The organism is Dactylosporangium sp. CA-092794 (assembly GCF_050948465.1).
GTDB lineage: Bacteria > Actinomycetota > Actinomycetes > Mycobacteriales > Micromonosporaceae > Dactylosporangium.
Map to the genome: position 1 here is coordinate 3,612,775 of NZ_CP192044.1, position 57,012 is coordinate 3,669,786.

Genomic DNA, 57,012 nt, shown 5'->3' on the forward strand with positions numbered 1-57,012 from the left:
AACGCGGGCGGTGGCGTCGAGCTGGTGGAGGAGGAGGTGACCCCGCCGCGGGACCGGCTTGCCTCCGTGCTGGCCGGCAAGACCTGGCCGAAAGTCCCCGCGCTGCGCGGGATCATCGGCGCGCCGGTCCTGCGCCGCGACGGCACCCTGTTGCAGCGGCCCGGCTACGACCAGGCCACCGGCCTCTACCTCGCCTCCAAGGTCGACCTGCCGCCGGTACCGGACCGGCCCACCGCCGACCAGGTCGCCACGGCCCGGGACTTCCTACTCAACCGGTTTCTGCGCGACTTCCCATGGGCCGGTCCGGCGGACCGGGCCAACTACGTGGCGCTGCTGGCCACCCCGATCCTGCGGCACTTCACCCGGTCGCTGACCCCGTTCGGGCTGATCGACGCCACTATGCCCGGGTCCGGCAAGTCGATCCTGACCGCCGGACCGGGCATGCTCTACGGCCAGCGGGTCATGCCCTGGTCCTACGCCGACGATGAACTACGCAAGGCGATCACGGCCGTGTTCGCCCAGCAGGTCGGGGTGGTCGTCTGGGACAACCTCGCCGAGGGGACCGTGATCGACTCGCCGACGCTGGCCCTGCTGGTCACCGCCCCGGTGTGGTCGGACCGGCAGCTGGGCGCGTCGCGGAACATCGCCACGGTCAATGACCGGCTGTGGCTGGCCACCGGCAACAACCTGCAGGTCGGCGGTGACATGGCCTCCCGCACCGTGCGGGTGCGGCTCGACCCGGACATGCCCCGCCCGGAACAGCGTGACCAGTCCCAATTTGGCATCCCCCAGTTGGACCAGTGGATCACGATTCCGGCCAACCAGATGACCGTCCTGTATCACCTGCTCGTGCTCGTGCTCGATTGGACCGGTCGCGGCGCGCCCCGGGCCGCCGGGCTGTCGATGCGGCAGTTCACCCCGTGGGCGCAGGCCCTCGGCGGGTTCCTCGCCCACCACGACATTGACGGGTTCCTCACCAACACCGCCGACGTGTACGCCATTGACGAGGACGCGATGCGCTGGCGGGCGTTCCTGGCCTGCTGGCATGGCCTGCACGGCAGCGAGCCGCTGACTGCGGCTGAGATCCGCCGCTCCGGTGAGCCGGTCTTCTTCGGTGGGCAGGAAACCGACCGGTGGGACGGGCAGTTCATCACCACCCACACCGGGCGGATGCCCAACGCCATGGCCCTCGGCCGGCTGCTCACCGGGCAGGCCGGGCGCTGGCGCGGCGACTACGTGGTGCGCTCCGGCACCCACGACCGCGGCGACCGGCGCGTGTTCTGGGTCGAGCACAGCGAACCGTGAACCGGGCCGCACTCCCGAAGAACGCTGAAACACTCTCCGCAAGCCCGCAAGTCCGCAAAAGCACTTGCTGACCTGCGGAAACAGATTGCGGACTTCCGGCAATCAATGAAAGTCGATGTCCGCAAGTCCGCAGCCAACTGCGGAGATCTGGAGTATCTGCGGACTTGCACTCGATGCAAGTTTCTCCAAGTCCGCAGCCATTACCGCAGGTCAACGCCATACTTGCGGACTTGCGGGCTTGCGGAGCGTGTTTCAGCCCCCGTGACAACGCACGCAGCCGGGCTGTTCCCGACCCCGCGTTGTCCAAGCCCGCTCGGAGCCTCTCAGCCCGTTCAACGCTTACGAAGACATTGACGAACGTAAGATCTTGGCTCTGCGGCCCGCACAGCGGGCCGTGAGAGCCTCCGCACCGACGACCCCGGGCGCCACTTGCCGGACGGCGCCCGGTCACCGAAAGGCGCCCACCGTGCGACTCAGGCTCCACGCCACCCCACCGGAAAACGCCGCGATGCTCGCCGCGCTCTCCGAAGTGCTCAACATCCAGACCATCAGCCGGCCCTACCCCGACCGCCCGCCGTCCACGCGCGAACGCATCTACATCGACGCCATGCCCCGCGAGCGGAAGGAATCCGGCCGATGAGCGTCCTTACCCCTGACCCGATCCCGTTCCGCAAGCTCCTCAACACCGAGGAATTGGCGAGCCTGCTGGATGTCGACCCGTCCACGATTCGCCGCTGGCGGACCGCTCAGCCGTTGCAGGGACCACCGTTCATTCAGATCTCGGAACGCGTCACGAAGTACCGCACGGAGGATGTCGACCAGTGGCTCGACAGTCGGCGCGTGGTGCCGAAGGCAGCGTGATGGCGAAAGCACAGACGCCGCCGGTCGGTGTGGAGTTGTCTGCGGACATCGAGCACCGGCCGGACCGGCCCAGCCCGTACCGGGCGCGCGTCCGGTGGACCGATCCGGCGACAGGAAGGCGGCACTCCCGCTCGAAGTCCTTCGAGGAAGAGGATGCGGCACAGCGGTGGATTGACGACATGCGGCAAGCGGCCCGCGGCGGTATCGACCCGACTGCGGCCACGATGCTGCTCAGGGACTACGGCGAGTCCGTGATGACGCTGGCAACCCGCGGCCTGGAGCGCAAGACGCTCGATCCGTACCTCGCCGGATGGCGGAAGCGTGTTATGCCGACCCTCGGCCACCTCCCGGTGCGGACGATCACGAACGGCGCCGTTGACCGGGCCGTGCACGGCTGGATCGCCGACGAATGCGGGCGCTCGACCGTGAAGAACAGCATCGCGATCCTCGTGCGGGTGATGGAGCAGGCCGTTCGGGACGGTCTCCGCGACCGCAACCCGGCGCGGGTCACTGGGTGGCAGCACGAATACAAGCTCGCCGAGGACGAGTTGGACGACCCGCGCTCCCTCGCGCTGCCCGACTGGGAGGCGCTGATCCGGCTCGCCGAGGCGCTCGTGTCCCGCTCGCACGGCCAGCACGCGGGGTGGGGAGAGGTGGTCGTGTTTGCCGCGTGCACCGCCGCCCGTATCGGCGAGGTGTCCGGCGTTCGGGCTGGGGACATCGACCCCGACACGTGGACATGGACCGTGCGCCGGCAGACCACTCCCGGGCCTGGCGGCCTGATCGACAAGGGCACGAAGGGCAAGCGGGCGCGGCAGGTGCCGATCATCCTGGAGGCGCGCGACCTGCTCAAGCCGCGACTCGATGCCGCGAAGACGCCGGACGCCCGGCTGTTCACCGGCCCGCGCGGCGGCCGGATCAGTACGGCGGTGCTGCGCGACGCTACGCACTGGGATGAGGTGGTGGAGGCACTCGGGTTCGAGCACCTACGCCGCCATGACCTGCGGCACACCGGACTGACCTGGCTCGCCGACGCGGGCGTGCCGGTCCACGTCCTGAGGAAGATCGCCGGGCACGGGTCGATCACGACGACGCAGCGCTACCTGCACCCGGATCGCCGTTCGATCGAGGACGCCGGAACGGCGCTGAGTGCCCATCTCGCGGCCCGCCGGTCCCCAAATGGTCCCCAGACACAAGGTGCCTAGATCCACTAGAGGGGTCTGACCATCACAGCAAAAGGGCCGTTGACCTGGGCTAACACCCGTCGTCAACGGCCCTCTCGTGCTGTCGGGACGGCGGGATTTGAACCCACGACCCCTTGACCCCCAGTCAAGTGCGCTACCAAACTGCGCTACGTCCCGGTGCTGCCTGGACCCGTTCTCCCCCGGCAGCCGCTACAGCGTAGCGCATCCCCCCACCCGCCCGCGCGGCGGTATCCCCCCTGCCGGTTACGGGGTGGGTGGTCGCCAGGTTACGGCGCGTGGGCGAGGTCAAGAAGGCCGAACATCGCGGGAATCCGCGGACCTGCTCGTACCCGCCGTCGGCCCCCACAAATCCCCACAAAAGAGACTGGCGTGGCGCTGTGGGGGAATCTAAGGTGCCCTCCGCGCTTAGGTGACGAGGGGGCGGCGTGCTGGGGGTTGATCTTTATCTGTTGTGGCGGGCCGGGCGGTACGGGCTGCCGGCGCTTGCTGGGGTGTACCGGCGGGCGGCTGCGGGGCTCGAGGGGGTCCGGCATGACGATGCCGAGTGGGGGGCGCTCCAGCGGCAAGTCGTGAGCGTGCTCGCGCAGGCCGGGCGGCAGGTCGAGGAGGCGGCCGTGGCCGTCAGTGCGGCGGCCGACGGGTACGCGCGGGCCGACGCGGCGGCGCGGGGCGAGTTCGAGCGGCTGCGGGCCGACTCGCTGCGGCTGGGGAGCCGGCGGTGACCTACGCACGGCTCATGGAGCACGCCGAGGACATCCGGCGGGAGGCGGTCGAGGCCACCCTCGTCCTCCTGGACGGGCCGGAGACCAGCGTGCGGAAGTCCGTCGAGCGGGAGTTCGCGGACGTGCCGGACGCGTTTCGGCCGTTGACCGGGTTTCCCGATCCGGCGCGGTACGACGGGCTGGCGGACGGGGTGGATGATGTCCTTCGTGGACTGTCCACAGGGGACGGGATGCCGGCCGATCCGGAAGTCGCGCGATTCAATGGTACCGTCGCGGCATTGAGAAGCTGGTCCGGGACTGCTGCGGAGCGGTTTCGGGCCGGCTTCGCCGATCCCTGGCCGGCGCTGGTGCGCAATCAGTTCACCGCCTGTGCGGTGTTGCGTTCGGCGCTGCGGGCCGAGCAGGACATCTGGGCGCGGGCGCGGCAGGACGCCGATCAGATCGCCGAGCAAGGGTTGGCGGCGATCATGGCGTGCCGGGACTGTACGCGTACCGAATGGACCATCACCTTCACCGTCGTCGCCTCGGTGGCGGCGGTGGCCGCGGTGCCGGTGGGCGGGGCGATCGCGCTGGCCGCCGGGGGAGTTGCCGGGGTGGCGCAGGTGGCGGCCGCCACCGGGCCGGACGAGGCGCCGCGCAGCACGTTCAGCGGGGACGACCCGGCCGAGATCGTCTCGCGGCTTCGGGAGGCGATCGGGCTGCTGCGCGGGCACATCCGGCAGCAGCGGGCCGGGGTGGGTGCGGCGCTGCGGACCACCCGGATGCTGATGACCGACCGGCCGGAGTTGTTCGGGTGGTCATAACCGTCGAGGTCGGTGGGGGAGCGGTGGTGGGCGAGCTGCTGGGCGGCTCGGGAGTGCGGGTCCGGGTGCTCGACGAGCGGCTGCTGCGCGATCCGGCGGCGCTGGCGGCGCGGCTGGAGTCGCTCGGGCGGGCGCTGTTCGCGGCGCGGACGCGGGCGTTTCTCGCGGCGCACGGCGACGGCGCGGTGCGGGAGCCGGCGGCGGTCGGGTGGCGGGCCGAGGCGTACGTCAAGGGCCGGGCCGCGATCGTCGCGTGTGGACGGTCGCGGGACGGGCGGGTCGCCGTGCGGGTCGAGGGGATGCGGCGGTGGCGGGTCGACGTCGAGCCCGGCGCCGACGGCGCGGCGGTGCAGGAGGCGGCGGAGGCGCTGCTGCGCGACCAGGCGGCGCGGATCCGGCAGCTGAAACGAACGATCTGGCAACTGGACGGCACCGCAGGTCGGGCGGGCGGCGGCCGAATTCCCGCAGGAGATCCCCCCGGATAGGAGGCGCCGCATGACGCAGATTGCCCGCATTCTGGTCGTCGAGGATGATCCGCGGCTGCGCGGCATGGTCGCGGATCGGCTGGTGAAGGCCGGCTTCGAGGTCATCGTGACCGACCGCGCGGTGGGCGCCGTCGATGCGGCGGTGGCCTGCCTGCCGAACGTGATCATCCTCGACGCCATGATCCCCGAGTTGCGGGCCGATCCCGAGACCGCGCGGATCCCGGTGCTGCTGCTGTCCGCGGGAATGAGCCCGGGGGCGGTGCTCGGCCGGGTTCGCGAGTTGCTGCGGAGGTACCCGACGCCGATCGATCCGAACACCGGTTTCCGGCTGGATCGCAGTTTCCGCTGGTGACCGCGGGCGGGCACAGGGGTCGATGCGAGAGGGCTCTGCAGGAGAGCGCTCTCTAAATTTCAGTTCCGGAACCGCAGACCTCTTGACAGCGGGGCCGCTTCGGATAACGCTCGTGCTTGGAGAGCGCTCTCCGAACCCCACCCCGGTTCCCGGGCCGCCCGTTCCCGGTCTGGTGAGCCTGACACCCCGTCGGCCGGAACACAAGTGCGACCGCCGCACGCCGCGGTGGCACTGCCGGTCGTCGCCGTGCCCCCTGAATCAGGAGCAGAGATGCACACCGCCGCACCGCCAACGGCGAATCGACGCCGCCGAAATCTCATCATCGCCGCCATCGCCGCGCTCGTGGTGGTGGCGACGTATGCCGTCACCACGACCCTGACCGCCTCGGCCGCCGACACGCTGCTCTCGCAGGGCAAGACGGCCACCGCCTCCTCGACCGAGAACGCCGGCACGCCGGCCTCCGCCGCGTTCGACGGCGACACCACCGGCACCCGCTGGTCCAGCGCGTTCAGCGACCCGCAGTGGATCCAGGTCGACCTGGGCCAGACGGCGACGATCTCGCAGGTCAAGCTGTACTGGGAGGCCGCCTACGCGTCCGCGTTCCAGATCCAGACCTCGGACAACGGCACCAGCTGGACCAACGTCTACTCCACCACCACCGGCACCGGCGGCACCCAGACGCTCAGCGTCACGGGCAGCGGCCGTTACGTGCGCCTGAACGGCACCGCCCGGGCCACCGGTTACGGCTACTCGCTGTGGGAGTTCCAGGTTTACGGCTCCTTCGGCGGTACCAACCCCGGCACCTGTGACACGGGGACCAACGTGGCCCAGGGCAAGACCGCCGACGCCTCCAGCACCGAGAACGCCGGCACCCCGGCCTCCGCGGCCGTCGACGGCAACGCCGGCACCCGCTGGTCGAGCGCGGCCAGCGACCCGCAGTGGCTGCGCGTCGACCTCGGCTCGGTCCAGTCGATCTGCCAGGTCACGATCAACTGGGAGACCGCCTACGCGACGGCGTTCCAGATCCAGACCTCGACCGACAACGCCAACTGGACGACCATCAAGACGGTCACCGGCGGCACCGGCGGCAACCAGGTCCTCAGCGGCCTGAGCGGATCCGGCCGCTGGGTTCGCGTTTACGGTACGGCCCGCGCCACCGGATGGGGCTACTCGATCTGGGAGCTGATCGTCAACACCGGTGGCACCGGCCCGACGACCTCCTCGCCGTCGCCGACCCAGTCGCCGACCCCGTCCCCGACCGGTCCGCAGCTGCCCGGCGGCGGTGACCTGGGCGCGAACGTGATCGTGTTCGACCCCACCCAGTCGTCCGCGACCATTCAGGCGAAGCTGGACCAGATCTTCACCCAGCAGGAGAAGAACCAGTTCGGCCAGGAGCGCTACCAGTTCCTGTTCAAGCCGGGGTCGTACTCCGGGCTGAACGCCCAGATCGGCTTCTACACGTCGATCAACGGTCTCGGGCAGAATCCGCAGGACGTGCAGATCCACGGCGACATCACGGTCGACGCGGGCTGGATGGCCGGCAACGCCACCCAGAACTTCTGGCGCTCGGCCGAGAACCTGTCCATCTACCCGGTCTCCGGCACCGACCGGTGGGCCGTCGCGCAGGCCGCGCCGTTCCGCCGCATCGACGTGCACGGCGGCATGACCCTCGCCTCGCCCGACTGCGGCTGGGCCTCCGGCGGGTACATCGCCGACTCGCGGATTTCGGGCAACATCAACCCCTGCTCGCAGCAGCAGTGGTTCACCCGCGACTCCACGATCGGCAGCTGGAACGGCTCGGTGTGGAACATGGTGTTCTCCGGCGTGCAGGGCGCCCCGGCGAACAGCTTCCCGAACCCGCCGTACACCACCCTGGCCACCTCGCCGGTGACGCAGGAGAAGCCGTACCTGTACGCCGACGCGGCCGGCTACCGGGTGTTCGTGCCGTCGCTGCGCACCAACTCCAGCGGCGCGACCTGGACCAACGGCCAGACCCCCGGATCCTCGCTGTCGATCAACCAGTTCTACGTGGCCAAACCCGGCGTGACCGCGGCGACGCTGAACCAGGCCGTGGCACAGGGCCTGAACCTGCTGTTCACCCCCGGCGTGTACCACCTCAACTCCACGGTGAACATCAACCGCGCCGGCACCGTCGTCCTGGGCCTGGGCTACGCCACCATCGTCGCCGACAACGGCGCCCTGCCCATGGCCGTCGGCGACGTGGACGGCGTGAAGATCGCCGGGCTGCTCTTCGACGCCGGCACCACCAACTCCCCCGCCCTGCTGCAGGTCGGCCCCACCGGCGCCACCGGCAACCACGCCGGCGCACCCAACCTCATCTCCGACGTGTTCCTGCGCGTCGGCGGCGCGGGCGCGGCCAAGGTCACCAACGCCATGGTCGTCAACAACAACAACACGATCATCGACCACATCTGGTCCTGGCGAGCCGACCACGGCGACGGCGCCGGCTGGACCTCCAACCCCTCCGACACCGGCCTCATCGTCAACGGCCAGAACGTCACCGCCTACGGCCTGTTCGTCGAGCACTTCGAGAAGTACAACGTGATCTGGAACGGCAACGGCGGCAAGACCATCTTCTTCCAGAACGAACTGCCCTACGACCCGCCCTCGGCCGCCGCCTGGTCACACGACGGGATCACCGGCTACGCCGCCTACAAGGTCGCCAACACCGTGACCTCACACGAGGCATGGGGCATGGGCAGCTACTGCGTGTTCACCACCGACCCCTCCATCGCCGCCTACCACTCCTACGAAGCACCGGTCAACACCAACGTCAAGTTCCACGACATCCTGACCGTCTCACTCGGCAAGGGCTCCATCACCCACGTCATCAACGACACCGGCGACGCCGCCCTGCCTTCGAGCGTCGTCCCGCACAATGTGATCAGCTTCCCGTAACAAACCCTGGCAGCGGTACCTGCTGAGGCGGGCCGACCGGCGAGAGCCGGTCGGCCCGCCGCCATTTCATGGCCGTTGATCGTTTTGCGGCCGCGGCGTTGCCCGGCCTGGTCGGCGGTGCTCAGGGCACGAGGTGGATGCGGACCTTGCGGGCGGCGACCGCGGCCTCCTCGAGCACGGCCAGCCGCGGCTCGGCGACCTCCAGCAGCCGGGGATGGCGCATCGCGGCGAGCGGCTCGAGCCGCCGGTCGGCGAGGATCGCGTCGACCAGCCCCCGGTCGCCGCCGCACACGAGCGCCGCCAGCGAGCCGGCCTCGGGCAGCAGGACCCGCGCGGCGATGTCGGCCGCCTTCTCGGCCACGGCGTCGGCCTGGTTGTCGCGGCGCCGGGCGTACCGCTGCTGTGACCATCCACCGGCCGCCGTCCGCCCGTGCACGTGGAACCGCTCCACCTTCGACACCGCGATCGTCGTGCCGTCGGCCACCCCGGCCGCGACCGCCCCCTTGCGAGCCAGCAGCAGCCCGATCCGCGGCGGCGCGGCGAGCCCGGCCAGCAGCGCGTCGACGTCGGCCACGTGGGCCAGCCCCGGCGGCGGATGCAATGTGGCGGTGTCACCGTTGCTGGTCCCGGTGAGGACGAGCCCGTCCTCGTCGGCGCCCTGGTGGCGCCCGTAGAAGCCGTCGAGCCACCCGCGCAGCCGCTCCGGCGAGATCTCCACCCACCGTCCGCCCCCGGCGGCGGGTCTGGCCGTCACCATGCCCCAACCCTCCCACACCCCCGCCGCCCCGGCGTCACGCCCACGCCCCTCACCAGTGCCCGCACCCGCGCCTTGTCGCCGGCACCGCTGTATCGCCGCGGGAACCGTCGCGCCGGCAACCGATCGCGGCGACTACCACCCCGTTCGCCCGCTGCGACCGGAAGTCTCCGTGATCATGCCGGACCTGCTACCGACACCACCGGTTTCTCATGATCACGGAGTGAACATGTACACCTGTGTACCAAATGTCTCCACGATCATGGCGAACCCGTAGTGCGGCCGCGGCAACGTGCATGATCACGGAGACATACGTCCGCCTCAGCCCACCCGGGCCGCGGCGGCGCACCCCCGGGCTGCGCCGGGGGGAGGTGGCTACTGCGTAGCCCACCTCCAGTGAAATGGTGATTAACGGATATCTCTCCTGACGGGGTATAAGTCCGAAAAGTCGTGGCGCGGAGCGCCCGACTTTTCGAGAGGCAGCGTGGTGGGTCAGCCGGCGGTTGCGGCCTCCTGGGCCTCGAGCGGCTCCTCGGCCGGCTTCGGGCCGAGGAGGACCCGCAGCTCCAGGCCCTTCATCAGCCACGAAGCGCCGAAGCTGAGGATGGCCAGCGTCTCGCCGATGATCAGCGAGTAGTCGTCGAACCGGCCGCTCAGCTCGGTGATGGCGATGAACACCACCGCGACCCCGATCCCCGCCGCGCAGGTGAAGTGGAAGCGGCGCCAGAAGGTGGGGGAGAGGCGGCCGGTCAGTTCGGTGCGCTTGCCCTCGCTGAGGCCGAAGTACAGGCTGATGACGCCCAGCGAGACGATGAACACCGCGGCGCACGTGTAGTGCACGGCGGCGACCGGCGCCTCGCCCAGGCGCTCCTGCAGCGGGGTGAGGGGGATGGTCGAGCCCTTCGGGCGGTCGGTGTGAAACAGCGCGACGCCCAGCGCCGCCACGCCGGCCACGGTGCTGAGCAGGTTGTCCAGGTGGCGCTCGAAGACCTTGTAGGTCAGCAGGAACAGGCCGGTCACGCACAGGGCGCCGACGAAGACATCGCGCATGCCGGTGTAGAAGTACTCGCTGAGGGAGCCCAGCAGCTTCCCGCCCTCCAGCGCCACGTCGCCGAGCACGAGCAGGACCGGCAGGGCCAGGCCGACGAAGCCGATCACGGCGCGCATCAGCAGGTATGAGCGCAGGTACAGCACGCCGGCGTCCGGGTTGCTCAGCTGCTGCGGGCTCGGGCGGTGCGGGGCGTCGGCCCGCGCGTCCAGGAACCCCATCGGACCTTCCATCGGTCCATCATGGACGACCCCGAAGCGGACCGCCTGATACGCACGGGCGGAATTCGGCTAGGATGAACGGCGGCGCCGCCGTGCGCCGTACCCCTCGACCGGTGGCCCACGCCCACCGGCGGTGCGGGGGAGAAGGTGGTCATGCCATCGCGGCAGGTGAAGTTCCGGCCGGTTTCCGATCGTCACACGGTCGCCGCCTCCGCCGCGTGGGCCAGGGGATGCGGCATGCCGTGGTGAGGAACGACGATGACCGACCACAAGCATCTCAAGGCCCGCATCCGGGAGCGCGTCGCGCGCACCGGCGAGTCCTACACCACCGCCCGCCGGCACGTGCTGGCCGGGAACGCGACAGCCGTCGCCGGTGAAACGGGGTACGACACCTTCGGCGGCGGCCAGCACCAGCCCAGCACGCTGCTGCGCCACCTGCTGCACCGCGACGGGATCGAGCTCAGCGAGGCCATGCTGTGCGGGCTCGGCGGCGGGATCGGGTTCATGGTCGCGGTGTTCGACTACCGCGGCCTGCCGCCCATCCTGACCATCGTCGCCCAGCACCACTCCGAGCCGTGGCTGCCGGCGGCGCTGGGCCGGCTCGGCGCCGGGTTCGACGAGGCGCACAGCGGCTATGCCCGCGGCGTGGAGGAGCGCCTGCTGGCGGCGTTGCGCGGCACCGGTGGTACCCCGGCGGCCGAACAACCGCCGGCGGATCCGATTCTGACCGACGCGGCCCGGCGCGAGCTGTTCGACGAGCTCGCCGGGCTGGTCGAGGCGGCCCGGCGCGACGAGGAGGCGGCCGTCGCGGCACTGCGGGCCTAGCGCCGGTCCCGCGTTTCGTTCATGACCGGCGCGCGCGTGCCGATCACGCGGGTGTGGAGAGGGTGGCGGCCTGGCGTCCGACCCGGCTGCTCGTCGCGGCCTCGCTCCTGACGTTGCTGGCCGAGTTGTGGTTCGGCGTCGGGCTGGCCCGGCCGACGCCGGCCCTGGCCAGCTGGGTCGCGGTGCCGGTCGCCGTCGGCCTCGGCACCGCGGCCTGCCGGGTCACGAGCCGCGCGCCGGGCCTCGACCCGGCCGCGGCCCGGTTCTGGCGGCACATCGCGGCCGGCATGGTGTTCATCGGCGTCGGCGGGATCACCAACGCCGTCGACGTGTATCGCGACCGCGTCGGGCCGCAGCACGTCGGGCCGTTGACCGTTGGCCTGTATCTGGCCGGGCTCGCGGTGATGCTCCTGGGCCTGCTGCGGATTCCGGCCGCTCAGCGGACCCGCGGTGAGTGGCTGCGCTTCGGGCTGGACGCGGCGACGGTGCTCGTCACCGTCGTCACGTTTGCGTGGTACTTCCTGTTCCAGCACTGGACGGCCTGGTCGGGCGGCAACGCGAGCGGCGCCCGCGCGGTGGTGGCGCTGCTCGCGTGCGGCGCGGTGTGCGTGTTCGCCGTGGTGAAGGTGGCGTTCACCGGGACCGGGCCGCTGGACCGGCGGGCGCTGCACCTGCTCGGCGTCGCCGGCGGCGCGGGCGCGTCCGGCGGCGGCCTCGTCCCGCTGCTGGCCGACCGGCCCTACCTCAACGGCGCGCCCATCATGATGCCGGTCACCTGCCTGGTGCTGTGCTTCGCCGCGGACCGGCAGCGCCGCGCCGCCGGGGTCGCGCCGCCGCCGCCCGGGCGGCTGGTCCGGCCGGGCCTGGTGCCGTACCTCGCGGCCGGTGCCACCTGCGCCCTGCTGCTCGGCGCCGCCCTGGTCGACGGCGACGACGTCCTGTGCGTCGCCGTCGGCACGGTCGTGCTGGTCGTCCTCGTGGCCGCCCGGCAGGCCGCCGCGCTGCGCGACAACGCCGAGCTGGTGGTGCACCTCGACGACCGGCTGCGGCAGGTGGTCGAGTACCAGGAGTCGCTGGCGTGGCAGGCGACCCACGACGCGCTCACGCACCTGGCGAACCGGCGCCTGCTCACCCAGCACACCGGCGCGGCCATCGCCGACGGGGGCCGGGTCGCGCTCGCGCTCGTCGACATCGACGACTTCAAGGCCATCAACGACGACCTCGGCCACGCCGCCGGTGACGCGCTGCTGCGCGCGGTGGCCGACCGGCTCGCGCAGCTGTGCCCGTCGGGCGGCCTGGCGGCGCGGCTTGGCGGCGACGAGTACGCGCTGGTGTTCCCGGCCCCGGACGCCCGGGCGGCGGTGCAGTACCTGATTCTGGTCGCGGCCGGGCTGCGCCGGCCGCTCGAGGCCGCCGGGCACGCGCTCGTGGTCGAGGCGAGCGTCGGCGTGGCGGTGAGCGGCGGCGCCGACGAGGCCGGCGCCGAGGAGCTGCTGCGCCGCGCCGACGTGGCCATGTATGCGGCGAAACAGCAGGGCAGGGGCCGGCAGCTGGCCTACGACCCGGCGATGGACCAGCGCGGCGCCGAGCACGCCCGGATCGCCGCCGAGCTGCGCACCGCCCTGGACACCGGGCAGCTGCGGGTCTTCTACCAGCCGATCGTGCGCATCGCCGACGGACGCCCGGTCGGCGCGGAGGCGCTGGTGCGCTGGCAGCACCCGCAGCGCGGCCTGGTCCGGCCGGACCTGTTCATCCCGGCGGCGGAGCGCACCGGCATGATCGTGCCGATCGGGCAGTGGGTGCTCGCCGAGGCGTGCCGGCAGGCGGCGCGGTGGCGGCGCGAGTTCGGGCCGGACGCGCTGCAGTACGTCTCGGTGAACGTCTCGCCGCGCCAGCTGCGCGAGGCGGGCTTCGCCGACCGGCTGCGGGCCGTGCTGCGCGCCGCCGGGCTGCCCCCGGACGGCCTGATGGTCGAGATCACCGAGACCGCGGTGTTCGACGGCGGGCCGGCGCTGGACGAGCTGCACGAGGTGAAGCGTCTGGGGGTACTCGTGGCGCTGGACGACTTCGGCACCGGGCACTCCTCGCTCGGCCTGCTGCGCACGTGCCCGGTCGACGTGCTCAAGGTCGACAAGTCGTTCGTGGACAACGTCACCGATGCCGGCGAGCGCTCGGTCATCGCCGAGGCGCTCATCCGGATCAGCCGGGGGCTGCGGCTGCGGGCCGTCGCCGAGGGCGTGGAGACCGCCGAGCAGGCGGCGGCGCTGCGCCGGCTCGGCTACGAGTACGCCCAGGGCTACCTCTACGGCCGGCCGGTCCCCGCCGGCGAGCTCGCCGTGGCCCCCGCGGCGGTCAGGTCCGCGCGATGAGCGTCGCCTCCGAGCGTTTCGGCAGCGCGCTCAGAGCCAGCGCGAGCAGGGCGCCGCCGCCGCCGACCACGAAGAACAACGAGTACGTGGGCTGGCCGAACCACTCCCACATCGGCTCCCACGACTGGCGCGGTTCCGTGACGTGGCTCGCGGCGACGAGCGTCACCGCGAACAGGGTCGGTGCCCACCACAGCAACAGCGTCAGGCCGAACAGCACCCGCACCACCCAGCCGGCCGGGTGGCGGCCCTCGACGCGGCGGCTGGCCCAGCCGAACAGCAGGAACGCCACCAGCCCGGCGAGCAGGCCGCCGGCGATGCCGCACGGCCACACGGCCGGCGGCGCGGTGCGGGAGAAGCTGGCGTAGAGGTACGTCGTGTCGGGGGTCGAGTCCCAGAACACCTCGAACGTCAGGACGAGGTCGCCGCGGCGGGCCGAGACCGAGGTCAGCCACGATCTGAAGTCCGGCCGGTAGACCGGGGAGACGGTCCAGCCGTGGTTCTCGAGGTTGGCGACCGCCTCGTCCACCGCCTTCTGCGGGTCGGCGTAGGACCCGCCGTGGACGGTGCTGCCGACGCCGACCTGCGAGTATTCGCCGCCGTCGCCGAACAGCAGGTTGTCGCGCATGTCCCAGGACAGGGACTGGCCATAGATGCCGAACTGGCGCCCGGGCGGCGGGTTGGGCTCGCTCCACGGCACGTCCGGCACGATCTCGGTCAGCATCGCGCTGGTCTCGGCGGGGGCGGGCAGCGGCCGGGCCGTCTCCCAGCCGGCCCGGGTGGCGAACGCGGCGCCGAACAGGCCGCTGATCAGCGCCGTCAGCAGCGCCCAGGTGACGACCGAGCGGCTGGCCGGGCGGCCCAGCCGGGCCCGCAGCCCGTGCCGGAGCAGGTCGGCGGCCTCGCGCACGGTGGGCCGGGCCCGCTCGGGCGGGGCGGCCTCCAGCAGCGTGGCGAGCAGCTCGTCGCCGCGGGCGCGGCGGTAGGCGCGCGGATAGGTCAGCATGAGCCGGCGGTACCGCCGGGCGAGCCGGTCGCGCATCACACCGTCCTCGGCCGGGTGACGGCGCGCAGCTTGCGCTCGGCGACGGTGGCCAGCCCGCGCAGCCGGGCGGTCTCCGCGCTCAGCGCGGTCAGCCCCTCGGCGGTCAGCCGGTAGTAGCGGCGGGCCCGGCCGTCGACGAGTTCCTCGCGGTCGAGCTCGACCAGGCCCTCGGCGGTGAGCCGGTCCAGGGCCGTGTAGAGGGTGCCGGTGAGCAGGGTGACCCGCCCGCCGGAGAGCTCGGTGACCTCCTGGAGGATCCCGTACCCGTGGCGGGGCGCCCCGGCCAGCGCGGTCAGGATCAGGAACGTCGGTTCCCGCATCGGCTTCACGGCCGGAGCATAAGTAATTGATCAAGCTATCGTCAACGGGTGGCGTCGGTACACTCTGGCCGGGAGTCCGCCGGGTAAGGAGCGACATGCGCATCGAGGGCACCGAGCTGTTCGTCGGCGACCGCCAGGTCGTCCGGGTCGGCGGCGTCACCGGCACCGTCGAGGTGCGCGGCGACGGCGTCTCCGGCCGCGCCTCGGGCGGTGACGGCACCGCGGACGCCGTGGTCGAGGTGCCGGTCGCCGTCGACGCCCCGCCCGGGACGCTCGTGCCGATCACCGTGACCGCCGGCGCCGAGACCGGCCACGGCGAGCTGGTCGTCGCCGAGCCCGGCTGGACCGTCTGGATGATCTCGCACTTCCACTACGACCCGGTGTGGTGGAACACCCAGGCCGCCTACGCCGCCACCTGGGGCCGGCCGGAGCAGACCGGCGCCGAGTTCCGCGGCGACTTCCAGCGCACCGGGTTCGAGCTGGTCCGGCTGCACCTGGAGACCGCCCGGCTGTATCCGGAGTACAAGTTCGTCCTGGCCGAGCTCGACTACCTCAAGCCCTACTGGGACGCCTGCCCGCAGGACCGCGACTACATCCGCGCCCTGCTGCGCGAGGGGCGCCTCGAGCTCGTCGGCGGCACCTACAACGAGCCCAACACCAACCTCACCCTGGCCGAGACCACGATCCGCAACTTCCGCCACGGCATCGGCTTCCAGCGCGACGTCGTCGGCGGCGACCCGCGCACCGCCTGGCAGCTCGACGCGTTCGGCCACGACCCCAACTTCCCCGGCCTGGCCGCCGCGGCCGGGCTGGACTCCTCGTCGTGGGCGCGCGGGCCGTTCCACCAGTGGGGGCCGATGCTCACCACCTACGCGCCGGGGGAGCGCGGCTGGGGCGACCCGTCGGGCATGCAGTTCCCGGCCGAGTTCGAGTGGCTCTCGCCCAACGGCCTCGGCGTGCTCACCCACTACATGCCGGCGCACTACGGCGCCGGCTGGCACATCGACGCCCAGCCGACCCTGGCCGCCGCCGAGGACAACATCTACCGGCTGTTCCTGCTGCTCAAGAAGGTCGCCAGCACGCGCAACATCCTGCTGCCGGTCGGCACCGACTACAGCCCGCCGGCCAAGTGGGTGGTCGACATCCACCGCGACTGGAACGCCCGCTACACCTGGCCGCGGTTCGTGTGCGGGCTGCCGCGCGAGTTCTTCGCCGCCGTGCGCGAGCAGGCCGACGGGTTCGCGCCGCAGACCCGGGACATGAACCCGATCTACACCGGCAAGGACGTGTCGTTCATCGACACCAAGCAGGCCCAGCGGCACGCCGAGGCGCTGCTCACCGACGCCGAGACGTTCGCCACCCTGGCCGCCCTGGGCGGCGCGCCCTTCCCGCACGAGCCGGTCGACCTGGCCTGGCGCCACCTCGTCTTCGGCGCGCATCACGACGGCATCACCGGATCCGAGTCCGACCAGGTGTACCTCGACCTGCTCACCGGCTGGCGCGAGGCGCACGACCTGGCCGCGGGCGTGCTCGACGGCGCCCTCGCGGCGCTCGCCGCCCGGCTGCCGGCCGGCGACGGGCCGCCGCGGGTGGTCGTGTTCAACCCGTCGTCGTGGACCCGCACCGACGTCGTCCGCGTGCCGCTGCCCGACGGCCTGGAGGCGCCGGCCGTGGACGGCTCGCCGGCCCTGGTCGAGGACGGGGAGCTGGTGTTCCTGGCCCGCGATGTTCCCGGCGTGGGGTACCGCACGTTCGCACTGTCCACAGGGGACGGCAGCGGCTGGCAGGCCCGGGCGGGTACCACCTCCATCGAGAACGAGAGCTTCCGGCTCACCGTCGATCCGCGGCGCGGCGGCGCGGTCGCGTCCCTTGTGGACCTCGCGGCGGGGCGGGAGCTGCTCACCGCCGGGCGGGTCGGCAACGAGCTGCTGGTGTACGACGAGTACCCGGCCCACCCGACGGCCAACGAGGGCCCCTGGCACCTGCTGCCCAAGGGCCCGCCGGCGGCCGGATCCGCCGGCGCGCCCGCGCGCTCGGTGACGGTCGAGACCTCCGCGCTCGGCGAGCGGGTCACCGTCACCGGCTCGGTCGGCCCGGCCAGCTACACCCAGACGCTGACCCTGTGGCGCGGCGTGGCCCGGGTCGAGGCCCGCACCGCCCTCGACTTCGACGGCGCCGACCAGCTCGTCCGGGTCCGCTGGCCGGCCGCGATCCCCGGCGCGCTGCCGGTCAGCGAGGTCGGCAACGCGGTCGTCGGGCGCGGCTTCGGCATCATCGACGTCGACTCCGGCCCGGCCCCGTGGACCCTGGACAACCCGGCCCAGCACTGGTTCGCGCTCTCCTCGACGGCCCGCGTCCGGGTCGGCGGGCACACCCGGGCGATCGGCGTCGCCGAGGTCGTCGGCGGCTCGACCGAGGCCCAGCGCGCCCTGGCCCTGGCGCTCGTGCGCCAAGGGGTGACCGCGACCTGCTCGGTCGCGGACGGGCCGCGCTACGGCTCCCTCGCGCTGGACTCCAACCTGCCCGACGTGCGGATCGCGATCGGCGAGCACGCCGTGGCCGGCGACGCCCGGGCGGCGGAGATCCTGCGCGCCGAGGGGCGGGTCTGGCTGCCGGCCGAGCGGCCGCTGGCCGAGGTGTGGGTGCCGGGCGCCGACCTGACCGGGGCGCGGGCGCTGCCGGTGCTCGCCGTGGCCGGGGACGCGGTGGAGCGGCTCTGCGCCGACCTCGACGCCGGCGACGTGCGGGTCTCCGCCGCCGGGGACGACCCGGATCCGGCACTGGAGGAGTACACCTTCGGCATCGTCAATCGCGGCCTGCCCGGCTTCGCCGTGGACACCGGCGGCGCGCTGCACCTGTCGCTGGTGCGCTCGTGCACCGGGTGGCCGTCGGGCGTGTGGATCGACCCGCCGCGGCGGACCGCCCCGGACGGGTCCAACTTCCAGCAGCAGCACTGGACGCACGTCTTCGAGTACGCGGTCGCGGCCGGACCGGGCGACTGGCGCGACGCCGGGCTGGTCGCCGCCGGGCACGCGGTGAACCACCCGATGCACGCCCGCACCGTCGCCGCCGGCCCGCCCGCCGCCGACCGGCTGGTCCACATCGAGCCGTCCACAGTGGTCCTCACCGCGCTGCGCCCGGAAGGCGAGCCGCTCGCCGCCGGGGCACGGCCGGGACCGGTCACCGCCGTCTCCGCGCGGTACTACGAGTCGGCCGGCCGCCCGGCCGACGTCCACATCGGACTGCCGGTGCCGGTCCTGGAGCGCACCCCGGTCGACCTGCTGGACCGCCCGGTCCCGCCGGCCGGGCTGGCCGGCGCCGGCACCGGGCAGACGCTGCTGCGCGTCGCCGAACCGCTGCCGGCGGCCGATTTCCGCCCCGGCGCGCCCTACTCGCGCTACTGGCTGCACAACACCGGCCCGGCGCCGCTGGGCAACCTGCCGGTGTCGGTGCACCTCGACCCGCCGCACGTCGACGCGGCCGGCCCGGTCACGCTGACCGCGAGCGTCGCCTCCGACCTCGTCGCGGAGCGGGCCGCCGGGGTGCTGAGCTTCGTCGCGCCGGACGGCTTCTGGGCCGAGCCTGCTTCGGTGCCGTACGACCTCGAGCCCGGCGGCCACGCCGCGTTCCCGGTCACGGTCACCCCGGACGGGGATCCGGCCCCCGGTGTGCGCTGGCTGCGCGCGGAGATCTCCCACGGCGCCTACGACGTGACGCGCCTGCTGGCTGGCGTCGCCGGCCCGGAGTCGCTGACCGCCACGCTCGGCCCGGCCGCCCTCGACCTGCGCCGGGGCGACTCGGCGGCGCTGACCCTGACCCTGGTGACGGACGCGGCGGGGGAGGTGCTCGTGGACGTACACCTCATCGGACCATGGCACACCTGGGAACTGTTGCCGGCGCCCCGGCACACGATCGCGCTCCGCGGATCGTCCACTGTGGAGCTCCCGGTGCGCGTGCCGGCGTGGCACCCGGCCGGGCGGTGGTGGGTCCTGGCCCGGCTCGCCCACGCCGGGCAGCTGCACTACACCGCCGCCGTCCCGGTGCTGGTCCGGCCGTGACCGTCGCCGCGTTCGTGGCCGGCCGGCCGCTGACCGTCGCCGAGGTCGAGGAGCGGCTCGCCGCGCTGCGCGCCGGCCCGTTCGCGGCCCGCCTGCCGCACCCGGCCACCGCCGAGGGTCGCAACCTGCGCCGCTGGCTGGTGCAGGTGCTCACGGCCGAGGCGGTCCTCGACCACGAGGCCCGCGCGCGGGGGCTCGCCGGGGACGGCCGCCTCCCGCGGACGGCCCTGGACCTGGGCGCGGCGCTGCGGCTGGGCGGCGTCGCGGCCGCCGTGCTGGCCGTCCACCCGCACGGGCCGGCCCTGCACGCGGCGGTGACGGCGGCGGTGACCGTCCCGGCGGCGGAGGCCCGCGCCTACTACGACCGCAACCGCGACCGGTATCCGTCGGAGTACCCCGAAGCCCGGCCCGCGGTGACCGAGCTGCTGCTGGCGGCCGCCCGCGACCGGGCGTTCGGCCGCTGGCTCGACGAGCGCTGCGCGGCGCTGGTCCGCCTGCGGCCCGGCTACGAGCACCCCGGCGACCCGTCCCAGCCCGACTACGCCCACCACCACTGACCCGCGGCGCCGCTCAGCTCGCCGGGACGAGCCGCCACAGGTGATCGGCGGTGCCGTTGTCGCCGTACTGCGTCACCTTGGCGTCCTCCGCGGTGGACATGACGTCCACGGCCATGAGCAGGCCGCTCTGGGCGCTCTGGATCTTGTAGACGCCGCCGCCGGTGTCCAGCATGGTCCACTCGTTGTTGATGTGCGGCTCGTCGTTGTACTCCACGAGCGACGCCGTCGGTTCCCGGGAGATGCCGAGCACCGCGACGATCAGCCCGTTGCCGACGTTCTTGATCTTCACGTGGCCGTCGCCGGTGCTGATGATCTGCCAGAGCTGGTCCCGGCTGCCGGTGTCCGAGTGCTGGACGAGCTGCGAGTTCCACTCCGTCGTGTGGTTGAGCGGGGAGAGCAGCTTGCCGCTGTTCACGCTCACGATTTTGTACGCCACGATCGACGGGGTCGGCGACTTCGCGGGGGAGGGCGGCGGCGGTGGTGGCGGGGGCGGCGCGCTCTTCGGCGGCGCGGCCGACGGCTCCGGGGACTTGCTCGGCGCGGGCGGGGCGTCCGCGGTGAGCCGGGTGTCCAGCGCGTAGTACGCCTCGTCCGCGTTCACCTGCGCGACGAAGCGCCCGAGCCAGGGCAGGTTCGGGATGCCCATCGCCTGCCGGACCGGGGTCGGGCCGACCCGGAACGCGGCGAGCGCCAGCTGGTAACCGTCGCCGCTCATGTTCTTCAGCTGCCCCATCAGGTCGCACATGGCCTTGCCCATCGCCGGGATGGCCGTGGCCGGGTCCCACGGCGACGCCTTCGGGGAGGGGGCGTAGGCCCTCCACAGCTCGGCGGAGAACTGGGCGACGCCCATCTGGCCGTTCGGCGAGCGCAGGTTGGCGTTGAACGCGGACGAGGCCATCACCTGCGCGGCCACTCGCACCGGGGTGACCCCGGAGCAGATGCGGCCCGCCGCGAGCACCGGCGCGAGGTCGGCGTCGGGCACCCGCACCAGGCTCGTCTGCAGCGGTGCCGACGGGGCGGCCGAGGCGACCGGGTTGCCCTGCCCGCCGAACACGCTCTGCTTCGCGTACCAGGCCGCGTATCCGTTCACGGTGTCCACGTAGGACTTCGCCGAGCCCGGCACGCCGGCCGCGTTCCGCACCGCTTGCAGCCCGGAGTGGTACGCGGCGAGCGCGTTGGACCACTCGTCCCCGTCGACCTTCGCGAGCCGGACCTCGCCCACCAGGTCGCACATCTCGTGTGCGAGCGCGTAGTACACCGCCCGGGTGTCGTTGGGGTTGGCGTCCTGCCACGGCGCCCACTTCGTGAAGTCCGCCGGGGACATGTCACCGGCCAGCACCTGCCCCGCGAGCCGGGGACCGGTGAGGGTGCTGCACGACAGCGCGGCGAGGGACAGCGTCTGTGCGGTGGCGTCGTCGACCGGCGTGCCCTGGATCTCGTTGCTGTCCGCGACGGCGCTGCCGATCCCGATGAACGCGGCCACGGCGCAGCACACGGCGAGCACCGACGCCAGGATCACGGTCGTCACCCGGCTTGTTCCCTTGAGGAGACTGTAAACATTGTCCACGTTTGGTCCCTTTTGGGGTGGTGGGCGGGATAGTCCGCCACCAATACGACTGGCGGACCGGCCGGGTTCACCGTTCCGTGAACGTTCCCGTCCCGGACGCCGTCGTAGGGTCGTGACCATCCGCCGGGGTGTCGTCGTCGCGGTGCTGGGTGGGCTCCTCGCCCTGCTCCTGCATCCCGTCGCGGCGTCGGCGGACACCGTGAAGTACTACGTGGTCGGCACGCCGCTCAACGGCCAGCGCGAGTATCTGTTCGACATCGCCGCCAAGACGCTCGGCAGCGGCAAGCGGGCGCAGGAGATCTTCGACCTGAACAAGGACCGGGTGCAGCCGGACGGCGCCAGGCTCACCGACCCGCTGGAACTGCACACCGGATGGATCCTGATCCTGCCGCCCGACGCCGACGGCCCGGGCGTGCGCACCGGGCCGCTCCCGCCGCTGACGCCCCCGGCGGCATCCCGGCCGCCCGCGTCCGCGTCGCCCACGCCCACGCCGGCCGGGGCCAGGGCCGGCTCCACCGGCGGCGATTCCGGTATCTCGGACATCGCCGTGATCCGGATCGTGGCCGTGATCTTCATGGTGCTGTTCGGTGCCCTCGCGCTGGCCTTCGCGAAGAACGTGCCGCGGCGGGTCCGCGGTCAGTCCCCCTCCTGGCCGGCGGAGTCCGAGGCCGCCGGGCTCTCCCCGGCCGGGCGGCCGATCAGGTCCGCCAAGGGCGCGGCGCCGGGGACCGGGCGCCAGCCCCCGCCGGCCGGGACGTAGACGCGCCGGACCTCGACCCGCTCATAGGAGCGGGGCGGCAGCACCACGCCCGCCCCGGCGGCCCGCAGCCCGGCGAGCCGGGACCGCAGCGCGGTGAGCCGGCGGAGCGCGACCTCGGTGCGCACCGTGTCGATCGCCCGCCGCCGCGGCACGCGCAGCTGGACCAGCCGGTACCCCCGCTCGGGCTCGGGCTTGCGGCGCAACAGCGTGAGCCGGTCGGCCGGCAGGCCGGTGCCGGTCTCCGGCAGCATCGCGTAGGCCCTGCGGTGCCGGCGCTCCGGCCACCGCACGGCGTCGTTGGGCAGCCCGTCGATCCCGTGCCGGGCACCGGAGCTGCGGATCGTGACCCGCTGGTCGATGAACCGCTCGACACACGTGGCACCGGCTTCGCTCAGCGTGTAGCCGGCGACCAGGCGCGCCTTGTCCAGCCAGCCGACCGGTAGCAGGTACAGGCCGATGTGGATCAGATGCTGCAGGTGGGGCGGCACCCGGACGCTGAGATGCCCGAGCTCGACGGCGCCGCCGGGCTCCACCCGGATCCGCAGCAGGTGCCGCAGGTCCGCGGATTCCGTGATCGGCCGGGCCTCGAGGCGCCCGAGCAGGAACAGGTCGGGGCTGGGCACCCCGTCGTCCGCCGCGATCTGCGGCGTGGTGGTGCACGACACGTACACGTCGAAGGCCTCGGTGTTGACCGGCGGGCGCGGCGGCAGCCAGTCCACCCCGTGGGCGCTGCGCCGTCCGGCGCGGCGCTCGGTGGCCGGGCGCCGATCGGCCGGAGCGTCGATGCTCTCGGGTACCGGGTCGATGACCGCCGCGGTGATCGCGGCGACCGGCCGCGGGAGGAACGCGCGCCGGCTGCTGCGCCGTCCGAGCAGGCGGTCCGGGGACGGGGCCGGGCGCAGGAGCGGCCACCAGTCGAACGGGTCGTCGCACCGCCCGTCCGGGAGCGGGACCGCCGTGCCTGGGGCGGTGTCCTCGTCGGCCCGGTCGCGCTGCTTGAGGGCCTCGACGACCTCCGACATGCGCAGCGGGACCAGCGCGCCGGCGGCCGGGGCGTCGTCGTCGGGAGTCGGCAGATCGGGCCGGACCTCGGTGTCAACGGAGAGGACCGCGGACTGACTGATCATGATCGGGCCTTTCGACGAGGCAACCGTGATTACCTCAAATACGGATCTCGAGCCCGGGTGGGTCATCCGGTGGCCGCTTATTTTTCGGAATCTGTACACCGGGGGCCGCCGATCGGCGGCCGAGAAAAGTGACCGCCCGTCATGAACTTCGACCCCGCCGGACCCGTATTGGTGGCACTAGCGAATTGGGGGAAGCGATGACGATGTCCACCACCCGGCGCACCCGGGCCGGCGCGGGGCTCAGCCTTGCCCTGGCGCTCGGGGTCGGCCTGGTCGGTCTCGCCGCGTCACCGGTCGCCGCCGCTCCGTCCGATAACAGCGAGTTCGTGAAGTACTACACAGTGACGTCGTCGTACAACGGTGCGCCGGAGAACCTGACCGAGATCGCCACCCGGTTCCTGGAGGACGGCCGGCGCTCCGCCGAGGTCTTCAACCTCAACAGCGGGCGCCAGCAGCCCGACGGCGGCGCGCTCACCGACGGCAACAAGCTGCATGCCGGGTGGGAGCTGGTGCTGCCCTGGGACGCGATCGGCGCCGGTGTGCAATACGGCCTGCTGCCCACGACGGTGCCCAAGCCGGCGGCCACCCCGCCGAGTCCGGGCAAGCCCGGCGGCGGCGCCACGGGATCCGCCGCCCCGACGAAGACCGCCGCCCCCTCCATCTCGCCCAGCCGCGCCCCGGGCGCCGGCGGCTCCTGCACGGTGGCCTCGTCCAGCTCGTCGTCGCAGTCCGACTGGGCGACGCTGCGGCTCGCGCCGGAGCAGGCGCTGACCCACACCAGCGGCAAGGGCGAGCTGATCGCGATCGTGGACTCCGGCGCGGACGGCAGCCTCCCGCAGCTCACCGGGCACGTCACGATCGGCGCCGACGTCGTGGCCAGCAGCGGCCGCGGCGACATCGACTGCATCGGCTCGGGCACCGCCATGGCCGGTCTCATCGTCGGCCAGCCCACGCAGAGCAGCAACCTGCGTGGCATCGCCCCGGACGCCGTGGTCATGCCGATCCGGATGGTCACCAACTCGCCCAAGGCCCAGCCGGCCGACGGCGCCACGGCCATCGAGGTGGCCACCTCGGCCGGTGCCACGGTCATCGCGCTCGGGTCCTATGTGGACTGCGGCGACCCGGAGGTGGCCGCCGCGATCGCCGAGGCCGCCACGCACGACGTGGTCGTCGTCTGCGGTGCCCCGGTCAGCTCGACGCCGGTCGACCCCTCCGCCGGATCGCCGTCCGAGGCCACCATCCGGGTCGGCGGCGTCAGCGTGGACGGGCAGCACGCCGCGTCCTACCGGCTCGGGGCGATCGACGTGGTCGCGCCCGGCGTGAACATCACCAGCCTCGGCACCACCGGTACCGGCGCGATCAACGGTACCGGCACCCAATACGCGGTCGCCTACGTGGCCGGCGAGGCCGCCCTGATCCGCGCGCTCTACCCGGACCTCACCGCCGCGCAGGTCGTGCACCGGATCGAGGTCACCGCGGACAAGATGAGCGATGCCGTCCCGGACGGCCGCTACGGTTACGGCCTGATCAACCCGGGTCAGTCGGTCACGAAGTCGCTGCCCGAGGAGGCGCGCTCGGCACAGCCGGCCGCCCGGCCCACCTACAGCGCGCCGTCCAACGGCGGCCGGGGCACGCTGCTCGTCTTCGTCGCGCTCATCGGTCTGGGCGCCGGGGTCCTGCTCGTCCTGCGGATCCGCAGGCTCATGCGGGCCGGGCGGGAGGACCAGGACGGCGACGACCCCGGACCCGATCCGGGGCCGGAGCCGCCGGATCCCGCCGATGACTACTGGTCGGCCCGGCTGGGGCACCCGCTCACCAGGGCCGGCGCCGGCGGCGCTCCGCGCGGCGACGCCCGCCCGGACGAGACGAGCGACGAGAGCTTCCGCGACTGACACCGTTCGGCTGATGGCCAGGTTCACCTGAAAGTCTTGTTTCGAAAGGTGAACCCGACGGTGCGCGGGCACGTAATTTGGGGGACCGTGGACCCGGGCGACCGGGGTGGCTTGAGGATCTGATGCCGAGTGACTGACTCCGCCGGCGACCCGCATGTGCGGGACTCGCTTGGTCTGTACCTGCTGGGCGAGCTGGCCCAGCAGGAGCGTGACGTCGTCGAGCGCCACCTCGCGACCTGCCCTGCCTGCCAGGTGGAGGCGGACGAGCTGGTTGAGGTCCTGGATGCCTTGGTACTGCTCTCCGACGAAGAGGGCCGGGAGGTCGTCGAGGCGTTCGGCGTGCCCGTCCCGGCGGCCATGCCGGTGCCGTCCACCCAGCGCCTATCGTCCGACGTGGCAACCGTCCCGGCCAAGCCGCCGCGCCATCCGGGCGCGCCTCCGCCGCGGGTCCGTCCGTCCGGCGGCCGTCCCGCGGGTCGTCCGTCCGCCTCGCGCCGCCGCCGGCTGACTCCCAGGAGCCTGCTCGGTCTCGTGAGCCTGGCCCTCATCGTGGTGATCTCGGCCGGGGTTTTCGTGGGGCTGACCCTGAGCGGGCCCGGCAGCCCGCCCGGCCCGGTGGACATCACGCTCGCCGCCACCGCGCAGGACACCACCACCGGCGCGCACCTCTCGGTGCTCGCCACCGGCCACGACGACACCGTGACCATCCAGGCCACCGTCACCGGGCTGCACCACGACACCCAGTACCAGCTCTATGTCGTCACGTCCGACGGCAAGACCCACGTGGTGACCACGTGGACCGGGTCCGACGCGCCGCAGCAGATCAGCGGCGAGGCGGCGGTCTCCACCGCGGATCTGTCGTTCTTCACCGTCACGCTGTCCGACGGCACGCCGGTGGTGTCGGCCTACGTGAAGCCGGCGCCCACCAGGTGACGCCTCAGTCGCGTCCGGTCCAGCGGGCCACGGCCTCGGTGCGGGTGCCCACCTGAAGCTTGGTGAAGATATGGTTGAGGTGGTTCTTCACGGTCTTCTCGCTGAGCACCAGGCGCCGCGCGATGCTCGCGTTGGACAGGCCCTGGGCCAGCAGATCGACCACCATCTGCTCGCGCTCGGTCAGTCCGAATCGGGCGCGAAACTCCTGGAGCCGTTCCTGCTGCTCGTGCTGCATCTGCTCGCGCGTGACCCGCTCGCGGACGGCCGCGACGGCGATCGCCGCGGCGATCGGCGAGAGCCAGCTGTGGCCGGCCGCCACGGCGCGGACCGCGCGGAGCAGCTCCGGGGGCTCGAATTCGCCGTGCACCAGATAGCCGCGGGCGCCGCCGCGCAGCATGCTGGCGACCAGTCCCTGATCGGAGTCGCTGGTCAGGACCAGCACCGCGGCGACCCGGGACAGATCCTCGATGACCGAGAGCCCGTCGATGATCGGCATCCGGTAGTCGAGGAGCACCACCTTCGGTTTCAGCCGCCGGGCCATGGCGAGTCCATCGCGCCCGTTGCCGGCCTCGCCGACCACCCGCACCTCGTCGGTGGTGCCGAGATAGCCGCGGAGGGCCGCGCGCACGATCGGGTTGTCGTCGACGATCAGGACATCGATCATCGTGTGGACGCCGTCGTCACCGCGTATGACCTGCTTAGCCGGAGTTGATGTGTACTGCTCTTCCTGTGGTTCCGCCCGGAAAGCGTAGTACACGCCCTTGATGGTCCACCATCGATGGACCTCGGGTCCGGCAAAATTCGGTCATATCGGTATAGAACGGCGCACACGCTGCCGCGTGTGCGCCGGATCGGTCGCGCTCAGTCGCGGTCGGAGTCCCCCGCCGGCGGGCGGCGGTTGTCGATCTCAGCGGAGACGTCGTCGCCGTCCGGCTCGTCGCGCAGGCCGGACTCGTCGTACTCGTCGGTCCAGTGGTCCTCGTTGCCGGCCAGGGTCCGCGCCGCCCGCCAGTCCGAGGCCGACGCCATCGGGCTCTCCGCCATCCGCGGCCCGTACAGCTCCTGCGTCTCCGGCCCGGCGATGCCGGCCATGGACATGGCCATCGCCATCTCGGCCACCCGGGGCCGCGGCGCGGGCTGCAGCATCGAGGGCTGCGGGCGCTGCTGTTGCTGCCGCTCCTGCGCGGTCCACTCCTCGTCGTCCGATCCGTCGCGGCGCAACACGAAGTTCCGCACCAGCAGGTATCCGCCGGCGCCGAACAGCAGCAGGACGAAGCCGAGCAGTACCCACTTGCCGGCGCCGCCGCCGGAACCGCCCGCCGCCACCGGCGTCGGGGTCACGGCCGGCTTGGCGCCGTTGCCGAGCACGGCGGCGACCGCGGACGGCGCGTTCACCATGCCGTAGCCGAACGCGGGGTCCGGGACCTTGCCGTCGCCCACCTTGGTCGCCGAGGTACGCACGACGTGACCGACCTGCCTGGCGTCCATGTTTGGGTCGGCCGCCCGGACCAGGGCCGCGACGCCGGCGACGAACGCCACCGCGAGGTGGGTGCCGGTGAGCGAGACCCAGCCGTTGCCGCTCATCGACACGGTCGACACGCCGACCGCGGGCGCGACCACGTCGACCGAACCCGACCGGTACGCCATCGGCTGCTTGCCGTCGGCGCCGATGCCGCCCACCCGGATCAGCGCGTCGTCCGCGGGCAGGTCGGGCCCGTGCGTGGAGAAGGCGTTCGTCGAGGAGCTGGCCGACACCGCGGGCGGCGCCTCCACGATCACCAGCACGTTGTGGCTGAGCGCGTCGGTGATCGCGGCGACCACGTCGCCGTTGGTCAGGTCGACGTACTGACCGAGCGCGATGATGCCGGCGTTGCCGGAGACGGCGTTCTTGATCGCGGCGACCACCTGGGACGCAACGGCCCGCGACGTGGTGCCGACCACGCGGATCGGCAGGACGTTCGCGTCCGGCGCGACGCCCGCACCACTGTTGCTCTGGTCCGCCTGGGCGACGATCAGGCCGGCCATCGCCGTACCCGAGCCGAGGCAGTCCCTGTCACCCCGCCCGCTGGCGCTCGAGACGTCGGCACCGGGGAGCACGTGGCCGGAGAGGCGGGACACGCCGCCGTTCACCCCGGAGTCGACGACCGCGACGACCTGTCCCTTGCCGCGGCTGGCCGGCCAGGCCGTGTCGGCGGCGACCGTGTTCTGCGCCCAGTAGTCCGCGGGGCTGGTCGGCGCCGCGGTGGCGCAGCCGGCCGGGGCCGCGGTCCCGGACGGCACCGCCGACGGCGAGGCCGGAGGCGCCGTCGAGGGGCGGCTGCCGGTGTTCGGTACCGCGGTCGTGGCCGTCTTGGCGGGCGCGGTCGCGGCGCTCTTGGTGGGGGTGTTCTTGGGCGACGGCGTGGACGTGCTCGGCTTGGGGGCGGTGGTGGGCAGGATGCCGTATGCGATACCGTCGCCGATCGCGTCCCACGGCAGCACGAGATACCAGCCCGCGTGCAGCTGGGCCGGGTCCGACAGGCTCGCCCCGTCCGGCTGTTTGCGCCCGACGTTGAGGCTGAAGACCTCCGCGGAGCGATCGCCGTCACCCAGGAACCGTTTCGCTATCTCCGTCAGGTTCTCCGCCGCGCCGTTGTAGCTCTTGGCCACGGTGTAGTACTTGACGTACCCGCCTTCCGCGGCCGTTGCCGCGGCGGGTGCGCCTATCACGGTGAGGCACACCGCCACCGCGAGAATCAGGCGGACAGTCCTGGACATCGGAATCCTCTCGCCGGCTACGTCTCGGTGTCGCGCGTCGGGCGCTGGCCCCAAGACGGCTCTGCCCTGGCTCCGGTTCATCCGATGGGTACCGCTTTCAGCGCTTCGATTCCTTGGCCGCCTTGCGGGCCCGCGGCGCTTTCTTGCCCGCATCGGCAACGGGTTGATCGGGCTCGGCCGCCAGCTTGAGCCGGCTGAAGTTGAACCCGCGTTCCACCAGGTCTTCGCGCAGGGCGCGCATCGCGTGGTACATCCGCGACTTGACGGTGCCCTGCGGCACACTGAGCAGCTGCGCCGCCTCGGCGGTGGAGAAATCCTGGAAGTACATGGCCACGAGGACACTGCGCAGCCGCTCCGGCATCCGGGCGAGCGCCTCGCGGACCTCGCGCCGGTCGAGCATCCGCTCGACGTCGTCCTCGTGCCCGGAGTACGCCTCGATCCGCTCGTCCGGATGCTCCGGCGGCCGCGCGCTCACCGCGCGAATGTGGTCGATGGCGATCCGCCGGGCCACGGTGAACAGCCACCGCCGGCTCCAGTACCCGTCCGGCAGCCGCGCCTCGGGATGGTTCCAGGCCCGGATCAGCGTCTCCTGGACGATGTCCTCGGCCCGGTGCCGGTCGCCGTTGGTCAACCGCATCAGGTAGCTGAGCAACATCGGCGAGTACACGTCGTAGAGCTGGCGCAGTGCCTCGTCGAGCCGCGCAGCTCCGGGCTGCCCTGCCGAAGCCGGATCGACCGTCGGTTCCATAGCCAACCTACGACGCGACGGGCCGGAGAGTTCAATTCCAGACCCGAGAAACCTCGAAACCCGGGCCCTCCCGTCTGCCGGCGACGGCACACGGGAGGGCCCGGGGACCTGCCCGCCTAGGCGCTTCGCCGCCGGCCCTGCCCCGACGATTGGTGGTTCGACCGGTGGCGCTGTCCGCTCGCCCCCGCGACCGGGGCGGATTGGGAAGAATGCACCGAGGCGGTCGATGTCCCCACGATTCGGCTGGCCGAGTCGACCTGGCTCTGGAGCGATTGCGTTTGCGCCCGCAGCGATGACACCTCGGACGCCACAGCGTCGTAATCCTTGCCCTTACCCTTCTTCTCCGAAGGCTTGGTTCCCCACTTGGCGACCTGCATCGCCGCCTGTGCCATGTCGATGGCGAACTTGGCGGTCTCTTTGCTGGTGCCTTCGTCCATCGCGATTCCGACTGCCGTGCGGGCGGTCGACAGCGCGGCGCTCGCGACGCTGGCCGCGACGTAGTATGGATGCAGCTGCTTGTCCCCGTGAGCGACATCCCAGCCGTGCGCTGCTGCACCCCCCAAACTGGTGACCATATTGGTGATGTCAATGGCCCGCTGCGCCGTTTTGTTCCCTTCGAACGCGTAATCATTGAGAGCGGACCCGAAGCTGGAGGCTGATTCGGTGATGGCGGCGAGATCCTGCAGCATGCTGGTCGCGTCCTTGTGGGGCCTCGTTGCCAATGAAGCCATGCTTCGCTTGAATGACTTCGACCAATCCCGGACCGGCACGGGCGCTTGCGCCTCGAGGTCATACTCCGGTTGCATTCTTTTCCCCTCTCGTCGGACGAATTCTTGCTCATTCAACGGATGCCGGTGCTCGCCGGTTCACGACGTTGGCTGGCCACTGTCGTCCATCTTTCGAATCCCGCAAAAAACGTCGGTCATCAATCATTGACAAACGGGACTTCTTTTTCGCGGTGGGATCCCCGCCGGCAGCCCGCGAACGGGCCGGACGGGTCGCGTAGCGACTGCATGACCGGCCCGAGAAAGTCTCGATGCCATTGCGCGGGGCCCGACATGGGGGCCTTCGGCCCGGTGTTGTCCTGCCAGGCCAGCCACAGTCCGTGGAATTGGGCGACCGCCTCCTGGTGCAGTGCCCAATCCGGACACCACGGTGAGCTGGACGTCACCTCGCGGCCGTATACCGGAATCAGCAGATTGTTCACCCACGTGGTCAGTCTTTCCAATTCCTCCTGGTATTCCCGGCCGAACAGATACAGGATGAAAAACGGTTCATCGGATTCCTGGTCGCCCGACGGTCCGGTGACCTGCGGTTCGGTTTCCTGAACAACCTGGGTCATGCTGTCGCTCCGCCGTCGGCGACGACCGATGGGGCGACGGCGGGCTGCCTCTTGCGCCGGTGGGTTCCGAATTCGCGGCCGGCCGACTCGGGCGCGTCGTGGTATTGGGTGCTCGGCGGCCGCAGGCCCAGGGCGTGAGCGGATTGGCAGGAGTCGTGGTGCCCGTGGGGTTCGTCCCACAAGGAACTGGTCATGGTGAAGACCCTTCTGCGTGAGGCCCTAAAAGGCGGACTGGACTTCCCAGCTCGAGTCGATCGCCTTCGCCGCGGCGCGTTCGGTGATCGCGGCGACCTCGCGCTTCGCCGCGGCCGAGATACGGGCCGCGTTCGGCTCCTTGTACCAGGGGCGCAGCTGGATCAGGGCGGGCCGGATGCCGGTGGCCAGCAGCAGGGCGGTGCCCTTGGGCAGGGCGCGGATCTTGTCCGGCGGCAGGATGTTCTCCTGCCGGTACGACACCTGCCGGGAATTACCTTCCTTGCTGTGCGTGGTGCTGATGGTGCTCACGTCGTGCTGGCCGACCAGCTTGGAGATCTTCTCGACGAAGTCCGCGTCGTCCAGGCCGGCGCCGAGGAGTTTGATGGTCGCGGCGCCCCACATGGCGTCCATGCCGGCGTCGCCCCAGACGCGCTGGCCCTGCCGGTAGCTCTGCAGCAGCGTCACCACGTTGATGCCGCGGGACCCCAGGTGGCTGTACAGGTCGGGCAGGTCGGAGATCCGGCAGACGTTGGCGGCCTCGTCGAGGACCGCGGTCATCGGCGGATCCAGCCTCCCGCCCATCCGCTCCGCCGCCACGACACCGGCGCGCAGCGTCGCGTCGGCGAGACCGGCGATCACTCCGGCCGCGGAGCCGCCGCCGTCCTTCGACAGCAGGTAGAGCGTGTCGTTGGTGAGGACGTGGTGGTCCGGGCGGAACTGCGGCAGCCGCTCGTCTTTCGAGACCCAGGCCAGGATCTCCGGGTCGAGCAGGCAGGCCACGCACTGGCGGGCCGTCTCGTAGATGCCGTCGCGGGTCTCCACCGCGCCGCGCACCGTTCCCTGCAGTTGCTCGGCCATCGCCGGCATGTGGACGTCGCGCAGCACGTCGACCGGGGTCCGGTCGGACGGGTCGGCGAGCCAGCCGAGCAGCTCGGTCACCGTGGCTTCGCCGCGCGCGGCCGCCAGGAACAGCGCGGTCAGCGTGTTCTGCGCGGCGGAGATCCAGAAGTCCTTCTTCGACGAGTCGTCGTTGACCGAGGCCACGAAGTGGCCGGCCAGCCGCCGGGCGCCCTCGATGGTGACGCAGGTGGCCAGCATGTCCCACCACATCTCCCGCGGGGCGTGCGCGATGCCCTGCGGGTCGAATGTCCACACCGTGCCCGCCCTCGCGCGCTCGGCGACCGTCACCGCGTACACGTCGGACTTGTTGGAGGTGAGCAGCACCGCGCCGCGGGCCCGCAGCACCCGCGGGACGGCGATGCCGGTGGACTTCCCGGCCCGCGGTGCCATCAGGTCCAGCTCCACGTCCTCGAACGACGAGCGCAGCTCGGGGCCGTTGGGATGGAGATTGCCCAGCAGGTTGCCGGTCTCGTCCGGATGCAGCTGGTTCATGCCCTTGAGCGACGGGCGCAGGTCGCGGGCGCGGGCCTCGATGCCCTTCGGGGCCATCGACCCGAGCTCGCGCTCCCGCGCCAGCCCCTGCTGACGCGTCTTCCGCGCCACGATCTTGCGCACCACCAGGAACGCCAGCACGAGCAGGATGGAGAACAGGATGCCGATGCCCGTGTACACCGCGATCGGGTTGGCCCCCGGCCATACCCGGTCGGCGTGGCCGAGGAGCACGTTGATGTACGTTCCGATGGAGAACGACGGCGGGTGCCACCCCGCGCCGCTCACCGCCGCGCCGGTCGTACCGCCGAGCCACAGCACGCCGAAGATGGCCAGGTTGATCCCGGTGAACACGACGATCGTCCACGGGAGATAACTGTCGTTGGAGCCCTTCATCGCACACCTGCCGGACGTGAGCCGAGCAGCTCGCCGAGCCGGAAGAGCTGCTTGGGCAACGATCGCGCTGGTTTTCCGGCGCGCCAGTCGACGATCCAGGGCACGCGGATCACCGGCGCGATCGAGCGCAGCACCCGCACCCGGCTGGTCAGGGCCAGCGGCAGCGAGCCGGGCGCATCGGCGACCAGGACCAGCGTCACCAACTTCATGCCGGGCGGATGCCGGCCCTCCCGCATGGCGTTCAGCGCGCGGGAGGCCGCGCGCATGCCGGCCGCGTGGGTGCGGGCCACCAGCACCACGTGTGCCGGCTCACCCACGACCGGATCCGGCCATCGGCAACCCAGGTCGACCCCGCCGAGCACCATCGCGAGCGACGTGGCGCCGGCCCCGCCGTGGGCCGCGACCCAGCAGAAGCCGCTGTCGGACAGGCCCCGCACCGGTATCCGCCGGCGCGGCCGCTGCTGCTGGGGCGCGTCGTCGGGCCGCAGCTGCCGGCTCGTCTGCAGCCGCTCGGCCAGCGTCAGCGATCCGGTCGCCGGATCGCCGGCCCATTTGTCCCCGGTGTCCCGCTGGTCGTCGGGAGACCGCCTGCGGTCGTCGTGCTCGGGCCGTCGTGGCGGCGCCGATGGAATGCCCACGTGTATCTCATCTCCTTCCACCCGATGGGTGGCGCAGGTGGCCGCTGCCCGGCACAGCCGGGGTGCGCCCTAAACGGCGCCCGGACCGGGCCGGTTCACGCGCGCGGGCGGTTTCTCGGCGTTCTTTCGCCCGTCGATCCGTGAACTGGCCGGCGCACGCGTACGTCGTTGCGGCGACCGAACCTCCGGGAGAGCGAGGGATCGAATGAGCGGCATGGGCAGCAAGATGGGGATGGCGGCGGCGCAAGGGGCGAAGAAGGCGGCGCAGGGGGCGAGGCAGGCGCAGAAGGGGCAGAACAAGCTGGGGGAGTTGTCGGTCCAGAACGTCCTGATGATGATCCTCAGCGCGATCGTCAGCCTGCTCGGCCTTCCGCTGCTGCTGCTGGCGTTCCTGTTCCTCATCGTCATCATCCTGATGGTCGCGCTGGGCGGCTCGACGGAGATACCGAATCCGTCGGCCAGCGGCGGGGCCTGGGGCACCGCGCTGGTCGGCGGCGACGGCAAGGGCGACCTCTTGGAGAGCAGGGTGCCCAATCACGACTTTGTGAAGCCGCTCAACGATGCCGCCAAGCAGTGCGACATCCTCAGCCCGGTGATCCTCGCCGCCCAGATCGACGTGGAGTCGGACTGGGATCCCAACAAGCAGGGCCCGGACGGCAAGCTGGGTCTCTCCCAGCTGACGCCGGATCAGTTCAAGCAGTACGGCCGCGACGACGACAACAAGAACGGCGCGTCCGCCACCGACCCGACGGACTCCATCTACGCTCAGGCACGCTATCTGTGTGACCTGGCCGGCCAGGTGGAGACCATGCTCACGCAGAACCAGGTCACCGGCGACAAGCTCTCGCTGACCCTCATGGCCTACCACGAGGGCATCGACGCGGTGAGGGGCAAGGGTGGCATCGTCATCGTCAGCCCGTCGGACTACGTGATGCAGGTGCGCATGCGGTTCGCTTCCTACAAGGTCATGGACCCGGACACCATGGGCAGCCCGGCGGCGTCCGCCGCGGGGGACGGGCAGAAGGGCGCGCAGAACGCCGGCACCGTGCTGACCGAGGCGCAGTTCGATCAGATGTTCCCGAATCGGAATTCCTTCTACACGTACTCGGGGCTGACCGCGGCGATGGGCAAGTACGCCGCGTTCGCCACCACCGGCGACGCCACCGTGCAGAAGCGGGAGATGGCCGCCTTCCTGGCGAACGTGAGCCACGAATCCGGCGGTCTGCAGTACGTCGAGGAGCTCGACCAGTCGGCCTGGGGCAACTACTGCGACCCCGCCCAGCCCTACGGCTGCCCGGCGGGCAAGACCGCGTACCACGGCCGGGGCCCGCTGCAGATCAGCTGGAACACCAACTACAACGCGGCCGGCGTCGCGCTCGACGTCGACCTGCTCAACAACCCGGACAAGGTGAAGACCGACGCCGCGGTGTCCTGGGGGACCGCCCTGTGGTTCTGGATGTCCCAGAGCGGCGCGGGCGCGATGCCGGCACACACCGCCATCACCGGCGACCACGGCTTCGGCGAGACGATCCGCAGCATCAACGGCTCCATCGAGTGCAACGGCGGAAACGCCGCCCAGGTGCAGGATCGGGTCGACACGTACAAGAACTTCACCGGCATCCTCGGCGTCGAGCCGGGCGACAACCTCAGCTGCTGAAGTCCACACCGGACACACCACCGCCCGGGTGCGCTACCGTCGAACGGAAGCCGCACCCGGGCGGTGGCGATGCGGGTCACAGCCTGGGCCCGGACGGTCTCTGCGCCTGCCGTGACTGCGTGTAGGGGACACCCTGTGCGGCGGCATCCGGGTTCGAGCGCGTCAATGAGCCTCGTCCGCTCCTCGTCATGGCCGCGTCCGCCGTCGCCTGGTTGGTTTCGAGGCCTTGGGGTCTCGCCGGCCGGTCGAGCGGACGGGGCTGGTCGGCGGCGGCTCTGACTCCGCCCGTGCCGTACACCCGGCTGGGACTCGCCCACGTCTGTCGCGGTCCGCCGGACCCGGAGATCAGTTGCGACCCTCCCCGCTGAGCGGGGCCGAACCCGTCCACGTGCTCGTAGAGCGACTGGTCCGGCTCCAGCCCCACCATGCCGCTCAGGACGCTGCTCGTGTCCGCGACCACCCCCCTGGCGAACTGCCTGGGCGCGAAGCCGGGCCCGTCACTCAACTCGGACGATGCGATGGACGGCGCGATGGACGGCGCGTAATTGCTGGCGTTGTAGGAACGCGACCGGTACAGGCTGCCCGTCTCGCTCTCCTTCTCGGCCTTGCCCCGCTCGTCCAGCCGTTCGAGAGCCTTCTTGGCCAGGTTCTCCGACAGCAGGTACCCGGTGAACTTCGTTACCTGCTTCAGTCCTCTCCAGGTCGCCCGCGCCCCTTTCCAGGTCGCCCGCGCCATGCGTGCCAGCAGACCCGGGCGGCGAGCGGATCCCGCCGCGGAGCCGGAGCCCTGCTGCGGTGCCGGCGCGGCGCTCGCCGGCGCAGCGCTCGGCTGGGCCGGGGCCGACTGGTCCAGGTCCTCGTCAGCTTCGGCCGGCTTGGGCGCCTTGGAGGCCTCCCACAGCCGCCCGATCCGCTGGAAGGACTTGCGGATGCCCTCGGCGCTGAGAGCCTTGCGGATCCTGGCGATCAGCGCGCGCACCCGCTGCATGGCCGACTGTTTCGGCGGTCCCGGTGACGCCATCATGACCTCCCCTGCGCCCGAGGCGCGCTATCGATGAAACTCGAAGTCCGGATCCTGGTCGTAGTCCGGGCCGGCCTCGAACTCGAGGCCGGGCTCGGGGCCGTCGCCGGCGGCCAGGGCCGCCTCCTCGGCCGCCCGCTGGGCGGCCATCCGCTCGGCGTAGCCGTTGGACACCCACCGGGTGTTGGTGTCGTGCAGATGGCGCTCGGTGTCGGTGATCGTGACCTTGATCGGGATGCCCGGCCGGCCACCGACCTTGATCAGGAAGCGGCCACGGCCGGGAGGCTCCTCGTTCTCGCCGTGCTGCGCCCAGCCGGGCGGGGACGACCAGGACGAGACGAGCTCGATCTCCCGGCGCGACAGGCCCACCACCTTGCCCAGGTCCTCCATCTCGGCCTTGGGCAGGCCGGCGCAGGCCACCATGCCGGCGCGTTCGACGAAGCCGCGGGCCTTGGCCTTGTCGGCCTCGGAGCCGAGCGCCTCGGCGTCCTTCAGGGTGTGCGTGATCTTCGCGTCGGCCAGGCCGAGGGACCGGTTGAGACGGGTCAGCGCGTCGATGCGGTCGACGATGCCGGACGCGGCGCGCAGCGGCCGCCACAGCTCGTCGAGGATGGTGAAGAACCACCGCCGAGGTGCCAGGCCGGCGTCGGCGAGGGCGTGCGAGGCCGCCACCGTGCCGAGGCCGTCGGACCAGGCGGCCAGCATCGCCGCGGCGGTGAGCTGGCTGTCCGCCTCGCCGATGCGGGAGATGTCGATGCACACCGCGGTGGCATTGGGATCGATGTGGGTGGAGGTCCGCGAGGCGAAGGTGTCGCCCAGCGGGCCGTCCAGGATGCCCAGCAGCGAGCGGTGCAGCGGGTCCACGGCGTCGCGGTACCGCGACTCCTGGCCGCGGTCGAGCGTGATCTGCCGGACCCGCGGCGGACCTTCCTCCAGCACCCGCAGCAGGTCGGGCAACTGGTAGGCCTGTCCGCGCGGTGTGTTCTCGCGCAGGTGGCGCAGGCAGGCCGAGAGCACCGACTGCTCGTGGTCGCTGATCGGCTGGCCGCGCACGATGGTGAGCAGCGCGGCCACCATGTTGAGCACCCGGCCGTGCGTCTCCGCCTCGAGCGCCTCGCCGGCCTTGCCGCCGATCCGGGCGGCGGCCGCGCCCATCGCGCCCGGGTCGAGCACGTTGAGCCCGCCGACGCCGCGGGCGATGCGGATGACCTGCCCGCCCAGGGCCCGCACGGTGTCCGCGTAGTCCGGCTTGAGGTCGCCCAGGACCAGCGGCACCACGCCCTGCGCGGCCAGCCCGATGGCCATCCGGTTGATCAGCGTCGACTTGCCAAGACCCGGCATGCCGAGCATGAACAGCGACGGGTTGGAGATGTACCGGGCGCGGGTGAACCAGTTGAGCGGATCGCCGCACACCGTGGCCCCGGTGGCGAGGTGTTGCCCGAGGGGTACACCGGTCATGGGCGCACCTGACCCGGACGCGAACGGCCAGAGGCCGCACGCCTGCACGGTGGTGGCGCGCCACATGGTCGGCGGGTCCAGGCTGGCGACCCGGCCGCCCGCGGGGGCGAACGAACCGCGGTGCGGGATGCTGCCGTCCCGGCTCGCCTTGGTCATCCGCGCCAGGTACCGGGCCTCCGCCGCCTCGAACTCGGCCGCGCGCTTCCGCGCCTTCTTGCGGGCCCGGGGTGTCTGCTTGCCGGTCTCGTCGCGCTCCCGCGGCTGCCGCTCGATCGGCGGGACGACCAGGCCGGTGAGGGCCGTGCGGCGGCCGGACGCGCCCCGCCGCCACTGCTCGCCGAGATCCAGCACGCGCAGCTTGGTGCCGGTGCCGTTCACATCGCCTCCTGCAACTGCTGCGGCATCATGGTCTGCTCCCACGGGAGAATCCCGGCGGGCAGCGCGCAGGTGAACGCGGCCGCCTGCATCCGGTCGGCCGGGCGCATCGCGATGCGGGTGGCGCCCAGCAGGTTGCGCATCGTCACGTTGGCGTCCTGGATCTCCGCCAGCGAGTCCACGGTGACGGTCACGACCATGGAGAACTCGACCAGACCGGCGCCGGAGGCCTCCTCGGCCGCGGTCTGCTCGGCGGCGCTCACCTCCGAGGCCGCCCGGGCGCGCACCATGCCTCGCGTCGACGTGGCCATGAACTGCGCGGACCGGCGGTCGCTCTCCACGATCTTCGCCGACGTGGCCGGGTCGATCGGGCGGTACAGCAGCGCCACCCGCTTGCGCCGGATGCTTGGCGCCGGATCGAGCAGCGACCGCAGCACGCTGGCGCGGACCGTGCCGCGCGGCGCCAGGGTGAGCAGCCACGTGCGGGAGACGCCGGAGTCGTGCTGGTAGGCCTCGACCGACTCGATCGCGGCCGCCGGGCCGGCGTCCAGCCAGTCCAGCCCCGTCCCGCCGTACTGCGCGCGCAGGTCGAGCACGTCCGCCGCGACCGCCGGATCGTAGGCGACCCGCACCACCTCGGCGATCCGCTCGGCGGACATCGGCTCGGCCGAGCCCCCGCCCGCACCGATGAGCCCTGCGAGCAGGCCCTGCAGCCGCAGCGCCAGATCGGCCAGGATCTCGTCGGTGGCGCGCTTCTGGCCGCCGGGCAGCCCGTAGGTGAGGGTGATGTAGGTGTTCATCTCGGAGGACGCGTCGGGGTAGGTGTCGACCACCTCCTCCATCACCGCGCGGGCGGCCGGCGGAGCGTCCGGCGAGATCCGGGGGAGCACCTCGGTGGCGAGGCGGGTGCCCGGGTCCGGCGCGGTCTCGACGACCACGGAGGCGCCCCGCAGGCCCGGCTCGTGCGCCAGCCGGGACAGCCAGTCGCCCCACATCGCCACCCAGATGTCGACCTGGTCCGGATCGACCAGCGAACCGCCGTCCGGTTCGCAGAGGATCACCACGGTGTACAGGTTGCGGTAGCGGTGGTGCAGCACGCCGAAGGGACGGTCGAAGGGATCGCGGCCCTCCAGCATGACGACCTTGCTGAGCATGCCCGGGGGCCGGAAGCGGCCGCCGGGGCGGGCCGAGAGCGGCCCCGATGCGTACAGGTGCTGCCCGTTGGACTTGCGCCGGGCCCAGCCGATGCGTAGCGCCATGATGTTGTAGACGTTCCTTCCGTCCTGCGTGCGGATGGCCAGCGGTCCGATCACGAGCGCGATCGGCGTGCCGGCGATCAGGGCCGCCTTGATCGAGATGAGCGACGAGAGCAGGATGATGACGAGGCCGCCGAACAGGCCGATGGTGCCGACCAGCCCGAAGGCGCCGAGTCCGGCCTTGCGTGGCCGTCGCCAGTTGCCGTACGTGGGACTCTTGATGGCTTCCGTGGACATGTCTCCCCCGTCGGGTCAGCGCGATTCGTCGTGAACGCCCGGCAACGCGCTCTGCGCCACGTTGTTGGCATGGCTGCCGACCCGCCGCGCGGCGCTGGTGCCTTTGTCGATGGCGCCCGCGGTCGAGGAGAGCACCGAGGCGAGTCCGCCGAGGGCCGAGCTGGTCTTGGAACGGCCTCCTCCGCCGCCGCCTGCCGCCGACCCGGCGGCACCGCCGATTCCAGCGGCACCGGCGGCGCCCTGCGGGCCGCCACGGCCGCCGCCACCGGACGAGGCACCGCCGCCGCCGCCACCGCCGGTGCCGAGCCGGATCGCGCCGGAAGCGGCCGCGCCGGCCGTGCCGGCGGCCCCGAGAGCCACGGCGGATGTCGCGTCGCTGGACCCCAGCGCGCCCATGGCGGGCACGACGAGCCGCAGCAGCGCGGGCAGCGAGATGGCGGACAGCAGGAGCACGCCGCAGCCGGCGATGCGCATCGCCTGCTGGTCCTGGCCCCGGCTGGCGATCATGACGACGCCGGCGTAGATGACCAGACCGGTGGCCGGCTTGAAGGCGAGCCAGGCCACCATCCAGGCGATGTGCTTGCGCCACCAGGAGCTGCCCCACTCGGTCATCGAGGCCGACGCGGCCAGCGGCAGCGTGGCGGTGAGGAGGACCATGACGCCGAGCCGGATGTACAGCAGGATGATGTGGATGATGGCCGCGATGATCAGCAGAATCCCGACGATGATCAGCAGGAACGCGGTGAGGCCGTCCGTGCCGCCGCAGGAGAAGATCGTCTGCAGCTCGGCGTTGACGCCGGCCGTGTAGATGTAGTCCGTGTAGTGATCGCCGATGGCGGCGAGCTGTGAGAGGACGAAGGTCGAACCGCCGGCCACCAGGATCATCTTCATCAGGCCCTTGAGGGCGGTCGTGCCCGCCTGCCCGCGCCGTTCTATGGCCATGCGGGCGGCGGCGAAGAGTATGGAAGCGACGGCGATCCCCACCACGAGCCAGGCGATCTGCGACTTGATCGAGCTGATCGTCGTCATGTCGCCGAGCGTCGGGATGTTGTTCGCGACATCGACGAAGAGGTTGATCGCCGCGGTGAGAATCGCGTTGGCGATGTCCTTGAGGATCCCGTCGATGCCTTGGTCGATCAGTTTCGAGATGCCGCCGAATGCTCCGAGGTACAGCGGATCACCCGATGTGCACGAGGCCATGTCATACCTTCCACATCACGAAGGGGCCGGTCGCGTTCACCTGGGTGGGCGACCCGTACATGTCGCCGCCGGGCTGCGCCAGGATCTTCCAGTCGCCGCCGTCCCAGGCCACGGTGACCTCGACCGTGCCGTAGACGCCGGGCGACGCCTGGATCAGCAGCCGGATCAGCGCCTGGGCGGGCCCGTAGGACTGGATCAGGAAGCCGGCGTACTTGGACGCCGTGTACTGCGCGGTGCCGGTCCGCTGCGACGAGCGCACGATCTCGAAGATCTTGCGGTTTCCGTCATCCACGACCTGTTGCTGCATGACGGCTCGCCAGTCGTCGCCGCTCATCTGGCGGAGAATGACGCTCGCGGCCATGACCGAGCCCATCGGCGTGTGGGCGAAGCACCACAGCACCGGGCCGGTCTCCTGGACCGGCCCGGCCGACGCGGAGAGGGGCACGGGAGCGCCGTTGAGCTGCCGCCAGGTCAGGTCGGCCGGCGGCGCATTGGGCACCTTCTGGTCGGAGTCATCGGTGTGGCAGCCCGCCGGCCGTGCCGCTTCGCCGCTCCCGACGATCAGCAGCGGCCCGGCCGGCGGCGGGCCGGCGTCCGAGCGCGCCGGCCCGTTGCCACCCAACACGGCGATCAGCCCGGCCCCCAGCCCCAAGGCCAGGAACGCCGCCGAGATGAGCCAGGTGGGCTGCCGGTAGAACGGCCGCTCTTCGTCGTCGTTCTCGCGTCGAAATCTCATCGGGTGGGCTCCTCTGCGATGACCCGGCTACGACATCAGAAGAAGAACTGGACGAGCGGGCCGGCGGTCGCGACCAGGATGCAGCCGCCGAGCACCATGCCGAGCCGGCTCATGTGCTCGGAGCTCTCACCCCGCTTGTGCGAGATGGCCATCATCGTGCCGGTGATCAGGACACCGGCCACGCCCGCGGCCGTGCCGGCCCACGCGACGAGGTTGAGCGCGGTGCCGACGAGGTTGGCCAGTTCCGGGGGCGCGGTCGGGGCCGTCGGCTGCGGGACGACGCCGGCGCCGGCGCCACCCGGCGCCGGCGTCTCGGCGAGGAAGCCGGTGGCTCCCGACGAGTACAGACTGGTGAGCATGTTCGCTCCTTCGGACGGTGGTACCGATGGGGGTTGTGGCGCGCCGGTGGCGCGGATCAGATGAACGGAACAAGAAACTGCACGAGCGGTCCGGCGGACAGCCCGAGCACACAGCCGCCGATGACGGTGGCGAAACCTCGCCAGTGCTCGGACATCTCGCCCGGGTCACCGCGCCGGAGCTGAATCGCCATGGTCGTGCCGACCACGATGATGCCCAGCACGGCGCAGGCCGAGACGCACCAAGCGAGCAGGTTGAGCAGGTTGAGCAGCCCCCCGCTGTTGTCGGCGTAGGGTGCGACGCTCGGCATCGGCGGCGGAGGCAACTGGACCTTCGGCAGGTGACAGTCCACAGTGGTGGCCTGCACCGTGCCCCAGGCGGTGCACTGGGTGCAGCGTGGCTCGTAGTCGGCGCTGCACCCGGTGCCGCCGGTGATGTCGTAGTCCTTGTGGGTCGGACCCCACTTGATGTAGATGTCCAGCAGGATCTGGTCGCCCTGCTTGTAGGGGATGGTGAAGCTCGAGGTCTGCCGGACATCCAGGTCATTGCTGCAGTCGTAGTGATCGGAAGAGGCGGCCTTGACGCAGAAGTTGATGACTTCCGCCGCGTCCTGCTCGAAGTTCATGACGTAGTGGTTCTCGTCGGGGATCGGCTCCGCGTAGGCCGGCGCCGGCACGAAGACGCCGGCACCGACCGCGATGAGCACCAGGGCGACGGCGCCGATCCACCGCAACTTCTCTCGCATTCCTCCACGTCCTCCCCTCCGGCAGCAGCCCTACAACGGCGCCAAAGGCGCGCCGGTTCTGAGGGCGGGGAAAAAATTCGCGCCGGGAAGGACGCGGGCCCCGATCCACAGTGGACCGGGGCCCGCGAGCGGCGGATGGGTGAGGTCAGTGGCCGAAGGTCAGCCAGCGAATGTTGACGTAGTCGTCGGGCCGGGCGCTGGTGAAGGTCAGGTACACGTCGTGGACGCCGGTGGTCGCGTTCATGTTGCCGGGGATCGTCCGCCAGGCCTGCCAGCCGCCGGTGTTCGCCACCGCGATCGATCCGATCGGCGCGTTGACCACGCTGTCCAACCGGACCTCGACCAGCCCGGAGATGCCGTAGCCGGCGCCGGAGGCGGCCCGCACCACGAACTGGGTCGCCGCCTGGCTGCCGAAGTCGAGACCCTTGTAGCAGACCCAGTCGCCGTTGGAGATGAACCCGATGTTCTGCCCGCCCTCGGACGAGTCCATGGTCTGCACGCCCTGCTGCGTGGCGAAACCGCCTGCGGCGATCTGCGCGTACGCGCCCGAGCCCGTGCCGCCCCCGCCGGTGCTCGCCGTGTCGTCCGGCTGCGGCGCGGGAGCGACCAGCACGCGATCGTCGCCGCCGGGGGCGTCGTTGCCCGGGACGTGCTCGTTGCCGAAGGGGGTCAGCGTGATCTGCAGCGAGGACGGCTGAAAATCCTGGATGTACGACGCGTTCGGGCCGACGTCGTCGAACGGGAACGCGTACACCTTCCCGTCCGCCATGTGTTTGTGCAGGATCCGCGCGTAGTGGTTGGTGGTGTGGTTCTGGTAGAAGCTGCCCTGGTCGGTCACCGGCTGGTTCGGCTGGTCGAGCACCGATCGGTTGAAGCCCGCCCCGACGACCGCGGCCACCGCACCGCCCTCGTTGTTCGGCGCGGCCAGCATGCCGGCGCAGTAGAACACATCCAGTGTGGACGGCACGGCGAAGCGGATGCCCCCGCCGAAGTCCAGCCAGTTGTCCGCGATCCGGCCGGTGTAGGTTTTGCCGTCGCCCGCCTTGAGCGTCATGGACGTGCTCGCGTACTGCTTCCACACGTCCTGGATGTAGCCGTCGTAGTAGGTGTTCGAGAAGATGCCGGTCTCGATCCCGTGTCCCGGCGCGATGACCCGCAGGCCGTCGACGACCAGCCGCTCGAACTCGGGCTGGGCCTTCATCTCGGCGAAGATGGCGTCGCGCCCGCCGTCGGCCAGCTGGCCCGCGGAGGAAACGGCCGCGCCGGTCAGCTTCAGCGCCAGCGGGATGCTGAACATGTCCACCATCGTCGTGTTGCAGAACATCCCGCTGTCGTTGTAAGTGAACTCGACGAAGTCGTGCAGGATCGGGTACGACTGGTCGTTCACCACCCAGCCGGCCGGGTACTGCAGCGCCGCCCGGCCGTTGCCGTCGCTGACCGCCTTGAAGGTCAGCACGCCGCCGATCGAGAAGTAGATCCGGCCGGACATCTTGGGCAGCGTGAACGTGGTGTCGCCGTCCGCCGCCAGCCGGACACCGATGTCGAGATCGCCGGAGCCCGACACCGGGGTGAACACGCCGGGCTGCTTGGCGTAGCCCATCTGGCCGGACGGGTCGATGCCGACCACATACATGGTGATGGCCGAGCTGGCATATCTGGCGGTGTTGTTCACCACCGTGATCGGCAGGCCGTCGGCCGCGTCGGCGCGGGACCGCAGCGCCGACGCGACGAGGGGCACGCCGATGGCGGCCGCGCCGGCACCCACCAGGCCGAGCAGGGTTCGTCGGGACAGCACGCTACCTCCTTTGGTACGCAATGGATCGCCGTCAGCCGGCCGGGACGAGTCGCCACAGGTGGTCGGAGCTGCCGTTGTCGCCGAACTGGGTGACCTTGGCGTCGTCCTCCGTGGACATGTGATCGACCGCCATCACCAGGCCGCTCTGCGCGCTCTGGATCTTGTAGACGCCGCCGCCGGTGTCGACCAGGTTCCACTCGTTGTTGATGCTCTTCTCGTCGTTGTATTCGACGAGCGACGCCTCCGGCTCCTTGGCGGCGTTGAGCACCGCGACGATGAGCCCGTTGCCGACGTTCTTGATCTTCACGTGGCCGTCGCCGGTGCTGATGATCTGCCAGAGCTGGTCCTTGCTGGCGCTGTCCGAGTGCTGGACGAGCTGCGAGTTCAACTCCGTCGAGTGCTTCAGCGGGGACAGCAGCTTCCCGCTGTTCACGCTCACGATCTTGTACTGCTCGGTGGCCGGGCCGCCGCTCGGCGCGGGGCTCGCGGGCGCCTTGGGGCTGCCGCTCGGGGCCGGCGAGACCGGCGGCGAGCCGGCGGCCGGGTTCAGCCGCGGGTCCAGCGAGTAGTACCCGATATCCGTGTTCACCTGCGCGATGAACCGTTTGAGGCCGGGCACGGCGGCGGGCACGCCGAGCGCCTGCCGGACCGGTGTCGGGCCGACCCGGAAGCCGGCCAGCGCCAGCTGGTACGGATCGCCGCCGATCCCGCGCAGCTGGCCCACCAGGTCGCACATCGCGGTGCCGAGGGTGGCGATCGCCTTGCCCGGATCCCACGGCGAGTCGTTCGGCTTCGTGTACTGGCTCCACACGTCGGGGGAGAACTGCGCGATCCCCATCTGCCCGAGCGACGAGCGCTTGTTGGGGTTGAACGCGGACGACGCCATCAGCTGCGCGGCCACCTTCACCGGCGTCACCTCCGGGCACTTCCCGCCCGTGGCCAGCACCGCCGGCAGATCCTCGGCCGGGACCGGCACCTGGCTCGGCTGCGGCGCGCTCGAGCCGTTCGACGCCGGCGCGCTCGGACCGTCGTCACCGCTGAAGGGGGGCTGCTTCACGTACCAGTTCGTATAGCCGTTCACGGTGTCCACGTAGGACTGTGCGGCGCTGGGCACGCCCTTGGCGCTCTTCACCCTGGCGAGGCCGTCGTGGTACGCGGCCAGCGCCTCCTTCCACACGTCTCCGCCGAGCTGGCTCGCGCGCACCTGGCCCAGGAGGTCGCACATGTTGTGCGCGAGCGCGTAGTACTTCGCCTGGGTGTCGTTCGCGTTGGCGTCCGGCCACGGCGCCCACTTCTTGAAGTCGGACGACGTCATGTCCCCGGCCAGCACCTGGCCGGCCAGGCGCGGGCCGCTCAGATCCCGGCACGACAGCGCGGCGAGCGACAGCGTCTGCGCCGTCGCGTCGTCGATCGGCTTGCCCTCGATCTCGCTGTCGCTCGCGCCGGCGATACCGAATCCGATGAACGCGATGATCGCGCTGCAAACTGCCAGTACGCTCGCCACGGCGATCACCGTCGCCCGGCTCGTACCCTGCAGGAGTCTGGCCACTCGGGTCACAGCTGGTCCCTTTTCGGGTCGTTGGCGGATGTCCAGGCCCCCAACAACGGCGCTCGCACGCCCCCGGTTCACGGAACATCAGCCCAACATCGCGGTGACCGCCGGGACGGCCGGGCCACCGCACCCGAGTCACGCGTCGACCGAGCCGATCGCCCGGCGCAGCGCCACCAGGGCATAGTGCGCGCGGGACTTGACCGTGCCGGTCGGCACGCCGATCCGCGCCGCCGCCTCGGCCAGCGTCGACCCGCGGAAGTACAGCTCGGCGATCACCGTGCGGTGCTCCGGGGACAGGCTGTGCAGCGCCCGGCGCACGGTCGCGCTGGTGAGCATCCGATCGACCGCGTCGCCCGGCATGGCGACCCGGCTGAAGTCCGTGTCGGACGGCTCGACCGGCCGCGCCCGCCGGGCCCGGGCCAGGTCGATGGCCTTGTTGCGGGCGACCGTGAACAGCCACGGCCGCACCGACTGCGGCGCGGCGAGCAGCTGGTCCATGTGCTTCCAGGCGCGCACGATGGTCTCCTGCATGATGTCCTCGGCCACCGACTCGTTGTCCAGGTTGAGCCGGAGCAGATAGAGCATCAAGGCCGGTACGTGCACCCGGTAGATCTCGCGCATCAGCCGGTCCGCCGCGGCGTCCGCCCGGATCCCGCCGGCCGCCGGTGCCTGCTTCGACGGACGGCTGGTGGCGCGTTCGCGCACCGGTCGTTCCGCATACATCGTTGTCAACTCGAGCCTCCTATGCGCGTCTTCCAACGCCCAGTGAGACTGCACGCTAATTTCGCGTTGAACCGCGGGCATGAATCGAAGGGCCCATATTTCGGCTTTCCGGACCCATCTTTCGGGACCCGGCCCGGGCCGGCGGCCGCCGCGCCCGCTACGACGGCGGCCGCCGACCTCACGGTCGCCGTGAACGCACGTTCGCGCGGGTCCGCGCCGGGACGGCCGGCGGGGCCGCGACGAGGGCAGCGCTACGCCGGGGCGCCCCGGGCGATCTCATGCGTGCGGCCTCCGCTCGCGCCCGATCGAACTCGCCCCACGCGTCGTAATTCTCCTGCCGCTCCAGCGGTGCGCGCGGGTCGTCGCGGCGCATGTCCAGGACATCCGCCTGGTCGCTGCCGACCTGTGCGGACGCCTGTGCCAGCCGATCGAGCTCACGCGACCGCGATGTCATCCACGCCGCGTACACCCGTTGTTCTTCCGCCTCGGTCTCGATGGCCTGACCTCCGTTCGGCAATCCCAGCTGTCGAGGCCATCAACGTCGGTGCGGCGTCACCGGTTCGCGCCCCGACGGGTCTTCTTCGGTGGCGCCGCACCGGAAGCGGCCGGTCAGGAGATGGTGATCTTGTCGATGTCCGGCGCGGCCGATTGCTCATTGAACAGCGCCACGTTCACCGCACCCGCCGGGATCGTCGCGGTGAAGGTCAGCCGGCGCGGGGCCTCCCAGCTCGTGCCGTCGATGGTGACGACGTACGGCGGTCCGTCGTTGATCGAGACCTTGAGCATGCGCGGCCCGTCGGTTTCGTAGACGACGGTGACGGTGCGGGTGCCGGCCACGTTCGCGTTGGCGCGGACCACCACACGGTTGACGCCCGTGATGTAGCGCACCCGGGCGCCGCCGTCGCAGGTGGAACAGTCGACGACGCCCGCGCCGCCGAAGAGGGTGTTGCCGGGGTCCTCGGCCTGGACGCTGATCGGCACGAACGCGGGCGGCGCGGTCCGCACCGGCTGGCCCGCGGCCGGGGTGCTCGCCGGAGTCGTGGCCGCGGCCGGGCTGGTCGGGGCCGATGCGTCCGGCTCGCCGCCGGGCACGTCGAGCGGACCGGCGGTCGGCGGCGGCACGACCTCCGGCACGGCGGCGTCGTGCTGTGCGCCCTCCGTGCTGGACCGCCCTCCACCCGTGATCAGGCCCAGCGTGATCACGGCCACCGCCACCAGCACAGTCATGACGACGGATCGCACGAGGCGCCGCTGCCGGAGACCCCGGTGGCGGCCGTAGATCCCGTCAGACATGTTCAGGAGGGTAACGGCCGGGCGGCCGGGCGCTCTTGAGTCGAAAGGCCCAGCGTGGTCCCGGGCGAGACCCATCGCGGCCCGGGTAGGCGTTGCGGGAAAGCCGCAGCGGGGGTGCGGGGCGGTACCGAACCGGCGGACGGAAGCGGGCGGCACGCTTGGGCCATGTCGTCTCATCGGCGCGCGGCCGCGCTGCTGGTGCTCTGCGCGCTCGTCGCGGGGTGCGGCCCGGCGGCGCCCGGGAAGACCGCCGGGTCCGCCGGCCCGGGGACGGCGGGCGGCGGGGCGTCGGGCGGGGGATCGGCCGCGCCGAGCGGGTCCGGACTGACCGCGGCGCAGCTGGCCCGGATCCCGCACTTCGGCGCGCCGCCCAAGCCGAAGCCGATCACCGTGCCGGACGGGGCGTCGGCCGGGTGGTACAGCGCCATCCCGACCGACCAGCCGGTGGCCTTCATCACCATCGACGACGGCTGGACGAAGCGGCCCGAGGCCGAGGCGCTCCTGCGCGCCGCGCACGTGCCGGTGACGCTGTTCCTGGAGATCAACGCCATCAAGTCCGATCCGGGGTACTTCACCCGCCTGCAGCAGGCCGGCGCGGTCATCGAGGCGCACACGATCAGCCATCCGGAGCTCAAGGGAAAGTCGTACGAGGTGCAGCAGCACGAGATCTGCGGCTCCGCCGACGAGCTCGGCCGGCTCTACGGGCGGCGGCCGGTGCTGTTCCGCCCGCCGTTCGGCGACAAGGACGCCACCACGCTCAAGGTGGTGCACGACTGCGGGATGAAGGCCGCCTTCTACTGGAAGGAGACCACGGACAAGGGGATCGTGCGCTACCAGCAGGGCCACGCCGTCAAGGCCGGTGACATCCTGCTGATGCACTTCCGCCCGGCCTTCGTCGACGACTTCATCGCCGTGCTGCAGGCCATCGCCGCGGCCGGGCTGACCCCGGCGCGGCTGGAGGACTACATCGCCTGAGCACCTCGGTGTCGCCTGGCGCGGCCCGGCTTCCTCGCCGTGGTGCAGGCCGTTGCCGCAGCTGGAGATCTACGTCGCCTGAGCCGGCAGGTCCAGCCGCACCTCGGTGCCGCTCGGCGCGGCCCGGTCGACGTGCAGGGCGGCGCCGAGCAGCTCGGCCCGCTCGCGCATGCCGTGCAGCCCGTGCCCGGCGGCGAACCCGTCCGTCGGCGGCCCGCACCCGTCGTCGCGCACCACCACCCGCAGCCCGGCCCCGTGCGGCCCGGCCTCGATGCGAATCCGCGCGGCGCCCGCGTGGCGGACGGCGTTGGTCAGCGCCTCCTGCACGATGCGGTACACCGCGGTCTCGGCCGGCGCCGGCAGCCGCGGCAGCCCGTCCACCGCCGCCTCGACGTCCAGGCCGTCGCGGTCGCGCGCGTGCCGGGCCAGGTCCTCCAGCGCCGCCGCCAGCCCCAGCGCGTCGAGCGCCAGGGGGCGCATCTGCGCGATGAGCCGGCGCAGCGACTGGATCTGCCGGCCCACGATCTCCCGGGCCTCCGCGACCCCGGCCGGCTGCGAAGGGTTCCGGGCCGCGGCGAGCGCGCCCAGGAGCACATGGGCCGCGGCCAGCTCCTGCAGGGTGTCGTCGTGCAGCTCGCGGGCCCAGCGGCGGCGCTCGGCCTCGGCCCCGTCGAGGCGGGCGCGGGCGTCGCGCAGCCGGGCCCGGCGCCGCTCCACCGCGGCCTCGCGCAGCGCCAGGCCGGCCGTGGCGAACAGCAGGGCCACCGGGATGAGCAGCAGCAGGACCTCGGGGGCGGGCCGGACGCTACCCTGCCAGAGCCCGGCCACGGCGATGAGCGCCGAGATGCCGGCCGCGGCCAGCAGCCGGGCCCGCACCGCGAACCGCCGGGCGCCCGCGGCCGGCGTCACCGCCAGCGCCAGCAGGAACGCCGCCCCGGCACCGACGCCGGCCCACAGCTCCGCCCGCGGGCTGACGCCGCCCAGCTCCAGCACGATCCCGGCGGCGAGCAGGCCCGCCCCGGCCGCGGCCAGCGCGGCGGCGGCCGGGCCCGGCACCCGGACGCGTCTCACCGCAGCAGCCCGATCCGCCGGGCCGCGGCTTGTTCGTGGCGCGTATGTGCGGCGGGGCGGCTCATCGCAGCAGCCCGATCCGCCGGGCGGCGGCTTGTTCGTGGCGCGTATGTGCGGCGGGGCGGCTCATCGCAGCAGCCCGATCCGCCGGGCGGCGGCGACCAGCTCCGCGCGGCTGGTCGTGCCCAGCCGGGTGCGCAGGTTGGCGCGGTGGGTCTCGACGGTGCGCAGGCTCACCGACAGGCGCTTGGCGATCTCGGCGTTGGTATGGCCGCCGGCCAGCAGCGTCAGCACGTCGCGCTCGCGCGGGCTGAGCTCGTCGGCGGGGGCCGGTCGACTGCGGGCCAGGCGCGCGCCGAGCTCGGCGTCGACGTACACCGAGCCGGCCATCACCGTCTCCACCGCCCGCAGCAGCTCGTCCGCGGCCGCCTCCTTGAGCACGTAGCCGTGCACGCCCCCGGCGAACGCCTCCCGGGCGAACGACACGTCGTCGTGCATCGTGAGCACCACGATCCGCGGCGGCGGGTCGGCCGCCAGCAGCTCGGGCAGCACCGGCAGCGCGCTGTCCGCGCCGAAGCTCAGGTCGAGCACGATGAGGTCCGGCCGCAGCCGGTGCGCGACCGCGCGCAGCTCCTCGAGGCCGGCCGCCTCGCCCTCGACGCGGCAGCGCGGGTCGGCGGCGAGCAGGGCGCGCAGCCCGGCCCGCACCACGAGATGGTCGTCGGCGAGGAGAATCCGCCATCCGCCGGTCGTCTCGGTCATACCGTCGTTTGTACCGCGCGCCCTCGCTGAGTCTGAAATGCATCCCAATGCAAACTATGGCGTTCAATATATATGTGGGTCATTGTGTTGGGGCGGGTGCTGACCGCCCGCCGGCCGCCGACCGGTCTGGGATGCCGATCGCCCGGCCGTTGCCAAGATTGGAGGGCACTGCGTGCCTCACTCCCGCGCCGGCCTCGACCGGCACTCATCGGCCGCCCGCCTGACCGCGGCCATCATCGGACTGCTGACGGTCCTCGCCGCGATCCTCGTGACCCCGCGCCCGGCGCTCGCCGACGGCACCTCACCGGTCCAGACCGTGGACATCGACTCGGGCGGCCCCGGCGACGCGTTCGTGACCGGCGGCCTGCCGGCGTCGAACACGACCGGTTCCAACGGCCTGCCGAACTGGAGCCGGACGGTGGCGCATCCGATTTCGCAGGAGAATTGGAATACGTACCGTTTCCTGGAGTCGGGTTACACGATCGAGCATTTGCAGCCCGGGGTGCAGTATGAGGTGCGGCTGTATTTTTGTGATTGGTATTGGACGCAGGTCGGTAAGCGGATTTTCGACGTGGCGATCAATGGCACTACGGTGTTGCATGATTTTGATGTGCTGGCGACGGCGGTGGCGGCCGGTTTCGATGGTCGGTATCCGGGTGTGGAGCGTGATTTCGTGGTTGCCGCCGATGCGGCGGGTACGATCAGCGTCAACCTGATCCGGGGCTCCGCCGACCAGCCCCTCATCAACGCCATCGTCGTCCACTCGCCGAGCACCCTGGAGGTCGACTCGGGCGGCCCCGGCGACGCGTTCGTGACCGGCGGCCTGCCGGCGTCGAACACGACCGGTTCCAACGGCCTGCCGAACTGGAGCCGGACGGTGGCGCATCCGATTTCGCAGGAGAATTGGAATACGTACCGTTTCCTGGAGTCGGGTTACACGATCGAGCATTTGCAGCCCGGGGTGCAGTATGAGGTGCGGCTGTATTTTTGTGATTGGTATTGGACGCAGGTCGGCAAGCGGATTTTCGACGTGGCGATCAACGGCACTACGGTGTTGCATGATTTTGATGTGCTGGCGACGGCGGTGGCGGCCGGTTTCGATGGTCGGTATCCGGGTGTGGAGCGTGATTTCGTGGTCGCCGCGGATGCGGCGGGTACCATCAGCGTCAACCTGATCCGGGGCCCCGCCGACCAGCCCCTCATCAACGCGCTCGTCGTGACAACCGTGGACTGATTGTCCGGGCCGTGCCGCCTCGCCGGGCGGCACGGCCCTACGGCCAGTCGCGCATCAGGCCCTCGCCGGCGAAGATGTGGCCGGTGTGCGGCTCGGCGACACTCAGCGTGGCGACGGTTCGCCCGGAGGTGTCCAGCGCCTCGATGCTGAGCGAGGCCGGGACCGGGGCGATGATCACGCCGACGCCGCCCGACAGGGCCACGTGCTGGTCCTGGCCGCCGTCGATCCGCAGCTCCGTCGCCTCCGGCGGGGCTAGCACCAGCAGGCGCTCGGAGAGCTCGACCCGGTCGTCGGCGGGCAGGCGTACCGCCACCATGGCATCCGACGGCGCGACCGCAGTGGTCAGCCGGGCGGTCGGGTAGCCGCGGAGGTTGGCCGGGGGCGGCTCGCCGTGGACGAAGTCGACCAGCAGCGCGTCGCCGGTGCCGGTCACCGCGCACACCTGCACCGCCCCGTCACCCAGGTCGCCGAGCGCGACGACGACCGGCCGGAGCTCGCCCGGCGGGGTACCGCCCCAGAGGATGCGCCGGCCGCGCGCCTCGAGATCCGGTATCGCGGGCCACGACCACAACACCTCCTTGACCATGTCGGGATCGGCGTATCCGCGCGGGGCCGGCGGCGGGCTGTTCGCGTGCTTGGGGGGAGTGACGGGCGAGCTGGAGTACACCGTCTCGCGCAGCACTCCGTCGCAGGTGACCCGCCACAGCCGGTTGGCGGGCCCGTTGGTGACGAAGTCCCCGCCCCCGGCCCAGGTGCGCGCGAGCGTGCCGTCCGGGCGGACGTGCGTCGTCGCGGCCCACTCGGCGCTGCAGCCGGGCGGCGCCAGCGCGACCGTGGCGGGCCCCTCCTGCAGGTGCACCGAGAACGGCGACAGCGCGCCCATCTCGCCGCTGTGCCCGTCGACCAGTTCCGCGACCGGGGTGCCCATGGGCGCGGACGAGCCCACATAGAGCGCCCGCCGGTCGTCGTGGAACACCGCGCCGAATACCCGCTCGCCGCCCACGTCGGCTACGAACAGCACCTGCACCCGGTCGAGCTCCGGCCGGGCGCGCCAGTTCCCGGCCGCCGCCCGCAGCCCGTCGGCGATCGCGTCGACCAGCCCCGGCTCGGCCGCGGCGTTGCCCCGCACCGGCGCGTCGAGGATCCGGCGGGTCCATTCGGTCAGCGGCTCGTCCAGCGGCTGCCCGTCGTAGAAGGGACGATGAGGGGAGGGGTACGGCTCGGGGCCCGCCGGTGCGACCAGCACCTGCCCGCCGAGCAGCGCGGCGGCGATCACCGCACCGAGCGCCGGACCACCCCACCGCCAGACCCGCCGACGCCGGCGCCGCCGCAGCAGCCGCCCGAGCGGGTCGGGCGCGGGCCGCACCCCGGCGACCGACCGGCCGAGCTCTTCGCGCAGCCGCTCCTCCAGCGTGCTCATCGTGCGCTCCTCTGCGTGTCCCCGGCCTCCAGCACCCCGCGCAGCCGCGCCAGCCTGCGCGACGCCTGGCTCTTCACGGTAGTCAATGAACGTAAAAAGCCAAGAAACCTTGGTGGCCAGCGAAACCGCCCCTGACCAGGGACATCCTGCGTGGTGCGACCGCACCCGCTGCACCGCCGACCCCGCCTCTCAGGCCAACGGGTACCGGTCGGGTGTCGGTGGACAGCACCGATCGGCCGACCTTCCGCTGAACCTGCGGGCGGGTATGTGGCCGATCCCGCCGCACGCCGTGGCGTTTCTGTCCGAAGCCGTCGCGCCGTGGCGTTGCTCAACCTACCTGCGGATCACCGTCGACAGCGACACCGAGCTTTCCATGCCGGTCGACAACGCCGCTGCGCTGCTCGCCGCACTGTCCGCGCTCGTCGCCTCCGCGATGACCGACGCGGAGGTGACCCGATGAAGACCCGAACCGACAAGGCGCTGCTGACCCTCACCGCGCTGTTCGTCGCCGGTCTGGCCATCGTCGCGGGCGCCATCTCGTTCTCGCACATGCGGGAGTTGGCAACCCACCATGACCAACTCGGGTGGAAGTCGTACGCCTTCCCGATCAGCGTGGACGGTCTCGAAATCGTGGCGAGCCTGTACCTGGTGGCGCAGCGTCGCGCCGGGCGGGCGACCGGTTGGGTGCCGTGGGTGGCGCTGATCGTCGGCACGGCCGCGAGTCTCACCGCGAACGTCGCGGTCGGGGGCGCGGACCCGATCGGCAAGGCGCTTGCGGGGTGGCCGGCGTTGTCCATGCTCGTCTCGGTGAAGCTTCTGTTCGCCATGTTCGATCATGAGGACGATGACCACCGGACGGCGGTCCGGGACGATCAGCGGACGGCCGTCATCGTCCCGGACGTCCGTGGGCCGGTCCAGCAGACCGGACGGGACGACGCGGCACCGTCCGGGACGGCCCACGGCGAGCGGACGAACGCCCCCGTGCCGTCCGCGACCGGCCCGGCCAACCGGCCCGCCGACCACGCGCCGGGCAAGGAGGCTGACGAGGGCCAGCGTGCCGCGACGAGAACCGGCGTCCCGGGTGCTGGGGCGGCGGCGGGGCGAGATATCCGCACCGTGGCGCACCTCGTGCCGGCGGCGCGGGCGGCGCGCGTCAGCCTCGCTGCCGCTGGCCGGTCGCTGTCGCGGGACAACCTCGCCGATGCCATGCGCGACGACGGGCACGGCGTGTCCAACGAACGCGCCTCACTCCTCGTCAAGATCCTCAAGGCAGAGGAGAGTGTGGTATCGCTGGATTCTGTCTCGGCCGCTACGGTCGCACGCACCGAGGACGGATCGGGCGTTGCGGCGTAGCCGAACGGCCGACGTCGACCTTGCCCCCTGTCCGAATGCCCCTCCCGGCTCTGCGGGCGACCGTCCGGGAGGCAGGCAAGTCGGTATGTGCCCGACCCCATGTCTCCACCGGTGCCGAGGAAGGCGCACAGCGACGGTGGACCGGATGCGGAGCTGAACGCGCGAGAGCCCCCGGTTCAGTGCCGGGGGCTCTCGCGCGTGGCAGATCAGATGCGATCGTTCTTCAGGGCTGCGATGAACGCGGCGAAGTCTTCCGGCTCGAACACGAGGGCCGCACCCTCCGAGTCCTTGCTGTCCCGCACGGCGACGATGCCGGGCAGGTTGTCGGCGACCTCCACGCAGTTGCCGCCGTTGCTCCCGCTACGAGTGCTCTTGCGCCAGCTGGCACCGGAAAGGTCATGCATCGTCGTGCTCCTTGGCAAGCGTTATCATCAGTTCTTTGGAACCCTCCACGTCGAGGACCAGGTCGTCCAGCGCATTCCACACGCCCTCGTACGTTTCGACTTCGGCCGGCTTGTCCAGGTAGAGGGCACCGGTGAGCCCTTCGCTGTAGACGGTGGTCGGCTCTGCCGGCCGAGCTTCCTCGGCTCGAAAGTCGAGGATGACGAATGGCCCGCTCTGCGATGCGCGATGCGGGCCGACCGTCATCGGCAGTACGCGGACGTGGACGTTCTTGGCGTCGGATGCCTCAGCAAGGTGCAGGAGTTGTCCCCGCATGCCGGCCCGATCGGCGATTGGTCGCCGGAGCACGCTCTCATCGAGGATCACGTCGAGGGCTGGGGGTCTCGGCACGCGGCGCGCTAGCAATCGCTGGCGCTGCATCCGCAGGCTCACAAGTCGAGCAACCTTCTCCTCCGAGTGATCAGGGTTGGTGCGGAATACGGCGGCGGCGTACTCCTTGGTTTGCAGTAGGCCAGGAACGATGACCGGGTCATACTGCCGTAGCTCACTAGCGGCGGCCTCCAGGCTGACGTACAGCTCGAACCAGTCGGGCATCGCGCCGTCAAATGACGCCCACCAGCCTTGAGCCTTGGTCTCGGCGGCGAGCGCGACAAGCACATCCGTCATGATCGAGTCGACCTGGAACAGGCGGGCAAGCGCGAGCACCTCGACCTTCTTCAACGGAGCCTCGCCAGCCTCGATCCGGTAGATCTTTGACCGACCAACCTCGATCTCCGATGCCGCCGCTGGCACGCTGACGCCCGCCTTCTCGCGGGCTTCCTTGAGTAGCCGACCGAGTTGGCGACGGGGCACGGACGAGCCTGCCGAGTCGGTCACTTACCCACCTCCTGTCTCAGTATCGACGCTCCTGCGGTCCCAAATGAAACACCCAATCGGACCTAACTGGAACACCGGATTCCCGAATCGGGATTCTCATCGAGAAGTGTTGCATCGAAGGAATCCGCTACGCCAGGATCTCATCTAGTGGTGCTCGTGTCACTGCCGGTAGGCGCGGCATGGGCACCCAACCAGACTCCCGGTCCGACCTCACGGCCAACGTAGGGATTCAGCGGGCGCGGGAACGGGGGTCTTCCGTCGCAGCGGAAAGCCCCCGCTGCATAGGCGCACTGGGTTGGAGGGAGCAATGGTTTCAGCACGGGTGAGCATCGGGACGGTCCTCGATGCCGCGCAGGACGTGATCGACAAACACCAGACGTCCATCCAGCACTTCGGACGGTGCGTAGCATGCGGCCGGGACTGGCCGTGCGCCGCTGTGGAGCGTGCGATCCAGACGTTCTACGAGGCCGACCGGCTCCCCACGCGGACCCGGATGCCGCTGACCGAAGCGGTGGGCGTGCGAGTCTCGCCGGTGGACTGGTTCGGCTCGGGACGGGTGACGACGGTTGCGCAGGGTGGCCCGGTGCCCCGTGCCTGGAAGTGGAGGCAGGCGCGGTGACCACGACGGAGCCGCTGACCGCGGACGGGCTGCGCGGGGTGCTGGCCCGATCTTGACCTGCGCGATCCGGTCCCAGCGCCACGAGCAGCGGATCTGCCGGAGGCGGGCCAGGACAACCGCGCTTGAGCTGATCACCGGCGACAACGCGTTACCCATCACCTTGCAAGTTGGACGAAGGATCACGCCCGAGAGCAGCACCGAGTCTCGCGCACACTTCTGCACAGCCTCTTGAGACGCTGGTAGGCGTCACGCAGACTCGCTCACATCGCATCCACACAGGACCCAGGGAGGACCAGAATGTCGCT

At 71.6% G+C, this 57,012-nt stretch carries 51 protein-coding genes and 1 tRNA gene (2 of these 52 cut by a window edge); 22 read left to right on the top strand and 30 right to left on the bottom strand.

Annotated features, from left to right (window positions below; translation table 11 throughout):
• The 4 genes from ACQPXD_RS15500 to ACQPXD_RS15515 form a co-directional block, all read left to right on the top strand.
• Positions 1-1,305, top strand: partial view of a hypothetical protein gene (locus tag ACQPXD_RS15500; RefSeq protein WP_432838935.1) — the 3' portion only. It extends 261 nt beyond the left edge of the window; 1,305 of the gene's 1,566 nt are visible here — the last part of the coding sequence; the start codon falls outside the window, past its left edge; the stop codon is at positions 1,303-1,305.
• Positions 1,306-1,771: 466 nt separating this feature from the next.
• The gene (locus tag ACQPXD_RS15505) at positions 1,772-1,945 is read left to right on the top strand and encodes a hypothetical protein (RefSeq protein ID WP_432838937.1); all 174 of its coding nucleotides are present in this window, start codon (positions 1,772-1,774) and stop codon (positions 1,943-1,945) included.
• Positions 1,942-2,166, top strand: coding sequence for a helix-turn-helix transcriptional regulator (locus ACQPXD_RS15510; protein WP_432838939.1), 225 nt, complete (start codon positions 1,942-1,944; stop codon positions 2,164-2,166). The genes ACQPXD_RS15505 and ACQPXD_RS15510 overlap by 4 nt, the downstream gene beginning before the upstream one ends.
• Positions 2,166-3,371 carry a tyrosine-type recombinase/integrase gene (locus tag ACQPXD_RS15515; RefSeq protein ID WP_432843852.1) on the top strand — a complete coding sequence of 402 codons (1,206 nt, stop codon included), beginning with the start codon at positions 2,166-2,168 and terminating at the stop codon, positions 3,369-3,371. Before ACQPXD_RS15510 ends, ACQPXD_RS15515 begins: the two co-directional genes overlap by 1 nt.
• Before the next feature lie 82 nt (positions 3,372-3,453).
• Here the strand turns inward: ACQPXD_RS15515 and ACQPXD_RS15520 are convergent.
• A tRNA-Pro gene (locus ACQPXD_RS15520) sits at positions 3,454-3,527 on the bottom strand.
• 269 nt (positions 3,528-3,796) lie between these two features.
• Between ACQPXD_RS15520 and ACQPXD_RS15525 the strand changes: the two genes are divergently transcribed.
• From ACQPXD_RS15525 to ACQPXD_RS15545, 5 genes are all read left to right on the top strand, one after another.
• Positions 3,797-4,093 carry a hypothetical protein gene (locus ACQPXD_RS15525; protein ID WP_432838941.1) on the top strand — a complete coding sequence of 99 codons (297 nt, stop codon included), beginning with the start codon at positions 3,797-3,799 and terminating at the stop codon, positions 4,091-4,093.
• On the top strand, positions 4,090-4,896 hold the full coding sequence (locus ACQPXD_RS15530; RefSeq protein WP_432838943.1) for a hypothetical protein: 807 nt from the start codon (positions 4,090-4,092) through the stop codon (positions 4,894-4,896). The genes ACQPXD_RS15525 and ACQPXD_RS15530 overlap by 4 nt, the downstream gene beginning before the upstream one ends.
• Positions 4,897-4,922: 26 nt before the next feature.
• Positions 4,923-5,381, top strand: coding sequence for a hypothetical protein (locus tag ACQPXD_RS15535; RefSeq protein ID WP_432838945.1), 459 nt, complete (start codon positions 4,923-4,925; stop codon positions 5,379-5,381).
• A gap of 10 nt (positions 5,382-5,391) precedes the next feature.
• Positions 5,392-5,733, top strand: a complete 342-nt coding sequence (locus ACQPXD_RS15540; protein WP_432838947.1) for a hypothetical protein — start codon at positions 5,392-5,394, stop codon at positions 5,731-5,733.
• A 270-nt stretch (positions 5,734-6,003) separates the two neighbouring features.
• Positions 6,004-8,652 carry a discoidin domain-containing protein gene (locus ACQPXD_RS15545; protein ID WP_432838949.1) on the top strand — a complete coding sequence of 883 codons (2,649 nt, stop codon included), beginning with the start codon at positions 6,004-6,006 and terminating at the stop codon, positions 8,650-8,652.
• A 121-nt stretch (positions 8,653-8,773) separates the two neighbouring features.
• Here the strand turns inward: ACQPXD_RS15545 and ACQPXD_RS15550 are convergent, their stop codons facing one another.
• Positions 8,774-9,409: an acVLRF1 family peptidyl-tRNA hydrolase gene (locus ACQPXD_RS15550; RefSeq protein ID WP_432838951.1), complete on the bottom strand. Its 636-nt coding sequence runs from the start codon at positions 9,407-9,409 to the stop codon at positions 8,774-8,776.
• 489 nt (positions 9,410-9,898) lie between these two features.
• Positions 9,899-10,687 carry a hypothetical protein gene (locus tag ACQPXD_RS15555; RefSeq protein ID WP_432838953.1) on the bottom strand — a complete coding sequence of 263 codons (789 nt, stop codon included), beginning with the start codon at positions 10,685-10,687 and terminating at the stop codon, positions 9,899-9,901.
• 246 nt (positions 10,688-10,933) lie between these two features.
• Here ACQPXD_RS15555 and ACQPXD_RS15560 point away from each other — a divergent pair, with 246 nt between their 5' ends.
• Both ACQPXD_RS15560 and ACQPXD_RS15565 read left to right on the top strand, forming a co-directional pair.
• Positions 10,934-11,500, top strand: a complete 567-nt coding sequence (locus ACQPXD_RS15560) for a hypothetical protein (RefSeq protein ID WP_432838955.1) — start codon at positions 10,934-10,936, stop codon at positions 11,498-11,500.
• A 53-nt stretch (positions 11,501-11,553) separates the two neighbouring features.
• Positions 11,554-13,869 carry a putative bifunctional diguanylate cyclase/phosphodiesterase gene (locus tag ACQPXD_RS15565; RefSeq protein ID WP_432838957.1) on the top strand — a complete coding sequence of 772 codons (2,316 nt, stop codon included), beginning with the start codon at positions 11,554-11,556 and terminating at the stop codon, positions 13,867-13,869.
• Here the strand turns inward: ACQPXD_RS15565 and ACQPXD_RS15570 are convergent.
• The gene (locus ACQPXD_RS15570; RefSeq protein ID WP_432838959.1) at positions 13,853-14,908 is read right to left on the bottom strand and encodes a hypothetical protein; all 1,056 of its coding nucleotides are present in this window, start codon (positions 14,906-14,908) and stop codon (positions 13,853-13,855) included. The two genes, ACQPXD_RS15565 and ACQPXD_RS15570, sit on opposite strands and share 17 nt — an antisense overlap.
• On the bottom strand, positions 14,908-15,231 hold the full coding sequence (locus tag ACQPXD_RS15575) for a PadR family transcriptional regulator (RefSeq protein WP_432843854.1): 324 nt from the start codon (positions 15,229-15,231) through the stop codon (positions 14,908-14,910). Before ACQPXD_RS15575 ends, ACQPXD_RS15570 begins: the two co-directional genes overlap by 1 nt.
• 95 nt (positions 15,232-15,326) lie before the next feature.
• Here ACQPXD_RS15575 and ACQPXD_RS15580 point away from each other — a divergent pair, with 95 nt between their 5' ends.
• Together ACQPXD_RS15580 and ACQPXD_RS15585 are read left to right on the top strand one after the other, a co-directional pair.
• Entirely contained in the window at positions 15,327-19,289 is a 3,963-nt protein-coding gene (locus ACQPXD_RS15580) for a glycoside hydrolase family 38 C-terminal domain-containing protein (protein WP_432838961.1), read from the top strand.
• Positions 19,286-19,846 (top strand): DUF7158 domain-containing protein, encoded by a 561-nt coding sequence (locus tag ACQPXD_RS15585; protein WP_432838963.1) that lies wholly within the window; start codon positions 19,286-19,288, stop codon positions 19,844-19,846. Before ACQPXD_RS15580 ends, ACQPXD_RS15585 begins: the two co-directional genes overlap by 4 nt.
• Before the next feature lie 13 nt (positions 19,847-19,859).
• Here ACQPXD_RS15585 and ACQPXD_RS15590 read toward each other — a convergent pair whose 3' ends face one another.
• Positions 19,860-21,374, bottom strand: a complete 1,515-nt coding sequence (locus tag ACQPXD_RS15590) for an RICIN domain-containing protein (protein WP_432838965.1) — start codon at positions 21,372-21,374, stop codon at positions 19,860-19,862.
• A gap of 675 nt (positions 21,375-22,049) precedes the next feature.
• On the bottom strand, positions 22,050-23,300 hold the full coding sequence (locus tag ACQPXD_RS15595) for a hypothetical protein (protein ID WP_432838967.1): 1,251 nt from the start codon (positions 23,298-23,300) through the stop codon (positions 22,050-22,052).
• 197 nt (positions 23,301-23,497) lie between these two features.
• Between ACQPXD_RS15595 and ACQPXD_RS15600 the strand changes: the two genes are divergently transcribed.
• Both ACQPXD_RS15600 and ACQPXD_RS15605 read left to right on the top strand, forming a co-directional pair.
• Positions 23,498-25,192, top strand: coding sequence for a S8 family serine peptidase (locus ACQPXD_RS15600; RefSeq protein ID WP_432838969.1), 1,695 nt, complete (start codon positions 23,498-23,500; stop codon positions 25,190-25,192).
• 129 nt (positions 25,193-25,321) lie between these two features.
• Positions 25,322-26,125: a zf-HC2 domain-containing protein gene (locus ACQPXD_RS15605; RefSeq protein ID WP_432838971.1), complete on the top strand. Its 804-nt coding sequence runs from the start codon at positions 25,322-25,324 to the stop codon at positions 26,123-26,125.
• 4 nt (positions 26,126-26,129) lie between these two features.
• On the opposite strand, the gene ACQPXD_RS15610 is transcribed toward ACQPXD_RS15605, so the two are convergent.
• The 7 genes from ACQPXD_RS15610 to ACQPXD_RS15640 form a co-directional block, all read right to left on the bottom strand.
• A complete protein-coding gene (locus ACQPXD_RS15610; RefSeq protein ID WP_432838973.1) occupies positions 26,130-26,789 on the bottom strand; it encodes a response regulator in 660 nt (219 codons plus the stop codon).
• Positions 26,790-26,986: 197 nt separating this feature from the next.
• A complete protein-coding gene (locus tag ACQPXD_RS15615) occupies positions 26,987-28,882 on the bottom strand; it encodes a S8 family serine peptidase (protein ID WP_432838975.1) in 1,896 nt (631 codons plus the stop codon).
• 97 nt (positions 28,883-28,979) lie between these two features.
• Positions 28,980-29,630 carry a sigma-70 family RNA polymerase sigma factor gene (locus ACQPXD_RS15620; protein WP_432838977.1) on the bottom strand — a complete coding sequence of 217 codons (651 nt, stop codon included), beginning with the start codon at positions 29,628-29,630 and terminating at the stop codon, positions 28,980-28,982.
• 116 nt (positions 29,631-29,746) lie between these two features.
• Positions 29,747-30,319 (bottom strand): hypothetical protein, encoded by a 573-nt coding sequence (locus ACQPXD_RS15625; RefSeq protein ID WP_432838979.1) that lies wholly within the window; start codon positions 30,317-30,319, stop codon positions 29,747-29,749.
• A gap of 236 nt (positions 30,320-30,555) precedes the next feature.
• On the bottom strand, positions 30,556-30,972 hold the full coding sequence (locus tag ACQPXD_RS15630) for a DUF4913 domain-containing protein (protein ID WP_432838981.1): 417 nt from the start codon (positions 30,970-30,972) through the stop codon (positions 30,556-30,558).
• Between the two features lie 219 nt (positions 30,973-31,191).
• On the bottom strand, positions 31,192-32,952 hold the full coding sequence (locus tag ACQPXD_RS15635) for a TraM recognition domain-containing protein (protein WP_432838983.1): 1,761 nt from the start codon (positions 32,950-32,952) through the stop codon (positions 31,192-31,194).
• Positions 32,949-33,590 (bottom strand): hypothetical protein, encoded by a 642-nt coding sequence (locus ACQPXD_RS15640; RefSeq protein ID WP_432838985.1) that lies wholly within the window; start codon positions 33,588-33,590, stop codon positions 32,949-32,951. Before ACQPXD_RS15640 ends, ACQPXD_RS15635 begins: the two co-directional genes overlap by 4 nt.
• Before the next feature lie 214 nt (positions 33,591-33,804).
• Between ACQPXD_RS15640 and ACQPXD_RS15645 the strand changes: the two genes are divergently transcribed.
• Positions 33,805-35,247, top strand: coding sequence for a glycoside hydrolase family 19 protein (locus tag ACQPXD_RS15645; RefSeq protein WP_432838987.1), 1,443 nt, complete (start codon positions 33,805-33,807; stop codon positions 35,245-35,247).
• Positions 35,248-35,323: 76 nt separating this feature from the next.
• Here the strand turns inward: ACQPXD_RS15645 and ACQPXD_RS15650 are convergent, their stop codons facing one another.
• The 11 genes from ACQPXD_RS15650 to ACQPXD_RS15700 form a co-directional block, all read right to left on the bottom strand.
• Positions 35,324-36,235: a hypothetical protein gene (locus tag ACQPXD_RS15650; protein ID WP_432838989.1), complete on the bottom strand. Its 912-nt coding sequence runs from the start codon at positions 36,233-36,235 to the stop codon at positions 35,324-35,326.
• A 60-nt stretch (positions 36,236-36,295) separates the two neighbouring features.
• On the bottom strand, positions 36,296-38,104 hold the full coding sequence (locus tag ACQPXD_RS15655; protein ID WP_432838991.1) for an ATP/GTP-binding protein: 1,809 nt from the start codon (positions 38,102-38,104) through the stop codon (positions 36,296-36,298).
• Entirely contained in the window at positions 38,101-39,594 is a 1,494-nt protein-coding gene (locus ACQPXD_RS15660; protein ID WP_432838993.1) for an SCO6880 family protein, read from the bottom strand. Before ACQPXD_RS15660 ends, ACQPXD_RS15655 begins: the two co-directional genes overlap by 4 nt.
• A 15-nt stretch (positions 39,595-39,609) precedes the next feature.
• Entirely contained in the window at positions 39,610-40,794 is a 1,185-nt protein-coding gene (locus ACQPXD_RS15665) for a hypothetical protein (protein WP_432838995.1), read from the bottom strand.
• A gap of 1 nt (position 40,795) precedes the next feature.
• A complete protein-coding gene (locus ACQPXD_RS15670; RefSeq protein WP_432838997.1) occupies positions 40,796-41,530 on the bottom strand; it encodes a hypothetical protein in 735 nt (244 codons plus the stop codon).
• A 35-nt stretch (positions 41,531-41,565) separates the two neighbouring features.
• Positions 41,566-41,889 carry a hypothetical protein gene (locus tag ACQPXD_RS15675; RefSeq protein ID WP_432838999.1) on the bottom strand — a complete coding sequence of 108 codons (324 nt, stop codon included), beginning with the start codon at positions 41,887-41,889 and terminating at the stop codon, positions 41,566-41,568.
• A 56-nt stretch (positions 41,890-41,945) separates the two neighbouring features.
• Entirely contained in the window at positions 41,946-42,632 is a 687-nt protein-coding gene (locus tag ACQPXD_RS15680) for a hypothetical protein (RefSeq protein WP_432839001.1), read from the bottom strand.
• A gap of 145 nt (positions 42,633-42,777) precedes the next feature.
• Positions 42,778-44,427 carry a beta-1,3-glucanase family protein gene (locus tag ACQPXD_RS15685; RefSeq protein ID WP_432839003.1) on the bottom strand — a complete coding sequence of 550 codons (1,650 nt, stop codon included), beginning with the start codon at positions 44,425-44,427 and terminating at the stop codon, positions 42,778-42,780.
• A gap of 31 nt (positions 44,428-44,458) precedes the next feature.
• Complete coding sequence (locus tag ACQPXD_RS15690; protein WP_432839005.1) at positions 44,459-45,931, bottom strand: RICIN domain-containing protein; 1,473 nt, start codon at positions 45,929-45,931, stop codon at positions 44,459-44,461.
• A gap of 183 nt (positions 45,932-46,114) precedes the next feature.
• A complete protein-coding gene (locus tag ACQPXD_RS15695) occupies positions 46,115-46,702 on the bottom strand; it encodes a sigma-70 family RNA polymerase sigma factor (RefSeq protein ID WP_432843856.1) in 588 nt (195 codons plus the stop codon).
• Between the two features lie 609 nt (positions 46,703-47,311).
• On the bottom strand, positions 47,312-47,995 hold the full coding sequence (locus tag ACQPXD_RS15700; RefSeq protein ID WP_432839007.1) for a hypothetical protein: 684 nt from the start codon (positions 47,993-47,995) through the stop codon (positions 47,312-47,314).
• A gap of 165 nt (positions 47,996-48,160) precedes the next feature.
• Between ACQPXD_RS15700 and ACQPXD_RS15705 the strand changes: the two genes are divergently transcribed.
• Positions 48,161-48,970, top strand: coding sequence for a polysaccharide deacetylase family protein (locus ACQPXD_RS15705; protein ID WP_432839009.1), 810 nt, complete (start codon positions 48,161-48,163; stop codon positions 48,968-48,970).
• A 69-nt stretch (positions 48,971-49,039) separates the two neighbouring features.
• On the opposite strand, the gene ACQPXD_RS15710 is transcribed toward ACQPXD_RS15705, so the two are convergent.
• On the bottom strand, positions 49,040-50,041 hold the full coding sequence (locus ACQPXD_RS15710; RefSeq protein ID WP_432839011.1) for a sensor histidine kinase: 1,002 nt from the start codon (positions 50,039-50,041) through the stop codon (positions 49,040-49,042).
• Between the two features lie 126 nt (positions 50,042-50,167).
• Positions 50,168-50,803, bottom strand: a complete 636-nt coding sequence (locus ACQPXD_RS15715) for a LuxR C-terminal-related transcriptional regulator (protein ID WP_432839013.1) — start codon at positions 50,801-50,803, stop codon at positions 50,168-50,170.
• A 172-nt stretch (positions 50,804-50,975) separates the two neighbouring features.
• On the opposite strand from ACQPXD_RS15715, the gene ACQPXD_RS15720 reads away from it, so the two are divergent.
• Complete coding sequence (locus ACQPXD_RS15720) at positions 50,976-52,037, top strand: malectin domain-containing carbohydrate-binding protein (RefSeq protein ID WP_432839015.1); 1,062 nt, start codon at positions 50,976-50,978, stop codon at positions 52,035-52,037.
• A 37-nt stretch (positions 52,038-52,074) separates the two neighbouring features.
• Here ACQPXD_RS15720 and ACQPXD_RS15725 read toward each other — a convergent pair whose 3' ends face one another.
• On the bottom strand, positions 52,075-53,457 hold the full coding sequence (locus ACQPXD_RS15725) for a hypothetical protein (RefSeq protein ID WP_432839017.1): 1,383 nt from the start codon (positions 53,455-53,457) through the stop codon (positions 52,075-52,077).
• A gap of 112 nt (positions 53,458-53,569) precedes the next feature.
• On the opposite strand from ACQPXD_RS15725, the gene ACQPXD_RS15730 reads away from it, so the two are divergent.
• Positions 53,570-53,917, top strand: a complete 348-nt coding sequence (locus ACQPXD_RS15730) for a hypothetical protein (RefSeq protein WP_432839019.1) — start codon at positions 53,570-53,572, stop codon at positions 53,915-53,917.
• Positions 53,914-54,810, top strand: a complete 897-nt coding sequence (locus tag ACQPXD_RS15735) for a DUF2637 domain-containing protein (protein ID WP_432839021.1) — start codon at positions 53,914-53,916, stop codon at positions 54,808-54,810. The genes ACQPXD_RS15730 and ACQPXD_RS15735 overlap by 4 nt, the downstream gene beginning before the upstream one ends.
• A gap of 206 nt (positions 54,811-55,016) precedes the next feature.
• On the opposite strand, the gene ACQPXD_RS15740 is transcribed toward ACQPXD_RS15735, so the two are convergent.
• Entirely contained in the window at positions 55,017-55,214 is a 198-nt protein-coding gene (locus ACQPXD_RS15740) for a DUF397 domain-containing protein (RefSeq protein WP_432839023.1), read from the bottom strand.
• Positions 55,207-56,088, bottom strand: a complete 882-nt coding sequence (locus ACQPXD_RS15745) for a helix-turn-helix domain-containing protein (RefSeq protein ID WP_432839025.1) — start codon at positions 56,086-56,088, stop codon at positions 55,207-55,209. Before ACQPXD_RS15745 ends, ACQPXD_RS15740 begins: the two co-directional genes overlap by 8 nt.
• A 322-nt stretch (positions 56,089-56,410) precedes the next feature.
• Here ACQPXD_RS15745 and ACQPXD_RS15750 point away from each other — a divergent pair, with 322 nt between their 5' ends.
• Positions 56,411-56,707: a hypothetical protein gene (locus tag ACQPXD_RS15750; protein ID WP_432839027.1), complete on the top strand. Its 297-nt coding sequence runs from the start codon at positions 56,411-56,413 to the stop codon at positions 56,705-56,707.
• A gap of 297 nt (positions 56,708-57,004) precedes the next feature.
• Positions 57,005-57,012, top strand: the beginning of a protein-coding gene (locus ACQPXD_RS15755) for a hypothetical protein (RefSeq protein ID WP_432839029.1). 232 nt of this gene lie beyond the right edge of the window; only the first 8 of its 240 coding nucleotides appear in the window; it begins with the start codon at positions 57,005-57,007; the stop codon falls past the right edge of the window.

Excerpts from the sequence above, each read along its gene's own strand:
- ACQPXD_RS15630 (WP_432838981.1), bottom strand. The coding sequence starts at position 30,972 with ATGACCCAGGTTGTTCAGGAAACCGAACCGCAGGTCACCGGACCGTCG.
- ACQPXD_RS15645 (WP_432838987.1), top strand. The coding sequence starts at position 33,805 with ATGGGCAGCAAGATGGGGATGGCGGCGGCGCAAGGGGCGAAGAAGGCG.
- ACQPXD_RS15725 (WP_432839017.1), bottom strand. The coding sequence starts at position 53,457 with ATGAGCACGCTGGAGGAGCGGCTGCGCGAAGAGCTCGGCCGGTCGGTC.
- ACQPXD_RS15545 (WP_432838949.1), top strand. The coding sequence starts at position 6,004 with ATGCACACCGCCGCACCGCCAACGGCGAATCGACGCCGCCGAAATCTC.
- ACQPXD_RS15700 (WP_432839007.1), bottom strand. The coding sequence starts at position 47,995 with ATGTCTGACGGGATCTACGGCCGCCACCGGGGTCTCCGGCAGCGGCGC.
- ACQPXD_RS15515 (WP_432843852.1), top strand. The coding sequence starts at position 2,166 with ATGGCGAAAGCACAGACGCCGCCGGTCGGTGTGGAGTTGTCTGCGGAC.
- ACQPXD_RS15665 (WP_432838995.1), bottom strand. The coding sequence starts at position 40,794 with ATGGCCTCGTGCACATCGGGTGATCCGCTGTACCTCGGAGCATTCGGC.
- ACQPXD_RS15540 (WP_432838947.1), top strand. The coding sequence starts at position 5,392 with ATGACGCAGATTGCCCGCATTCTGGTCGTCGAGGATGATCCGCGGCTG.
- ACQPXD_RS15735 (WP_432839021.1), top strand. The coding sequence starts at position 53,914 with ATGAAGACCCGAACCGACAAGGCGCTGCTGACCCTCACCGCGCTGTTC.
- ACQPXD_RS15670 (WP_432838997.1), bottom strand. The coding sequence starts at position 41,530 with ATGAGATTTCGACGCGAGAACGACGACGAAGAGCGGCCGTTCTACCGG.
- ACQPXD_RS15600 (WP_432838969.1), top strand. The coding sequence starts at position 23,498 with ATGACGATGTCCACCACCCGGCGCACCCGGGCCGGCGCGGGGCTCAGC.
- ACQPXD_RS15695 (WP_432843856.1), bottom strand. The coding sequence starts at position 46,702 with ATGTATGCGGAACGACCGGTGCGCGAACGCGCCACCAGCCGTCCGTCG.
- ACQPXD_RS15575 (WP_432843854.1), bottom strand. The coding sequence starts at position 15,231 with ATGCGGGAACCGACGTTCCTGATCCTGACCGCGCTGGCCGGGGCGCCC.
- ACQPXD_RS15580 (WP_432838961.1), top strand. The coding sequence starts at position 15,327 with ATGCGCATCGAGGGCACCGAGCTGTTCGTCGGCGACCGCCAGGTCGTC.
- ACQPXD_RS15555 (WP_432838953.1), bottom strand. The coding sequence starts at position 10,687 with ATGGAAGGTCCGATGGGGTTCCTGGACGCGCGGGCCGACGCCCCGCAC.
- ACQPXD_RS15675 (WP_432838999.1), bottom strand. The coding sequence starts at position 41,889 with ATGCTCACCAGTCTGTACTCGTCGGGAGCCACCGGCTTCCTCGCCGAG.
- ACQPXD_RS15715 (WP_432839013.1), bottom strand. The coding sequence starts at position 50,803 with ATGACCGAGACGACCGGCGGATGGCGGATTCTCCTCGCCGACGACCAT.
- ACQPXD_RS15615 (WP_432838975.1), bottom strand. The coding sequence starts at position 28,882 with ATGTCCAGGACTGTCCGCCTGATTCTCGCGGTGGCGGTGTGCCTCACC.
- ACQPXD_RS15595 (WP_432838967.1), bottom strand. The coding sequence starts at position 23,300 with ATGATCAGTCAGTCCGCGGTCCTCTCCGTTGACACCGAGGTCCGGCCC.
- ACQPXD_RS15740 (WP_432839023.1), bottom strand. The coding sequence starts at position 55,214 with ATGCATGACCTTTCCGGTGCCAGCTGGCGCAAGAGCACTCGTAGCGGG.
- ACQPXD_RS15570 (WP_432838959.1), bottom strand. The coding sequence starts at position 14,908 with ATGCGCGACCGGCTCGCCCGGCGGTACCGCCGGCTCATGCTGACCTAT.
- ACQPXD_RS15635 (WP_432838983.1), bottom strand. The coding sequence starts at position 32,952 with ATGAAGGGCTCCAACGACAGTTATCTCCCGTGGACGATCGTCGTGTTC.
- ACQPXD_RS15650 (WP_432838989.1), bottom strand. The coding sequence starts at position 36,235 with ATGCAGCGGGTGCGCGCGCTGATCGCCAGGATCCGCAAGGCTCTCAGC.
- ACQPXD_RS15705 (WP_432839009.1), top strand. The coding sequence starts at position 48,161 with ATGTCGTCTCATCGGCGCGCGGCCGCGCTGCTGGTGCTCTGCGCGCTC.
- ACQPXD_RS15680 (WP_432839001.1), bottom strand. The coding sequence starts at position 42,632 with ATGCGAGAGAAGTTGCGGTGGATCGGCGCCGTCGCCCTGGTGCTCATC.
- ACQPXD_RS15560 (WP_432838955.1), top strand. The coding sequence starts at position 10,934 with ATGACCGACCACAAGCATCTCAAGGCCCGCATCCGGGAGCGCGTCGCG.
- ACQPXD_RS15550 (WP_432838951.1), bottom strand. The coding sequence starts at position 9,409 with ATGGTGACGGCCAGACCCGCCGCCGGGGGCGGACGGTGGGTGGAGATC.
- ACQPXD_RS15625 (WP_432838979.1), bottom strand. The coding sequence starts at position 30,319 with ATGCTGCAGGATCTCGCCGCCATCACCGAATCAGCCTCCAGCTTCGGG.
- ACQPXD_RS15610 (WP_432838973.1), bottom strand. The coding sequence starts at position 26,789 with ATGATCGATGTCCTGATCGTCGACGACAACCCGATCGTGCGCGCGGCC.
- ACQPXD_RS15510 (WP_432838939.1), top strand. The coding sequence starts at position 1,942 with ATGAGCGTCCTTACCCCTGACCCGATCCCGTTCCGCAAGCTCCTCAAC.
- ACQPXD_RS15660 (WP_432838993.1), bottom strand. The coding sequence starts at position 39,594 with ATGTCCACGGAAGCCATCAAGAGTCCCACGTACGGCAACTGGCGACGG.
- ACQPXD_RS15620 (WP_432838977.1), bottom strand. The coding sequence starts at position 29,630 with ATGGAACCGACGGTCGATCCGGCTTCGGCAGGGCAGCCCGGAGCTGCG.